This is a genomic window from Vibrio genomosp. F10 str. ZF-129 (assembly GCF_000287055.2).
Lineage (GTDB): Bacteria > Pseudomonadota > Gammaproteobacteria > Enterobacterales > Vibrionaceae > Vibrio.
Map to the genome: position 1 here is coordinate 1 of NZ_AJYQ02000027.1, position 57671 is coordinate 57671.

Genomic DNA, 57671 nt, shown 5'->3' on the forward strand with positions numbered 1-57671 from the left:
CTCGAGCCGGGGAGCAAGGCCGGGGATTTGCGGTGGTTGCTGATGAAGTCCGTGTCCTTGCACAGCGCACCACAGAATCAACCAGCGAAATCGAAAGCATGATCGCCAATTTACAAAGCAGTTCATCATCGGCCAGTAAAGTGATCGAAAGCTGTAAGAATGATATGGAACTCTCGGTTGAACAGGCTTCCAGTGCCAACAGTGCAATGGAAGAAATTCAAGCGCTCATCTTAGAAATAAGCCACATGAGTTCGCATATTTCTCAAGCAGCGAGTGAGCAAAATGAAACCACCTCTGAGATTGCCAAAAACATTGAAGAGATAAACCTAATTGCTGATTCAAGCTATCAGGCGATGTCTGAAATTGCAGACACCAGTGCAAACCTCACTCGCTTAGCTAGTCAGCAAGGAGAGTTGGTGCATCGCTTTAAATTGTAATCGTTAGAAAATACAAAACCAAAGCTTCGATTTATCCGTTGGGCGACTTTAATTTAAAGTCGCCCTTGTTTTTCTATGGGATCATCATCATATCTAACTTACACCGCTTGCAGTGCTCTCCTTACTCACTCTTTGTTGCAAGCTGAACTTGAGGAAAAGTTATGGCAGTTCATGTTGGGATTATTGATCAAGATCCTATCCGCCTTGTTACCCCACTGCTGGATCATCGTACCATTAGCTCGCACATCGTATTTATTGGTGATACAACTCAAGAGGCCGCGTACCTCCGCTTATCTAAAGTGCTCGAAAAACGCGCTATTACTTCAGAGTTATTCATCATTCCATCAGTCACTAATACCGCTTTAATCAAGCAATCAATAAAAGTACTTGCTGACGATCTCAAAAAACGTGGAGAAGAAATTAAACTGAATGCCAGCTGTGGATTAAGACACCGACTCCTTTCTGTTTATGAAGTCTTTCGAAGCTATCAATGGCCTATCTTTGTGGTCGAACCAAATAGCGATAAATTGTGCTGGCTATACCCAGAAACAAAAGAAGATACACAAGTTCAAGATCATATCACCATTGAAGACTATTTAACTATCTTTGGTGCTCGCGGTGAATTCAGTGAACTGGAAATCACACCGACTCTCGACAAAACCTTGTACCAATTAGGTGAGCGATGGGCAAGTAATGCATTAGAGTTAGGGCCTGGTTTAGCGACGCTGAATTATTTAGCCACCACCTGCCGAAAAGAGCAGCGACTGGATGTTGAACTTTCAGAAAAGCAACAAGGCTATAGAGAATTAAATATGCTTCTCACCGATTTAGTCGACGCGCAAATCGCGAGTTATGATAATGGCAAACTCACCTTTATTAATGAAGATGCGAGAAGGTTTTCAAATGGTGAATGGTTAGAAACTCTTGTGCATAGTACCGTTAAGCAACTTCAAGATGATTTACCGACCATTCAAGACAGATCGCTCAATGTTCAAGTCTATCGTAAACTGGGTGAGCGAGAAGTCCGAAATGAGCTTGATGTCGCCTCGGTTGTGAATAATAAACTGCATATTATAGAGTGTAAGACCAAGGGCATGCGTGATGATGGGGATGACACCCTGTATAAACTCGAATCCCTCAGAGACTTACTCGGGGGCTTACAGGCTCGAGCTATGCTCGTGAGTTTTCGCCCTTTAAGACATAATGACATTACTCGCGCCGAAGATCTCGGCCTCGCTCTGATTGGGCCAGAAGAGCTAAAGAATCTAAAACATCACCTACGCGAATGGTTTCAAGATGCGGGTGGTAGCGAAGAACTGTAGCCGACTTGTACCAGGTTGTAGCCATTCCATATACATTAACAGCGCCATACAAAAATAGCCCTATACGAACATAGGGCTATTAAACAATGCAAGACATTGATTTTATTGGCCATTAAATTAAGCCAATACTAGCTGTTAAAACGATGCTTAGCTGTCATCTTCGGTGAAGTTTGTTGGCAGCGTCATCTTCATTTGATTCCAAATTTGCGCACTTTCCATACCGTAATTACGAATAATTAACGGCAACTTCTCGCGATCCCCTTCTTGGCAAACTTTAAGCAGCTGGACATAGAACTCCATGGCCAAAACGCGTGATTCTGGATTAGAGAAATAGTAACTTCCGACGCGGTCATACAGCTTTTTTACACCATTAAAGATGAGTCCATAAATTTTGTTTCCGGAATGAAACGCCAACCTTTGGAACAACATGTAATCGTAAAAATTAAACGTACGAGCAAGCAAAATCTCTTGTCGTCTTTCTTCGTCTTTTTCACCGTCGTCTTTTACGTGCTGACGAATTTTATCCGCATAAGGTGAGGAAGACATAAATTCATCCCAGTCACTGGCGTTAATCAGAGCTTCGCAAGATTCGATGACAGACGAGATGGTTTTTTCTGAACTCTCTTTATTTGCCTTAAACGCATAGCGCATAAAAATAGGGCTAATATTGGTGCGAGCCGCCAGTAAATCTTCAACGATCGATGTGGCATTGTCAGCGTCTAACGTCATTAACGTGTCGAGAATGTGTAACCCTGACGTTTCCATAAACTGGTTAACTTTAGTCGGTTTACCATGTTGGATGGTCAACCAACCATCTCGAGCCAATCTTTGTAATACTTCTCGCAGTGTCGTACGAGTAACACCAATAAGCTCTGAAAGTTCACGTTCAGCGGGCAAAATGGAACCGGGAGGGAAACGACCATTCCATATACTTTCAATAATGTATTTTTCTGCAAACCCTGCTGGGCTCTTCGCCTTAATGACCATTAAGTACTTTCTCGTATAATTTTATTGTGTCTAATATTACTCATCATACCACTAGTTGAAGGTGTTCGGAAACAAAGAGATACAAAACTGATACACACTAAACAATAGAGTTTTTAGTCTAAAATTAGCCCATGCATCTTTACCGCTTATGCTAAAAATTCTCCAATAGAGCGCTATTTTATTACGTTTGCTAGTGGTAACTCATGGTGGCCATACTTATCAACATAAATAAACGCTATGAATAGATCGTTCCAATACCCAATATCAATGACCATAAGTGCTAATTTAACCGCCTAGAAAACAATGACACCTCACGGTTAACATAATGATAACAACTAAACCATAAACACCCAACTTAGATCGCGTTTTTACTCGAAATGTATCTAAATGTTACACAGAAAAGGTGTTTTTTATTGACTAAAAATATCCTAAGGGTAGAGTTGCGCTCGTAGTTAATAGTGCTTGTTATTCTCAGGGAGTGACTTGGCAAGGCCACAAATTTGTTACGATATTGTTGTTTTACTAAGTCACTGTTGGATCAAATAATTTTCAATTATTTTGGTTAATGTGAATTCGAGCGGACTACCGCATCTATTCCTAAACAACATTAAAGAGTATTCTCCATGCCGATGTCACTCGGAAATGCGTTCATCAAGAACTTTCTTGGTAAAGCGCCAGATTGGTACAAAGTTGCCATCATTTCATTTCTAATCATAAACCCAATTGTTTTTTTCTTTGTTAATCCATTCGTTGCAGGCTGGCTTTTAGTCGTCGAATTCATATTTACACTCGCTATGGCGCTTAAGTGTTACCCACTACAACCCGGTGGCTTGCTTGCTATTCAAGCGATTGCGATTGGAATGACCAGTGCTGAGCAAGTAAAACATGAATTGGTGACCAACATAGAAGTTCTCCTTCTGTTGGTCTTTATGGTAGCGGGTATCTATTTCATGAAGAATCTGCTTCTCTTCATGTTTACTAAAATACTCTTAGGCATTCGCTCTAAAGCGATGCTCTCTGTGTCATTCTGTTTTGCAGCCGCCTTCTTGTCTGCATTTTTAGACGCGCTCACCGTTATTGCGGTCATTATTAGCGTCGCTGTCGGGTTCTACTCTATCTATCATAAAGTGGCATCGGGTCAAGGGTCGACCAACTCACACGATCACACGCGAGATGACCAGCTTTCAGAATTAACAAGAGACGATCTAGAAAACTATCGCGCATTTTTACGCTCTTTGCTTATGCACTCAGGCGTGGGTACCGCACTTGGTGGGGTAATGACCATGGTTGGGGAGCCTCAAAACCTGATTATAGCTGACCAAGCCGGATGGTTGTTTGGTGAGTTTATTATTCGTATGGCTCCGGTTACTTTCCCTGTCTTTGTTTGTGGCCTATTGACATGTGTGTTAGTAGAGAAACTGAAAGTGTTCGGTTATGGCGCTGAACTTCCCGACAATGTTCGACAAATCTTAGTCGACTTCGATACCGCAGAAAGAAAGAATCGTACTCAACAAGATGTTGCCAAGCTCTGGATTCAAGCAGCTATCGCGGTTTGGTTAATCGTTGGACTGGCACTCCACCTTGCGGCTGTCGGCCTCATTGGTCTATCCGTTATTATTCTTGCTACAGCATTTACGGGTGTAATCGAAGAGCATTCTTTAGGCAAAGCATTTGAAGAAGCCTTACCCTTTACTGCTCTGCTTACCGTTTTCTTCTCAATCGTCGCCGTCATCATTGACCAAGAACTGTTTAAACCTGTCATCGATGCCGTGCTGCATGTCGAGGACAAAAACACGCAATTGGCGCTTTTCTATGTCGCCAATGGCTTGTTATCGATGGTTTCAGATAACGTCTTCGTCGGTACCGTTTACATCAACGAAGTGAAAGATGCACTGCTTAGTGGCCTGATTACTCGTGACCAATTCGATTTGCTCGCGGTTGCGATCAATACGGGAACTAACCTCCCATCAGTAGCCACACCGAATGGACAAGCAGCCTTCTTATTTTTGCTGACTTCCGCACTTGCACCACTGATTCGACTCTCTTACGGCCAGATGGTTGTCATGGCCCTGCCATATACGATTGTTTTAGCGGTAGTGGGCTTGTTAGGCATAATCTTCTTTGTTGAGCCAATGACCGCCTATTTCTATGATATGGGTTGGATCGCTCACAAAGCGGCAGGCGCTGCCGAAGCGGTAATATCAAACGGACATTAAAAAATCAGTTGATTGTGAAACTAATCCAAGATAAAAAGCTCTGACTATCAGAGCTTTTTTATTTCTACAAGGAACCTGTTGTGAAGCTTCTTAGTATTATCAAAACTTTTTCTCAGAATCGTATCTCATGGTTGCTATTGCTTATATTCGTTATATTTTTTGAAGCATGTGCACTTTTCTTCCAACACGTCATGATGCTGTCACCTTGTGTTATGTGTATCTACGAACGTGTTGCCATGCTTGGCGTAGGAGCCGCCGCGTTAATTGGCCTTATTAATCCAAAGCACCCTATTGTTCGTTGGCTTGGTTTGGCAGCATGGGGCGCAAGCAGCTACAAAGGGCTCGCACTGTCCTTACAGCATGTCGATTACCAATTTAATCCATCACCATTCGCGACTTGTGATCTATTTGTGACTTTTCCAGCTTGGGCACCATTAAACCAATGGGCGCCGTGGATGTTTGAGGCATACGGTGAGTGCAGTAAAATTGTTTGGCAGTTTTTAACGCTTTCTATGCCGCAATGGTTAGTCGTTATTTTTGCAGGAAATTTGTTCGCTCTTGCGGTTATTTTTATTGCTCAGTTTGCTAAAAAGGTTGATTAGTGTCCCAGGTGCTATCCGTTAGAGCATAGCTCTTGGACTGCCTAGAAAGACAACCCAAAAAAGCCCTATTTCCTCTTCAGGTAAATAGGGCTTTTCAATTCTAGACAGTTGGATTGTTGAATGTGTTAGAACTAATTCATATCACGTGTTGGAGCTGGTGCTAACACTTCTCGGTTACCATTATGACCCGGTGCACTCACTATTCCTTGAGCTTCTAACTGCTCAATAATACGCGCAGCACGGTTATAACCTATCTTAAACTTACGCTGAACCCCTGACACAGATCCTCGGCGAGATTCCACAACGTGTTCAACCACTTGATCAAAGAGAGGGTCTGTATCTTCATCCCCTTCCATTTTTTCACCCGGTAATAATGTTTCCGGTGATTGCTCACCATTGGTGATTTCATCAATGTAATTTGGTCGACCACGGGCCTTCCAGTTATTCACCACAGCATGCACATCGTCATCCGATGCAAACGCGCCGTGAACTCGAATGGTGTGGCTCGAACCTGAAGGTAAATAAAGCATGTCACCCATACCAAGCAACGATTCAGCACCGCCTTGATCCAGTATCGTTCTCGAGTCTGTTTTTGTTGATACGGTGAATGCAACACGCGTTGGTATGTTCGCTTTAATCAGACCCGTGATGACATCAACAGATGGACGTTGAGTCGCGAGAATTAAGTGAATTCCTGCCGCTCGGGCTTTTTGGGCAAGTCGAGCAATCAGTTCTTCAACTTTCTTACCCACTACCATCATCAAGTCTGCAAACTCATCAATAACAACCACGATATATGGCAGCTTTTCGAGCAGAGGCGGCTCAGGGTCCATACTATCACCATCACGCCATAATGGGTCATGAATCGGGTGACCGGCCTTAGCGGCCATTTCTAACTTCTCGTTGAAGCCTTTAACGTTACGTACACCGAGTGCCGACATCAATTTATAACGGCGCTCCATTTCACCCACACACCAGCGTAAAGCATTTGAAGCATCCTTCATGTCTGTCACAACCTCAGACAACAAATGAGGAATACCTTCATAAATCGACAGCTCTAGCATTTTAGGGTCAATCATAATGAAACGAACTTCTTCCGGTGTCGCTTTATAGAGCATACTCAGAATCATTACGTTGACACCAACCGACTTACCTGACCCTGTCGTACCCGCAACGAGGACATGAGGCATCTTAGCGAGATCCGCTATCACGGCGTCCCCTGCGATATCTTGCCCTAGCACGATAGTGGTTGGAGACTTAGCCTCTGCAAAGGTAGGGCTACCAATCACATCGGAAAAGAACACCGTTTGACGACTGACATTTGGAAGCTCTAAACCTACATACGGCTTGCCTGGTATCACTTCAACGACACGCACTGCAATGGCCGATAGTGACCGCGCTAAATCCATAGAAAGGCTCGATATTCGGCTGACTTTCACACCGGGAGCTAAATCCAACTCAAATCGAGTGATCACAGGCCCAGGGAATATATCAACCACTCGCGCTTTGATTTTATAATCGGCGAGTTTGGCTTCAACAAGCCTCGCAATATTTTCTAGGGCATCTCTATCAATAAAGTTTTCGCGTTTTTCTGGGTGATATAACAACTCTAAGGTTGGCATTGGCTCGGTAGGTCGAGGCAAATTAGGCTCAGCCTGAACAAGAAACGGATTTTGTTTGCCCGCTGCATTTGCTTGTGCGTCGGCGACCAAGCTTTGGAAAGCGTCAACATCGTCGTCATTAGTTTCTAAATCATTGTTAGTGTCTAAGTTATCGTTCGCTTTTTCCTCGAGAGGCTCGACTTCATCAGCCACATCAAAGCTAGAAATTGTCGGATCTTTTTGTTCTAAATTCGGTTCAACGTCTTCAATGATATGATCTAGCGTGCTTGCTGATAAGACTGGTTCAGTGGTGAACTCAGAAGAGTCTTGTTGTGAAGATTCAAAATCGCCAATAGCCTTGCCATACTCTATTTGCGCCTCTGTGCCACTTCCTTCTGAAGCCAGCTCGGAGATCCAAGGCATGTCATTCGCGCGATCAACCGAATCATCAGAAGCCGACGACTCGGTTGTCATCGCATCTTGAACGATTGAGCGTGAATCCTGATTAGGTAAATCCCCATCTTCTAGAGCCGCTTGCTCTAATTGCTCAATCGTTGCATTCAACGGCAATGTCCGGTCACTCGGTGACTCATTACCAACATGTTGAGAAGAAAGCGTGGTTTCAAGAGTACTTTCAGGCGCTATGTTAGAATGGATTGACCCTTCTGGCATGTGAATATTAAAGTGATGCAGTTGTTCCTCTTCCTCTCTAGGAGCAACCACAGATTCAACTTGATCATCTCTATGCTCTTCAGGATGAACATCCGTTGTATCTGGTTGAGCAACGATAGCTGAAATAGTCTGTTCATGATCACCGCGAATTCGGTTAACCAAATACGTAATCAAACCAATAAAGAGGTCTCCTATCCACTCGACCATAGAAAGCCAAGAGATACCCGTGAGCAAAGTGAAGCCGGCTCCCCATAAAAATAGTAATACCAGTGTGGTGCCAAGCACGTTCAACGTTGGTAACGCTAAACTCGTTAATACATCACCAATGACTCCACCCGATGAAAAATACCAAATATCATCAAAGTTAATATCCGCCAGCCCGCAGCTTGTGAGGATAAGCACCGTCAAACCTAGAAGTCGGGTTCCCCAAATCATAAAATCTATGGGATCGTCTTGATCGCGATTACGCAGGAAAACCCAAGCGAGTGCAGTAACAATGAATGGAATAGGATAAGCGAGAGAACCAAAGATAAAAAAAAGTGTATCGGCTATCCATGCGCCAACAATGCCACCTGAATTTTGAATATCCATACCCCAAGCGGTTTGTGACCAGGATGGATCAGCAGGATTAAAGGTGAAGAGTGACACCATGAAGAAAATTGAAACCAGTACAGCGATAATAAGCACACATTCTTTTAACCGCTGCGTGCCGTTTAAACGAGAGGAGCTCGACGCATCGCCCGTCTTAATAATTGTCGCGACTTTCTTATTGTTCTCGTTGAACATAGACCTACTTTAATCTTGATGATGACTAACCAGAACTTGAGGTTACTAAAATAATAGTTAGTGAAATTAAAACAATATGAGCGGCGCAATGCCGCTCATATTGATTTAACCATAATGATGAAAAAAACCCAATTGCCTAACGTCAGAATATGGAAAAGAGTTCCAACAAATCTGACCCAAACAACCTAGCGAGTTTTGATCACCAACTGATTCGTCTGTTTAACTTCTTCCATGACAACGTAGGTGCGAGTGTCATTAACACCCGGCAAACGCAGCAAGGTATCACCAAGCAGCTTTCGGTAAGCACTCATATCCGATACGCGAGTTTTTAATAAATAGTCAAAATCCCCAGAAACCAGATGACATTCTTGGATATCATCGAGTTTTTGTACTGCTGTATTGAATTGTTCAAACACGTCTGGCGCTCCGCGGTTCAACGTAATTTCAACAAAGACAAGCAGTGATGCATCAAGATACTGAGGATTCAGCAACGCTGTATACCCAGTAATATACCCTTGACGTTCTAATCGACGAACACGCTCTAAACACGGTGTCGGAGAAAGCCCAACACGTTTTGAGAGTTCAACATTAGAAATACGACCATCTTTTTGCAACTCATTAAGAATATTGCGATCGATACGGTCTAGATCCTTAGACGGCTTTTTGTAATTGTCTGCCATTTTTTATTCCACCTTATTACTTCCTTGCAAAAAAATATACTACAACTTCTTAATATTCAGTATCAAATTTTGTAAATTAGTTTCTATACTAGATATTAATTCGACAGAATTACCCTACACATAGATAATACAACCATAATAACAAAAGGAGCCAGGATGATCATTGGCGTACCAAAGGAAATCAAGAACCACGAATACCGAGTGGGCATGATACCAGCAAGTGTAAGAGAACTAATCTCTCACGGTCACCAAGTTTTTGTAGAAACTAATGCCGGTTCAGGCATCGGTTTTTCAGACGATGATTACATCGCTGTAGGCGCATCCATTCTTCCTACTGCTGCTGACGTATTCGCGAAAGCAGAGATGATTGTAAAGGTCAAAGAACCTCAAACTGTCGAGAGAGCCATGCTCAAAGAGGGACAAATATTATTTACCTATTTGCACCTCGCACCAGATTTTCCACAAACTGATGAGCTAATAAAGAGCAAAGCTGTCTGCATAGCCTATGAGACTGTAACAGATTATATGGGTCGCTTGCCACTACTTGCACCTATGTCTGAGGTCGCAGGTCGCATGTCTATTCAAGCTGGCGCCCAAACTTTGGAGAAATCTCACGGTGGACGTGGTCTTCTTATTGGTGGCGTACCAGGTGTTGAGCCTGCGAAAGTCGTTGTCGTTGGTGGTGGCGTTGTTGGTGCTAACGCAGCAAGAATGGCCGTCGGTCTACGTGCCGACGTAACGATTTTAGATAGAAACCTAGATACACTTCGTCGTCTTGATGAAGAATTCCAAGGGCGCGCGAAAGTCGTTTATTCTACAGAAGACGCTATCGAGAAGCATGTCCTAGAAGCTGATCTAGTTATAGGCGCGGTATTAATTCCGGGTGCTGCGGCTCCAAAACTGGTCACAAAAGAGCATATCGCTAAAATGAAACCAGGTGCCGCCGTTGTTGATGTTGCTATCGATCAGGGTGGTTGTTTTGAGACATCCCATGCAACAACTCACGCTGATCCAACCTACATCGTAGACGACGTTGTTCACTATTGTGTTGCCAACATGCCAGGGGCTGTCGCTCGAACTTCAACGTTTGCGTTAAACAATGCCACGCTGCCATACATCGTTAAATTAGCGAATAAAGGTTACCGCGAAGCTTTGCTTGAAGATAAAGGTTTCTTAGAAGGTCTGAACGTTATTCACGGTAAAGTGACGTGTAAAGAAGTAGCAGAGAGCTTTAACCTGGAATACGTAGCGCCAGAAAAAGCGATCGAAATGTTTAGCTAAACATACGCTTACTAATAAAAGGTCTAGTTATAAACTAGACCTTTTTTGTCTAAAAATTCTAAGCTTTTCAAGACCATCCCACCTGATTTTTTATTACGTATCGACCTTTAGAAACAAAAAAGCCCTCATTTTATGAGAGCTTTTTTGTTTCTTCTTCCTGCTTGTCTAAACATTTATTGAGCGACTTATCTAACCACTACTCGGAATGAGGTTTTTCGTTAAAAACCTGAGCGTTAGAATCTACGTTTAATTTAAACGAGTGTTTATCTTAACAACCTGTGTTTACCTTAAAACCAGCGCTCCAGTGCACTCTTATCTAACTGCCTAAATGCTCGGTTAAGAATTTGAGCTAACTCTTTATAACGCGGTTTGGATTTCATCGGCTCAAGTGCCATTCCCGTTTCCACGATTTTCTGATGCATTTCTCGATACCAGCTAGCTAGCGAAGGGGGTAACTGCTTGTTGGCTCGGTTTCCTAACCACCACATCCCTTGCAATGGCAAGCTAATCGCAAATAATGCAACAACAACGGCTTGTGGTAGCGCTTGTTGATTTTGAAATGCTACCTGAGTGATGACACTGATCGCAGCGATAGCAGGCATAACACGAATTGCAAATCGCGTTGCTTTGATGACTCGCTGCTCAGGAAATAAAATAGCAAGCTCTTTACGCATAGGCCACGTATCCATGTACTTCTGACCGTCTCTTAGGCTGTGAACCAACCCGACTTTATCATTCATAGAAATCTCTCACTATTGAATCGACCCATTGCTAAATTATTTTAAAGTTTCAATTTTTACAGTAAAAAATTGACTCAAAATAATATTCTTTCAATTTTTTTTGTTATATTTGTCGAATATCGCTATTCTTTGCACCCTCTATTACTCATTGTTGCTGTTATTTTCCATTTAGGCAACCATGACAATGATATCAGCAAGGATTGCGAGCACGACTTTCAGAGTAAAGTGGTGTCTTATTAAAAGGAAATTAAGCGAACTTTTTACCAAGAATAGTGTGTAACCCATACGCGGTCAGCTATTCTTGAGATTGATTTTCATCTTTTCTGATTTTTTCAGACGAATAACAGGTAGTCACACTCATGTCTAAGCTGGTTTTAGTTTTAAACTGCGGTAGTTCTTCTCTTAAATTTGCGGTTGTCGATGCAGTATCTGGCGACGAGCACCTTACTGGTCTTGCAGAATGTCTGCACCTTCCTGAAGCCCGCATCAAGTGGAAACTTGATGGTAAGCACGAAGCTCAACTAGGTAACGGCGCAGCTCACGAAGAAGCGCTAGCGTTCATGGTAGAAACTATTCTTGCTTCTAAGCCAGAGCTTAAAGCTAATCTAGGCGCTATCGGTCACCGTATCGTACACGGTGGCGAGCAGTTCACACAATCTGCTCTGATTACTGACGAAGTGCTAAAAGGGATTCAAGACGCGGCGACTTTCGCACCTCTTCACAACCCTGCGCATCTTATCGGTATCGAAGCTGCTAAGCACAACTTCCCTGAACTTAAGAACGTTGCGGTGTTTGACACAGCTTTCCACCAAACCATGCCTGAAGAGTCTTTCCTATACGCTCTACCATACAAGCTGTACAAAGAGCACGGCATTCGTCGTTACGGCATGCACGGTACTTCTCACCTATTCATCACTCGTGAAGTGGCGACTCTTCTAGATAAACCGGTTGAAGAAGTTAACATCATCAACTGTCACCTAGGTAACGGTGCATCGGTATGTGCAATCAAGAACGGTCAATCCGTTGATACTTCAATGGGCCTGACTCCTCTTGAGGGTCTTGTGATGGGTACTCGCTCAGGCGATCTAGACCCTGCAATCATCTTCCACCTGCATGACGCTCTAGGCTACTCTGTTGAAGAAATCAACACGATGCTAACGAAAGAGTCTGGCCTTGCTGGTCTAACTGAAGTGACTTCTGACTGTCGTTTCGTTGAAGACAACTACGGCGAAAAAGAAGAAGCGACTCGTGCAATGGATGTTTTCTGTCACCGCTTGGCTAAGTATGTTGCAGGTTACACAGCGACACTCGATGGCCGTGTTGATGCAATCACTTTCACTGGTGGTATCGGCGAGAACTCGGGTCCTATCCGTGAAATGGTTCTAAACCGCCTAGGCATCTTCGGTATTGAAGTCGATGGCGAAGCTAACCTAAAAGCTCGCTTCGGCAGCGAAGGAACGATTACTACAGCGAACAGCCGTATCCCAGCAATGGTTATCTCTACGAATGAAGAGCTAGTAATCGCTGAAGATACCGCTCGTCTAGCCGCACTATAATTATTTTTGGCCAGTGAATGCCACTGGCCTTATTTTCTGTACATACATAAGGGCTCAACCGCTATTCCAAAGGGACTTTGGTATTGATCGTATTGCTCGATTAATCGAGAACTAAGGGATCAGTCGTTGGGCTTTTTTTTCAAATAAAGGTGTTTTGCATATGTCTCGTACTATTATGCTTATCCCAACTAGTGCTGGTGTTGGTCTGACTAGTGTTAGCATGGGTGTTCTTCGCGCCATGGAGCGCAAGGGCGTTAATGTTTCTTTCTATAAGCCAATCGCACAGCCACGTTCAGGTAAAGATCAGCCAGATTTAACCTCAACGATTATTGCGGCGAACAGCTCAATTCTGGTTGGCCAGCCAACGCCTATTTCTGTTGCTGAAAACTTGATCGGTAACGAGAAAATGGACGTGCTGCTAGAATCTGTTGTAGAACAATACAACAAAGTCAGCAACGATTCAGAAGTGACGTTAATTGAAGGCTTAGTGCCTACTCGTAAGCACCCATTTGCTAACCAAGTCAATGCGGAGATAGCGAAGACATTAGGCGCTGAAATTGTCTTAGTGGCGACACCAGGCACAGACAACCCTGTTCAGCTTAAAGAGCGCATTGAAGTCGCATGTTCTAACTTTGGCGGCACTAAGAACAAAAGCATCAAGGGCGTTATCATCAACAAATTCAACGCGCCTGTTGATGAAGCGGGTCGCACGCGCCCTGACCTATCTGAAATCTTCGACGATGCAGACAGTGCGCAACAAGCGAACCTTGAAGTCATGCAAATCTTCAACACGAGCCCAATTCGCGTTCTCGGTTGTGTGCCTTGGAGCATTGACCTAATCGCAACTCGTGCTATTGATATGGCGAAGCACTTAAACGCCGAAATCATCAATGCCGGTGAAATTGAAAAGCGTCGTATTAAGAGCATCACTTTCTGTGCACGTTCTCTTCCTCACATGGTTGAGCACTTTAAGCCTGGTTCTTTACTGGTGACTTCAGCTGACCGTCCAGACGTAATCGTTGCAGCGGCTCTAGCAGCGAAAAATGGCGTTGAAATCGGTGCTATCTTACTCACTGGCGGTTATGACATGCCAGAGCAGATCATCGAGCTTTGTAAGCCTGCATTTGAAACGGGTCTTCCTATCTTCAAAGCACAAGGCAACACTTGGCAGACATCGCTGAACCTACAGAGTTTCAACCTAGAAGTTCCTGCAGATGATAAAGAGCGTATCGAATTCGTTAACGATCACGTTGCTAGCCACATTGATGGTCCTTGGATTGATTCTCTATCTGAAGGTGTTCAAGGTATTCGCCGCCTAAGCCCTCCAGCATTCCGTTACCAGCTAACAGAATTCGCTCGTAAAGCAGGCAAACGCATTGTTCTTCCTGAAGGTGATGAGCCGCGTACTGTTAAAGCGGCGTCTATCTGTGCTGAGCGCGGAATCGCAAGCTGTGTGCTGATTGGTAACCCTGACGAAATTCGCCGTGTTGCAGCAGCACAAGGTGTAGAGCTAGGCGCTGGTGTTGAAATCATCGACCCAGAAGCTGTTCGTGAAAACTACGTCGCTCGTCTTGTAGAGCTACGTGGCAAAAAAGGCATGACTGAAGTCGTTGCTCGCGAAAAACTGGAAGACTCTGTATTCCTAGGCACTATGATGCTTGAGAATAACGAAGTTGATGGTCTTGTATCGGGTGCGGTTCATACAACAGCAAACACGATCGTTCCGCCGTTCCAAATCATCAAAACAGCCCCTGATGCCTCTATTGTATCTTCAATCTTCTTCATGCTTCTGCCTGATCAAGTATTGGTATACGGTGACTGTGCTATCAACCCAGATCCAAACGCTGAGCAATTGGCTGAAATCGCGATTCAATCGGCTGATTCAGCAGCGGCGTTCGGTATCGACCCGCGCGTTGCTATGATCTCATACTCAACAGGTGAATCAGGTAAAGGCGCAGACGTCGATAAAGTTCGTGAAGCAACGAAAATTGCTCAACAGAAGCGTCCTGACCTTATCATTGATGGTCCTCTACAATACGATGCAGCAATCATGGAGAACGTAGCGGCTTCTAAAGCACCTAACTCTCCTGTAGCGGGTAAAGCAACGGTATTTGTATTCCCAGACCTAAACACGGGTAACACAACGTACAAAGCTGTACAGCGTTCAGCAGACCTAGTGTCTATCGGTCCGATGCTTCAAGGCATGCGCAAGCCAGTAAACGATTTGTCTCGCGGTGCGCTAGTCGACGATATTGTTTACACAATTGCACTAACAGCTATTCAAGCGACTCAAGGTTAATAGAGCCCGAGTGTCGTTTAACGCGCTGCTTTTATCGGTAGAACGTTTACAGACAGAAAATAAACAAAACCCTCGATACTCCTGGTGATGTCGAGGGTTTTTATTATCCTTCATTTCCTCTTCGATTTTGTTGCAATTGTAAGTCAAATCAACATCACGCTTTCAGTATTTTTAACAGTCACTCGCACCCATAAAGCACTACCATGAAATCCATAACTCACTGAAATTATTTATTTTATAGTGCCATTTAAGTAAAATTCACTGAGGTTTCTATGATGAAATGTTGTATACGTCTGGTTGTAATTTCTCTATTTAGCTACATTCTACTCGGCTGCGCTTCTTCCCCTCCTCCGGTTGCACTGAAAAGTAATCCACTCTGGTCTAGCCATACGCTTGAGAATGGTTTTACTTACCACTTAAGGCATTCAGAAAAAGCCCCCGTATCAATGCGATTGATTGTCCATTCAGGCTCTTTGCAAGAAACAGAACAGCAACTCGGTTATGCCCATTTCCTAGAACACATGGCTTTCAACGGAACCAAGCATTTTAAAGGCAACGACATAGTGGCGCTTTTTGAACAAGCAGGCGCGAGCTTTGGGGCCGACCTGAATGCTTACACCAGTTTCCACGAGACGATCTATAAGCTCGATCTTTCTGATGATAGCTCGCTTGAGAAAGGGCTGCTCTGGTTTGGCGACATTAGCCAACACATTCGATTAGAGGGCGATGAAGTCGAGAAAGAAAAAGGGGTTGTACTGGGTGAAATTCGTCGTAGTCGACCAGAAAACCAACCGCTCGCATACAAGTATTATGATCATCTACTTGAAAGCACTCAGTATTATACTCGTGACCCGATCGGCACCAAAGAAAGTATCAATAACCTTTCTCTCTCAGCGCTGAATGCCTATTATGACCAGTGGTATCAACCCTCTCGAACTGAACTCGTTATTTATGGCAACTTTAACCAAAGTAACATTTCATCATTAATCAAACAGCAATTTGAGAACTGGGAAGAGACATCCACAGAGACTCAATTTGAACCTAACACAACCGGCCAAAGATACAACTTCACCGATCTAATCAGCACGGTTGAAGAATATGAAACCCCAAGTTACGGCATGGTTTTCGATCGTGGTGATCGCGCTACCACTACAGTTAGAGCGCAACAAGAAGCTTGGCTTGATGAGATTGCTCATACCGTGATCAGGCAACGATTATCAACTCGCTTTATGGATGCCGCACTGCCAGTTGTGGGGCTATATTCGATAGATTACTTGCTCCCTTACCAGCGTCTTTTCTTAACTGAAATTACCTTTCCTCCAGAAACAAGAGAGGCCAACCAATCACTATTTCAAACCACCATTGCTGAGCTACGTGACTACGGGATCAGCCAAGAAGAACTCGAACTCGTAAACAGTGAATGGCAAACACGGTTGAATAACTTAGATACGGATTGGAACAATACCAACGCTGAGACACATGCTGATGGTAAAGTCACCTCTCTCATTTTGGGTCAACCTGCACAAGACCGAGAGCAACATAGGCAAAACTTAATGGCACTGACTGAGAATCTAAGCGTTAGCAGTATTAATCGCCATTTACGTACCTTACTCTCTTCTGATTATCAACTGGTCATTGGTGTCGACCCACAGGAAGACATTTCACAGGTCACTGCTTTAGCACCGAAATGGCGGGAAAATACCGATGCTCGTGCCAAAAAACCACTCATGTTAGCCGCCGCCAATACAGCATTTAACGCACCGAAAATGTCAGGTTCTATCGTAAGTCAGCAAGCATTAGATTCAAGGCATAACATTCACACCTGGTCACTTTCCAATGGTGTAGAGGTTTGGTACCAGAAAGACCAAAGCGTTGGAAACAAAATACATATGGTTTTGGCTAGTCGAGGCGGAAAAACAGCATTAGACCCGACGCTATTTGTGGCAAGCGATATCGCGATTAATACGGTTTCTCGAAGTGGTATTGGTGACTTTGATGGCTCATCGTTGGATTCTCATCTTAGGCGCCACGACTTGTCGCTCATTCCATTTATCCACTTTACTCAACATGGCATTGAACTTCAAAGTAACCAAAAGAATCTGACTGATAGTTTTGCGGCGCTGCACACCGTCTTTACCGATATCAATATCGATGAAGCTCAGCTTGAAGCAGTTAAGCAAGAGTATCACCAATCGGTCGCTTCTTTCCTGTCATCACCAATCGGACCTTTCACCAAAGAGCTCAACCATATCAGCTATTTCTCCTCTAGCCCGCACTTCTTTCAAGAGCTCTCTGATATTGATGCAGTAAGCTCTCTGCAAATAGAGCAAGTTCATCGTGATCTTTTCACCAGAAATAGAAACTATAAGCTTGTTATCATCGGCAATGTCGACGCTTCAGAGCTTACACCACTGCTCAGAAAGTACATCGCATCAATTCCACTGACTCGCACCAATGATGAACCCTTCACTGTGGCTTATCGGGATTACCAAAACGAACGCATCGATGTTTCGACAAACACCGAAAACACCAGCCACTATCTGCTGCGAATGACCAACCCTAAGACTGAACAGCGTGGTGCAAAGGAGATATTCATTGATGACATGCTTCAGCGCATGCTTACCCAACGCTTAACGACACATGTGCGAGAAGAGTTAAGTTTAGATTACGCCCCGTATGCATTTTCAGTCACTCAAGACAGCGAATTAGCCAGTGATTGGATGTTAACCGCTGACACGGATCCGAAAGATGTAGAAAAAGTAGAATTGGCCATTGATAACGTTGTTCGAGATCTATTACTCAGCATTAGTGAGGGAGAACTCGCCGCAGTGGGAAGCCAGTTAGTCAATGATCTTGTGCCAATTGACAACGATGCACCGCAAAGAGCTTGGTTTTACGCCAGATATCTCATTCATGGCTATGGTTTAGACCCTCTTTTTGATCCGCAAGCACAAGTTGATAAGATCTCGTTAAGCGATGTTCAGCAAAGAGCTGCACTTATCTTTGGTGATGACTCTATCGTAGTTAAAGGCATCCTTAGACCAAAATCGTAATCTTCATACATACTTCACTCCAAAGCCTTATCCTCTCGATAGGGCTTTTATTTATAGGTTCTTTTCCACTATAGATGTCTTTGACTGTAAGATTTTTTAGCAGCGTTTTAACACGTGCTATCATTTGGAAACACCCAAAAACAAAAAAAGCGCGATTCATTTAAGAAATCGCGCTTAAGCCTGTCACAGGCTGAACTAACGAAGTTTAGATGCTCACGTGTAAACAGGATACAGCGTGCACATCATTACCTTGGATCGTAGGTTTCGTCTCTGCACATTCCTGTGTTGCTTTCGGGCAACGCGTACGGAACACACAACCCGATGGCGGATTAATTGGAGACGGTAAATCCCCTTCCAACATCTCGATTTTCTTTGCTCTTTCAAGACGAGGATCGGGAATCGGTACCGCTGACATCAGTGCTTTCGTGTAAGGATGTTTTGGCTCGGCAAACACGGCATGCGCTTCACCCAGCTCAACGGCGTTCCCCAAGTACATCACTAACACTCTGTCTGAGATGTGCTTAATCACAGACAAATCATGGGCGATAAACACCAGGCTCAAACCAAGCTCTTTTTGTAGCTCTTTAAGAAGGTTTACGACCTGTGCTTGAATCGATACATCAAGAGCTGATACCGGTTCATCACAAATTATCATTTTTGGATTCAAGATAAGTGCACGTGCAATACCGATACGCTGACATTGGCCACCCGAGAACTCATGAGGATAACGGTTGATTACATTAGGTAATAGACCGACTTTCGTCATCATCTCTTTAACTCTTGATTTTACTTCGTCCTTACTCAATTCAGGGTAGAAAGTTTCAAGTGGTTCGGCAATGATATCGCCAATCGTCATTCGAGGGTTCAGAGAAGCTAACGGATCCTGGAAGATCATTTGAATATCTTTACGAGTTTCACGTCGCTGCACAGAATGCATTTTAGTTAGGTCTTGACCCAGCCACACCACTTCACCATCGGTTGCTTCAACGAGCCCGATAATCGCACGTGCAAAGGTAGACTTACCGCAACCAGACTCACCAACTACACCTAGGGTTTCTCCTTCGTATAGACGAGCGTCAATGCCATCGACCGCTTTAAGATTTGATGGCTTTGACCATGGCCAAGCAGATTTAGACGCAATGCTAAAATGTACTTTTAAGTTTTTAACATCTAGCAATAATGATTTTTGTTCGCTCATTTTGTCCAAGTCTCCCAGTCAGAAAAACACGCACGCTGTCGTCCATCACCAAATGGTTGGAGGATCGGCGCTTCACTCATACATCTGTCCATCACACGGTGGCAACGATCCTGATAAGGGCAGCCCGGTGGCAGACGAAGTAAGTTAGGTGGATTACCTGGAATCGTTGGTAGAATTTCACCTTCGGTATCGAGGCGAGGAATGGCTTTTAACAGCCCCTCTGCGTATGGGTGGCTCGGTTCATAGAAAATTTCATCAACACTACCGTACTCCATGGTACGGCCTGCGTACATCACCAGCACTTTGTCACAAGAGCCAGCAACAACGCCCAAATCGTGAGTAATCATGATGATTGCAGTATTAAACTCATCTTTCAGTTCATTCAACAAATCCATAATTTGAGCTTGAACAGTCACATCAAGGGCCGTGGTTGGCTCATCAGCGATCAGTAGTTTCGGACGGCACAACAGCGCCATTGCGATCATCACACGCTGACGCATGCCGCCAGAGAACTCGTGAGGGTACATAGTAATACGTTTGCGCGCTTCAGGGATTTTTACTGCCTCAAGCATGCGTACAGACTCTTCAAACGCCTCTGCTTTTCCCATGCCTTTGTGAAGCATGAGCACTTCCATCAGCTGATCACTGACTTTCATGTAAGGGTTAAGCGACGTCATCGGGTCTTGGAATATCATCGCAATCTGCTCTGCACGAACTTTGTTCAATGCTTTTTCAGGCAGATTAAGAATTTCATTGCCTTCGAACTTCGCACTACCAGAGATAATGCCGTTCTTGGCCAGTAGGCCCATAATTGCGAATACAGTTTGAGATTTACCTGAACCAGACTCCCCTACAATACCGAGGGTTTCGCCTTGTTCTAGTGAAAAATTCAAGTCGTTCACTGCGGTGACAATACCATCTTGGGTAGTGAATTCTACGCGCAGATCTTTGACATCTAATAAGCTCATCATTGCTTCCTTAATCTTATTGTTATCTGTCTTTTGGATCTAACGCATCGCGTAGACCATCACCAACGTAGTTGAAGCAGAACAGCGTCACTACCATGAATACCGCAGGGAATATCAGTTGCCAAATCGCCACTTCCATTGTCTGCGAACCTTCTTGAAGTAAAGCACCCCAACTTGTCATTGGTTCTTGAACACCAAGACCAAGAAATGAAAGGAATGATTCCGTCAAAATCATGCTTGGGATTAGCAGCGTTGAGTAAACCGCAACAATACCCAATACGTTTGGAACGATATGACGAGTAATGATCTTCCAGTTACTTACGCCGCAGACATGTGCCGCTTCAATGAACTCTTTGCTACGAAGGCTCAGTGTTTGGCCTCGGACAATACGTGCCATATCGAGCCAAGCAATTGCACCAATGGCGACAAATATCAGCACGATATTACGACCAAAAAAGGTCACTAGAACAATCACAAGGAACATAAACGGAACAGCGTAAAGAATTTCTAAGATACGCATCATAATTCGGTCTGTACGACCACCGATGAAGCCAGATGTGGCACCGTAAAGTGTTCCAATGAGCACCGCGACAAACGCACCTAATACACCGACCATTAAGGAGATTCGTCCACCAATCAGAGTGCGAACGTACAGGTCTCGCCCTAAACTATCCGTACCAAACCAGTGAGAGGCACTTGGAGCGGCGTGCATGGCATACCAGTCCGTGTCGTCATACGCATACTGAGCGATCATCGGCAAAACAATAACAGCCAGCGTCATGAGCATCAAAACAAACAAGCTCACCATGGCCGCTTTATTGCGCATAAAACGGATACGGGCGTCTTGCCATAAACTGCGACCTTCAATCTCAAGGTTTTCCGAGAACTTCTCGATCGCTTCCAGGTTCTTTTTCTTTGTTAACATAACCAACCTTCCTGCTAGTAGCGAATCTTCGGATCAATCATTGCTAATAAAATATCAACAATGGCATTGAATAAGATGAATAGGAAACCAATGAGAATTGTGACTCCCATTACTAGCGAATAATCACGGTTAAACGCGGCGTTAACGAACAATTTACCGATGCCAGGCAGCCCGAAAATGGTTTCGATAACCACGGAACCCGTAATAATGCCCACAAAGGCTGGCCCCATGTACGAAACAACCGGCAACATTGCAGGCTTAAGTGCATGTTTAACGATGATGTATGGGTAACTCAAACCTTTCGCGCGTGCGGTACGAATGAAGTTACTGTTCAATGTTTCGATCATCGAACCACGAGTGATACGAGCAAACGTCGCGACATACAGTAAAGACATGCCTACAACCGGCAATGCCATGTATTTAAACGAGCCGTCTAACCAACCACCAGCGGGGAACCAACCTAAGTTGATGGAAAAGATATAAATCAATGTGGGTGCAAGAACAAAGGAAGGCAACACCACGCCTAACATGGCGGTAGACATGACCGTATAGTCAGCCCAGGTATTTTGTTTTAATGCTGCAAATGTCCCAACGGTGACTCCCATGACGAGAGTAAAAATAAATGCAAAGAATCCCACTTTTGCCGAAACGGGTAAGGCAACAGAGATAAGTTCATTTACTGAGTAATCTAGATATTTGAATGACGGCCCAAAATCACCTTGAATGACGTTAGTCAAATATGTGGTGTACTGTTCAAAAACAGGTTTGTCGAGGCCATATTTCGCTTCGATATTGGCCATAACTTCTGGCGGAAGCGGACGCTCACTTGAAAATGGATTTCCCGGTGCGTAACGCATAAGAAAGAAAGATACTGTAATTAACACCAACATGGTTGGTATTGCTTCGAATATCCTTTTCGCGATGAATTTAAGCATAAGCTCACTCTTTCAGTCTGTGACAAAAATTTCAATGTAAAAAGTAGACAATACGCTACACGCACTCATTACAATAATGAGTACGTGTAGCGTCGATCGTTATTATTTTTATATCAGCTTTGTTGACTACTTAGCTTTGATGTAAAGATCTTTTGAGTAGATTTTTTCTTCCGGGTTATTCACCGGGAAGCCACCGATTTGTGGATTCAGTAAACGTGCTTTCACGTACTGGTAGATCGGTGCGATTGGCATGTCTCGAGTCAGTAACTGCTCAGCTTCTAGGTACAGTGCTGTGCGTTCTTCTTCAGACGTTGACGTCAGTGCTTTTTCCATAACCGCATCGTATTCTTTACTATCGTAGTGAATACCACCGGTCGTGTTGGTGCTCTTCATCAGAGTTAGGAATGAAGACGCTTCATTGTAGTCGCCACACCAGCCAGCACGTGCAACTTCAAAGTTACCTGCGTCTTTGGTTGATAGGTACGTTTTCCACTCTTGGTTTTCTAACGTAACATCAAGACCCAGTGTCTTCTTCCACATAGAACCCAATGCTACAGCAATCTTCTTGTGGTTTTCAGACGTGTTGTAAAGAAGTGAGAATTTCAGTGGGTTATCAGCACCGAAACCAGCTTCAGAAAGAAGTTTAGCCGCTTCTGCATCACGCTCTTGTTGAGTCATTTTACCGTAAGCAGGGACTTCTGGGTTAAATCCAGCTGTGATTTCAGGCGTCAGGAAGTATGCAGGCTTTTGGCCTTGACCAAGAATCGCATCGGTTACGATGTTACGGTCGATAGCGTATGAAATCGCTTTACGAACTCGAACATCATCAAACGGAGCTTTCTTCGTGTTGAAGATGTAGTAGTAAGTACACAGGTTACCAGTAATAGACAGTGATTCTGCGTGCTCTTTTTCCAGACGACGGAAGTGCTCGTTTGGAATCTCGTAAGTCACGTCAACTTCACCCGCTAAGAAGCGGTTCATTTCTGCTACTTGGTTTTCAATCGGTAGGAAAGTGACTTTGTTTAACGTTGTATTTTCGTTATCCCAGTACTTTTCGTTACGTTTTAGAACTAAACGCTCATTCACTACCCATTGATCAACAACGTAAGCACCGTTACCAACAAAGTTTTCAGGCTTGGTCCACTGGTCACCAAACTTTTCTACTGTCGCTTGGTGTACAGGTTTAGTCGTTGTGTGACCAACCATCATCACGAAGTATGGTACAGCAGACTCTAATTCAACCACTAAAGTATGTGCATCGACAGCTTTAACACCTAATGTGCTCTTGTCTTTTTTACCTGCAACGATGTCTTTCGCATTCGCCATCTTGGTGTATTCCATGTACCAAGCGTATGGAGAAGCGGTATTTGGATCAACGGCACGCTGCCAGCTGTATACGAAGTCTTGAGCGGTTACCGGATCGCCATTTGACCATACGGCATCTTTACGTAGGTTAAATGTGAATGTTTTGTTGTCTGTGGTTTCCCAAGTTTCAGCAATGCCAGGAATGGTATTACCGTCAGCATCTTGGTTTACCAGACCTTCAAGAAGATCACGAATAACGTGAGATTCAGAAACACCCTGTGATTTGTGTGGGTCAATTGTCGCTACTTCTGCACCGTTACCACGAACGATCTCTTGCACATCAGCAAGTGTTGATTCGGTAACTTCAGGAAGGGTTGCTGGTGTAGCTGCTTGTTTTTCTTCTGGCTTATCGCCACAACCAGTAAGCGCTAGAGAAAGGCCCGCACTAATGAAAAGCGCACGAGTGATTTTATTCTTGTACATGCATTAAACTCCAAGTTTTTATGTTGCATCCATGACTTCCTTGTAAGAACCCCTGTTTAGGTAGTGATTTAGATTTATTTTGCACAAAAAATGAGCATAAAAATCTAAAACCTTACAAAGATTGTGGCACACAGTAACAATCATCGAAGCGATTTACCATTAATTGACATCAGAAAAACGTATAATTCTTCTATTGGCGATAGATGGCAGTTAAAAAAACTATCATTTTAGAGGGTGACAGTGATTTTATATAGAAACGCCTTAGCTGATAGACTATGGTACCGAAAATTCCAAGCTGATACATTTTGACAGCATCTTATGCTAGAAATCTTGAAATAATTTAACATTTGGTTGTGGCTTGATCTAACACTAAGTGACAATTCACCAATACCCCGTGTCAATTTGTGAAGACTATCACCCTAACTTGCCACACTTGATTTCTACTAGATAAATCAAGCTTTGCACAAAATTGCATAGTGATGCAAAGGAAACGAATTGATATGTTCATACATTGCTTTTCTCTGTTGTAAAAAACAAAAAAAATCCCAAATTAGTCACTATTTGGGATTTTTAAATCATTTAGAGCTTAACCGTATTGGAAGATTTTATAGCGATTGCGCTTTTTTGTTATTTAGCTGGTCAATGACCTCTGAAGGCGCTATTTTTGCAAGTTCAACCATGCACTCATCCGTCTTTTCATTGCCATTGCGCACGTAGATATCACACACTGCATAAAGATGTTCTGGCCCTCCTGAAATCAAGTAAGCCGTTTCAAACGCCGTTGTCGCTTCATCGATATTAAACGCTTCTTGTAACACACCGTGTACATACCAGTAGTAACTATTAGTCTTTGCCAACGTTGCTGCAATTTCACTCTCTTTTGCCGCTTCCGCTTTATCCTCTAAGCGAACCAAAGTGAGTGACTTGGCAAAGTGAAAATGGGCATTACTTGGCAGTGCTTCTATCGCTTGGTTAAGCGTATCAATCGCTTTTTCATCCATCCCCTGTGCACGGTAGTTATCCGCAAGGCTTAACCACACTTGTGGGTTATTCGATACGGCTTGTTTCGATTGTAAATACTGCGCTTCGGCCAATTCATACTGCTCAGTCCAGCGATACACATCCGCTAGCAGTAACCTAGAGTCATCATCGGCCTGCTCTTTTAAGTGTCCGATTAATTCGGTAGCCGGGTCTGTGAGTTGTTGTTGACTAGCCGCATCGAGAGTCCCTCTGTCTTTGAGTAGGCTAGCTGCAGCAGTCATACGCACTTGCTTACTGTCATCGGATAAAAGTGGAGACACCAAACGCCAACGATATTCTAAAGGATAAGGTTCCGCTCCGACGATCGCAGCTTCCCGGATCGCAGAACTGGCATCTTTTAATCCACGGGAAACCGCAACCAATCCGTTTTGACTGGGCGATGCACTAAGAGATCTCAGCGCCGAAACCCTGACCTCTTCTGTTTCCGTAATATCTTGCGCTTGATAAGACCATTGAGACATCGGATCATTCGGTAGGCTTCGCTGTGCTTGCATCGGCTCAGTTTGAGGACTTAACAAAGCCCCCTGACCATTTACGCTGTTCGTTTTTAGGCTATTCGTTTCTAGGCCACTGGCATTGGCGGTATTGAGCATCAGCATTGACATGGCTAATATCATTGATGTTTTCATGATGTTAATCCTTAAAATTTAGTTTCAAAGCCAACACGTTTTTTCATTTGTTCGCGCAATACGGCATCACTGTATTTCCCGTGGGCTACTGGGTGTTTCGTTGCTCGAAGTATGTAAGCAATAGACTTATCAACATGCGAGAAAAACTTATACCACCCCGCGCATAAATAGTTGAGTCCTGGCTCGCCAGATTTAGTGCGAATGAAACGATTTTTTGGACACTCTCCGTGGCAAGCAAACTGGTAATCACACGCCTGACACTGCGTCGTTAATGTGCGTGTTTTCGCGAAGCCAAATTTCTGCTGCTCTGGGCCATAAGCCATATCATCCAATTTCTGATGATGTATATTACCGATTTTGTACTCTGGATAGACATAATGATCACAACTGAATACATCGCCATTGGGTTCCATTGCAAGTCCTTTCCCGCATAAGTCACTTAACGTACAAAGCGGATTTCTGCGCCCCATCCACGTTTCAATGCTTGCTTCAAAATATTGAATAAAAACGTTACCTATGTCTTTACGCGCCCACTCATCAAAAATGGTAATCAAGAAATTACCCCAAGCCAGATCAGAGACACACCACGATTCAACAACAGAGTCTTTGCTTCCTGGGATGAGTCTTTTATCCCCTTGCTTAGGTTGGTCACTAGGCTGCCACTTTTGCGGAGCAGTATCACGGAAAGTCTTTTGTTCAACAATGGGGATGAATTGCATCTGAGGAGACTTCACTTCATCTCGCAAGAAGCGGTACACCTCAAGTGCATTTTGACTGGTTAGGTTATTGACGCATGTTAACGTCGCAAAGCTCACTTTATGCTTGTGCAGCAATTCAACCGCCGCCATCACTTGCTTGAACGTACCTTTGCCCGCTTTATTGGTTCTATAAGTATTGTGAAGCATCTCTGGGCCGTCGATACTCAGACCTACAAGAAAGTGATTCTTTGCTAAAAACTCACACCATTTATCATTCAGCAAGATACCGTTGGTTTGTAAGTCATTCGATATTTTAACACCATCAGGCTGGTATTTTTTCTGAAACTCAACAATCTTCTGAAAGTATTCCAGACCAAGCATGGTCGGCTCACCACCCTGCCATGAAAAGATGATCTCGGGTGTATTTTGCGCATTAATATAATTCTGGATATAGCTCTCTAACATGGCTTCATCCATTTTAGGAGAGCACCCTTTCTTATACTCCAATAGGTCCTGCTTACTTAGATAATAACAATATGTGCAGTCAATATTACAAACAGCACCGATCGGTTTAGCCATGACATGTAATCGTTTTGAAGCCTTGCCGTTATATTGAGGACCTTGAGTAATATGCATTGTTTATTTACCTATCTTAATGTCTTACAGCAATCATAAACCTGATTAATATTTGTCGCCTGTTATACCCTTTATAACCATTTGTCATGACCGAAAACGCTACAATAACGTTCTCTTCTGTATTTTTAAGGCAACCAATGAAAACATTTAATTACAATCACTTAAAAGCTATTGGCGGCATAACATTCACACTACTAATGAGTGGTTGTGCCAGCGTGCCGCCACACCCGATCGCTCTACAGATCGATCAGGAGATGGTTTTGGTTGAAGGTGGAACATTTACCATGGGTTCCAATAGCCCAAATGCCACCAAAGCAGAAAAACCAGCACGAGAAGTGACCGTAAACAGCTTCTACATTGCACAATTCGAAGTGACCCAAGCACTGTTTGAATCAGTGATGGGGGCATCTCACAGCTTCTTTCAGGATCCACAAGTACCAGTTAATAACTTAAGCTGGCAACAAGCGAATTATTTTATCGAGCAATTGAATGAACTCACCGGTGAAGCGTATCGACTTCCAACCGAAGCCGAATGGGAGTTCGCAGCGACAGGTGGAACAAAGAGTCAAGGCTTTACCTACAGCGGATCGAATAATATTGACGATGTCGCGTGGTTTGCCGGGAACTCGAAAAACAGAGCACACCCGGTAGGCCAAAAGATGCCTAATGAACTTGGCTTGTATGACATGACAGGTAACGTCGGAGAATTTGTAATTGATGCCTTCGATGATACGTTCTATCGATTTGGACCAACAGATAATCCAAATAATGCTCATCACAGTGATGTCCACTTATCTCATAAATCCGTCCGAGGGGGCAGTTTTGCTTACGATGCCACGCTCTCTGAGAATTATCGCCGAGATTTTGCAAGCCAATCAATTATCATGTCTGACATGGGTTTACGCCTAGCCAAAGACGTTAAATAAGGACCATTCATGTTATACACTCGATTGTCAGCGTTAACGCTCGCATTATTCTGTCTAGGACCTGTATCAGCGTCAGAAAGTAACCCAGACCTAGTGCTACAAATTACGGTTGATGGCCTTCGTGCAGACTTGCTTGAACGCTACAAGCATAACTTCGGTGAAGGTGGTTTTCGTTACTTGATGGATGAAGGCGCTTACTACACCAATGCACATTACCAACACGGAAATACAGAAACTATCGTGGGTCATGTCTCTTTAGCAACCGGCGCCCCACCGAGCGTTCATGGGATGATTGGCAACGTATGGTATGACCGTAACGCAGAGCGCTTAGTCTACAACGTTGAAGATACAAACTATCACATACTGACAGCAGGGGCTGGCGTTGACAAATTGACAGAAATCGATCCAACGCAAAAAACGGCGCAAGGTGATGGCCGATCGCCAATGCCTATCCTTTCCACCACCTTTAGTGATGAATTAACCGTATCTACAAGTGGAATGTCAAAGGTATTTGCTGTGTCAGTGAAAGATCGTGGAGCGATTTCCTTAGCCGGGCACAGTGGCAAAGCATTTTGGTTTTCGAAAGCACAATCTGAGTTTGTCACCAGCAATTATTATTACGACAACTACCCTGCATGGGTAACTCGCTGGAACGAGAAAAAAATTGCTGACCAATATTCCAAGCAACGATGGGAGCTTTCTTTACCACGCGATCAATACACCCTTGACGAACCAAGCCCAGACCATAAAGTGGATCTCGCAGGGTTTCAACGAACATTCCCTCACCCTTACGGTCCTGCAAGCTACAAGTACTTCAGCACCACACTAACAGTGAGCCCTGCTGGTGACGAGCTCACAGAAAACTTTGCAAGTACTTTGCTTATGCAAGAGCAGCTCGGTAAAAGAGACGTTACCGATTATCTATCGATCAGTTTTTCCTCTAACGACTATGTGATTCACCTTTATGGCCCAGAAAGCCTAGAAACAGAAGATAACCTGATTCGCTTAGACAGAACCATTGCAAAAATGCTGAAAACGATTGATAGCCAGGTCGGTTTAGAAAACACACTGATCGTATTGTCCGCTGATCATGGCGTGCCAGAAGCATCACCAGCAGCGAACGCCTTAGGGTTTAAGCAGGCGCTGTACTTCAACAAAGATACGTTATTATCACAAGGTGTTGAGCAACGCTTGAAGCGTGAATTTGGGCTGGGTACTGACGCTATAAGATTGTTTGCCCAACCTTATATTTATTTGAACCATGATGTTATCGCGAAGAAAAAGGTTAATTTAGCACAAGTACAAAATGCGATTGCTGATGAAGTCTCTAAAATCAGTGGTGTTGCTTACGCGGTTTCAAGTAGTGATATTGCTCGTAATCAAGTTCCAGATACTCATTTAACGCGACTGATCAAAAACAACTATCACCCGGCTCGTTCTGGTGATGTGTATGTCGTGTTTACTCCAAGAAGCTACATTAATGATATGGAAGGATTACAAATCGCTTCAACGCATGGTTCTCCATGGCGCTATGATACACACGTACCTGTTATTTTTGCTGGGTTTGATATCAAATCACAAAAAGTAACACGGGCAATTACGCCCTACGATATTGCCCCGACTCTGTCTAACAAGTTAGGCATTACTCAGCCAAGTGGTTCTATTGGTGAAGTACTCGCTGAGGTGACTGAATACTAGTTACTAAATACCAGTTACTGAATAATACTCGAGCTCTTCGCCCTGGTAATTTCAACCAGTAACGTTACACGCAAAGGGCTGCTTATAAAATAACGATAAGCGACCCTTATACTATGTGTGATGGTTACTTTAAATCGCCACTGGCGAAGAGATATTAACCCGAATTAATGGGGTAAAGCCTTGGCCGCGGCCTTGATTTTTGACCGTAGCCATTGATGGCTCGACTCATTACTTCGGCTGGGGTGCCAAATCATGCACATGTCGCAGTTATTCAACTGAAACGGCAAGGGCAACGTTTTTACTTTGTACTTCTTTGAAAAACACTGCACAGAAGAGAGCGGTAGCAAACCAATATAGTCAGAGTCTTCAATCACTGGAAGCATCTCAACCACACCTGGCGCTCGGTAGACAATTTTGCGTTTCTCTAAATCACCAAAGTCCTCAGAACTCAAAAGACTTTTACGAGCATGCCAACGAGCTACAACAACGTGTTCGTTGGCTAGGAACTCTTTCATGTCGATAGTATCACCAATCGTTGGGTGGTCGGAACGACAAACAACGACCAATTCTTCAATGGAAATGACTTCATGCTTTAACGTCGTTCTTCCCCTTGGTTTCATATCCAGAATGATATCGTGTCTCTGTAATCTTAAGTCCGATTCATAATCTTCTGTAAACAATGGATGAACTTCTAGTGTGATATCTGGTGCGGCCTGACTAATAAGGCTCATCACCTTAGGCATTAACTCGTAGCTTGCTGACGAAACACACGCAATAGAGAATACGCGATTCGATGTTTTGGGATCAAAGTCCCTAGATGCAGATAACGTGGATGTAAAGTTTTTAAGCGCGGCAGCCATTGCAGGGTAAATGTCCGTTGCAAATGTGGTTGGCTCAACCCCAGATGTCGTTCTATGAAATAAGGGTTCGTCATAGATATCTCTCAGTCTTGCGAGGGCTTTACTGACGGCAGGCTGACTTATATCCATTCGATTTGCCGCTCTCGATAAGTTCTGCTCTTCGTAAATCGCGACAAATATTGGAATCAAATTGAGCTCGGTACTTTTCATAAGGTTCCAGATTAAAGAAGCGGGATCTCTATCATAGAGAAACGGCTTCTTTAATTCGATAAGATTCGCAAAAAGTTGTGCATAGCTCCACGCTAAACCAACCGCTTAGAGCGCTTATTGGTTGTATTTTTTAAACGGTTTACTTCAGCTTATCTTCTAAATCTAATAATGCTTTAGGTAGCTTCAAACGCAGTATGATTGACGAGAATAATCGATGGTTAGACGGTTTAGTAGACACCAAACGAAGTCCTTTCCATAATCTCATTAATACCGCTTTATTCTCCTCGCCTTGTTGAAATCGCTCACTGTCTGCTTGCCACTGTACCTGCTGCGTGGTTTTACTGAGTTCAAGTTGCGAGGTCTGTAGCCTCAATTGCTCATAGACAAAGGTCCTAATCTCTGGCCATTGTCCGTCTTTCAATAAGCAACGTAATACCCACCAGCTTGGCGCTGGTTTGTTTCGGTAATAACGATTTACAACCATCAACAAAGTCACCAAAGCGATAGCAACACTGATAACAATAACGAACTGCAAGAAATAGGTTTTGATAAAAGATTGAAGAGTATGCCTTGCTTTAAACACTTCACCTTTTACGACTACGGTTTCAAGACGTTGATTTTTGCTGTCCCACCACTGAAACGAATAATCAGGTAACGTCAGTTCACCACCTTGTTGAATAACGTAAACAGATTCTTCTGTGCGACTTGAACGATAATTACCTCGTTCTTGCATATCATCAAGCAAATTCGGCTGTGGATAAGCCTGATATTGCTGAGTTGACTGATTGGTTAAAAGAGCAGGCAACAATATAGATAAGCTGTCTTTCGCGCTCACGGTCACACGCCTTGTAATCGCGTCACCAACCTTTAAATCGTCACTAGAGGCTCGCCATGCTTGCTCAAAGCCGACTTCTGTTGCAGTAAACCAGGCGGTTTCTTGGCTAAGTTTCCCTGAGGGTAACGAAGCGTCAAATTTCATTGGCTGCGTATACAAAGTACCCGCTACATTCGAGCCATTCGGCGCGGACACCTGCACCCTGACTGGAATGGCTGGGATAACAAACTCGCCCGATACTTGTGGATATATCGTCACTTCCCACCGTTGACGAGACCAAGTCACGCCCTTCACTCTCTCTGTATAATTAGTGGCTAATTGATTGCGCTGTATTGAGAACGCATTAGGAATATCCACCTCACCAATTCTCGTTCCTCCAGTAAGCCAGCGGGGGGTCGACACTTCAATGGTAAAGATCACTTGCTCATAGATGCTGAAACCTGGCTTTACTGCACCCACGCTCTCATCTGGATTCTTGCCAACCCATGCACGAATAGCGACATCACCGCTTTTTTGTAGGTCATAAATATCGGCCGCAACAGCAGACGTCACGAACAAACTGCCCGTAACAGCGACAAAAGTAAGGACTAACGTCAGTAACAATGGTTGGTAAATTCGCTGGACTCGCATTCTTAGCGCTTTAGGCAGTTGACACAATGTAAGAAACGCCACCTGTCGCTGTGTATAATAGGTGGAAGGAATAAACATCATGGCTTGTTCTCCTCACTAGGCAAAGAAACGGGCGCTTTGAGCTGGATATAAAACTTAGCCCTTAAGAAAAGCTTAGGATCGGCCTCGACGCGTCGTAGCCATTTATCAGCGAGCTCTTCGCTTCCCAAAATTTCGTTTGAATTGAGCGTCTCCTTTATCATCAGTTCAGCCACCGTTTCTTCATCTGCGCCATCGCCTGTTCTCGGCTCATCAGCATCGAGTTCAAAAGACTCTTCGGCCCCATCAGTCGTTCCCATTTGGCTTTCGCTTGTTCGGTTGATGTCTTCAATAATACTGCTGACCACCGCCAAGTTGTTTTCCACATCAGGCCTAAGTTGGGCAGAAAGTTCAGGATTATCAGCCAAACTTTTCAACACATCACGAGCCGCCAGGTACTCACGCTGACGAGCTAATGCACTCCCAACATAATACGTACCCAGGTCGGTTTTTACCTGAAGGAATGCACTGTGAGCCAGTTTAAATTCGCGCGCATAATAGTACGCGACGCCTTTACGTAATGGATCATCAAAGTGCTTTGCCGCTTCAAGATACTTTTTCTGATTCAGCAAGCGCTGCCCCTGTTGGTCGGGGGTGAGCCATAAATCCCACCACCATTGGGCACTCTTGTCCCACATAGAAACTGACTCAATAACGGTCTCGTTAGCGGCAGTTTGCTCTGCGTTTGATTGAACCGTTTGAGCTAAGGTATCAGGGGAATAAAATGAGCCAGTGACGACCAAACCAAGCAAACACCATTGCACCAACCAACCTTTTCTAAACCAAAGCAGCATGATGAGCGCAAGGGGAAATAGCAAACCATATCCCATGTCTTTCCATGGCATCGAAGACTCGCCGTTGAGTTGTAGATTTCTTTCCACCGCGCTATTTAACTGCCTTATATCGGTATCATCAATCGTGACTTCAACTAAGCGCCCACCTGTTTTACGAGCCAGGAGATTCAATGAGTCTAGATCCACCGGATTTTTACTGACAATGTCACGGTTTCCTGCCGACAGTATCAATAACTGATAAGGCCTTTCACTGAAAAAATCTTCAAAAGCTCGGATGGTGGTGGGATTGACACCATCTGTGACAAGTAGCACTGTTGTACCTAATTCCCCAGACAGTTGTTGTTGAATCAATGGCAATACTTTTTCTGCCATTTTTCCTGATACAGGCATAATTTCTGGTGTTATTGCCGCTAAAAACGGTTCAAACACTTTACTGTCTTGTGTAACGGGCATCGCAACATGAGCGCTTCCCGCATAAACAACTAACCCCGTGCTTCCCCCCTGCCTAGCAGCTAATAAATCTCTAATCTTTTGTTTCGAACGTTCTAATCGGCTAGGAGGTAAATCTTGTTGCAGCATAGATTCACTGTTATCCAACACGACCAGCATGGAGGCTTTGTCTTCACCGAATGGGGATGCTTCACGCTGCCAAGTCGGTCCTGCACAAATCGTAATAGCGATAGTCACAATAACGATAAGCAGCTTAAGCGGCAGCTGCTTTCGCCATCCCATTTCGCTTATCACTAACGCATTGCGTAAATGGGTAGGAAGAAACTCTTTCCAGCTTGCTTTGGTTTCTTCTTGCCAACGCATCCAGAGTAAAAAGAACATCGGAACGAAGGCCAATAACCACAAAGGGCGTATAAAATGAAACTGCGTAACTAGCTGTTGTATTGTGAGAGAATCAAACATCGTTCGCTCCTTCCACATTATGATTATCTGATTGAGCAAGCATCCGACGACACCCTGTCGCGACACTGAAGGCCGTTAAATACATAACCACAACAATACCCATCAAATAGTGATGCAACCCCTGCTTCGGTCGGTAAGTGCTACTTTCATATAACTGTGGCTCCAACTCCCCAATGTCAATATAGGCCTGACTCAACTCTTCACGATTGAGTGCTGCAAACGCTTTGCCTCCCGACTCTTGGGCAATTCGATTAATCGTATCGAGATCAAGCGCCACTTCACCAACGGTTTGTGGGTCACCCATTGCAATAACATGAATGCGAACCCCCTTCGCTTTCGCGACTTTAGCCGCATCAACAGGCCCAACAAAACTCCCCGTGTCATTCCCGTCCGTGAGCACAATCACCACCTTCTCACGCTCATCCGCACTTGCATCATCAAACGAGCCTTGAGTGTTCTGATTTTTCTGAGTGCTCTGCTCAAAAACCTTAATCGCCAGACCAATCGCATCACCTAAATGTGTGCTTGGGCCCGCCATGGCCACATCGGTTTGATTTAATAGCTCCAGCCATACCTCTTGATCTGCAGTAAACGGGGTTTGCACAAAAGCCGCGTCACCAAATAAAATCAATCCAAGCCGGTCACCTCGCCGAGTGGTCACAAACTCAGTAAGCACTTCTTTGGTCGCGTCGAGTCGAGAAACTCTCTTGCCATTTTTCGATGTAAAGTCTTGCTCTGCCATGGAGCCAGATAGATCGACCACAACCATCACATCACGCCCAAACTGCTCTCTGACTTGCGGTTCACCCAACATCGTCGGTTTCGATAATGCAGACACCACCAGCACCCAAGTTATGACTAATGTTATGCGTTGCCACCAGCTCGCAGTTAACTGACTCGCACCTTCTGAAGGCGCTTCGCCAATGGCATTAACTAACTCTTTGAAGAAAGGCACTTTGATCGCCATCTGTTTGGTGCGATAGGCTGGTACGCCAAAATAGACCAACAAAGGTAAAGGCAAGGCGATGAACCACAAGGGATAGATAAATTCAAAACTAGCAGAAAAAATATCAAGCATTCCCTTTCTCCGTTGAGCTTAGCACCACAGAGGTTCCATGCGATTTTATCCATTCGAGGGATTTATTAATCACCTCAACACGTTGATCTCTGGTGAGCTCGGTTTTTGGGTCAATAAGGCTTTGCATCCACCGTTGAGAAAGCGCATCGGTAAACAGTGGTGACGCCTTTTTATTGCTTGTTCGGTAGGCGTCTAACTGATTCAAACACGGCTGCCCAAATAAGCGAGCATTGCGACTGTCTAAATGACGAAGCACCACTTTGAGTATCTTAAACGCACGCTCCGCTGCCTTTTTTTCTTGTGGATCAATCGACTTCAAGGCTAATACGGCTTCTTGGCGATACCGGTTCGTCCACCAATGCCTTACCATGCCATAAGCAAAATACAGAGCGACCAGCAGTAAAGCGAAACCCACCATTTTCCAACCGATGGTTTGTGGAAACCAACGCACGCTTTCTGGTATCGCGATATCGTGAAGATTTCGTAAGATATAGGTACTCGGTGGAGTGTGTTCGATGGACATCTATCTCCCTACTACCCGTTTTTGTAACTGCGATATGTGATCACCCGATGTGTCCAATTCGATATAGGGCAGATGCTTCATTGCCATTAACTGGGCAAGAGATTGCTTTTTGCGTTCAGACCGTTGAGACAAACTCTCACTGGCCATGCTGACTTTCGAAGCGCTGTCTAAGTTGATTTGAAAACTGCCATCACCCACAATCCAATTTGCCTTGGCGATATGTTGAGGCAATGACTGCTCCAATGGATCGCTGACCATGATGGCGAGAATGTCATTATGTTGTTGAAGCTGTTTCAATCTATCGAGGTGCTGCTCTTGGCAATCACGCCAATCACTAATGAAAATGAGTGTCGACTGCTTGAGTCTCATACGTGTTACCTGTTCGATCCAACGCTCAAAACTGACCTCTTTATGGTCGTTTTTACTGACATTTAAACTCTGATTGACCAGAGCTAAACGTTTCAATTGAAAAAGCAAATCTGATTGAGAGCGCTGTGCTTGAGAATAAAAGATTCGTTGGTGGGACACGGTCATAAAACCGACACGATCACCCTCTTTGAGTACTCGCCAACCGCATATAGCAGCAACTTCAGCCGCCACAACAGATTTCATCGAGTGTTGAGAAGCAAAAAACATGGCGCTGCGCTGATCAATACATATGATGACATTGCGGTCTTTCTCTTCGGTGTAACTGCGAACATGCGGCTTTCCTGTTCGCATCGTGACTTTCCAATCAAGGTTTCGGATGTCATCACCACGTTGATAATGACGCAACTCCTCAAAATTTAAGCCACGCCCTCGGAACATTGAACTGTGACGCCCCGATAACGCGCTCCCCGCCTTTAAATGTGGAAGCAGAGAAAATGACTCAGCTTGTGCTTGTAGCCTGACTAACCTTGCGTAATCGCAGTAAAGTCTGGGATCAAGGCCTTTTGATTTTGGAGCTTGTGTCGGCTTTGCCATAACGCCCCCTGTCTATCCAATCTCGACACTGTCGAGCAACTCTTCAACGACTCGTTGGTGATTCACACCATCGGCTAGAGCATCGTAAGAAAGAGAGAATCGATGGCCCAACACGGTGGGTAGCATCGCTCTTACATCATCAACGGTCACGTGGTCACGGCCTTGCAACCACGCATACGCTCTTGCGCATTTATCGAGCGCAATGGATGCACGAGGGCTGGCACCAACGTCAATCCATTGGGAAAGATTCGAATCAGGGTAACGTTCTGGCTTTCTCGTCGCCATCACCAACGCCACAATATAGCGTTCAACTAATTCTGAAACGGCAACATCTGGAAGTTGGCGACGTGCCTCTAAGACGAGAGATGGTTCTATATGGGGTGGAGCGGTATCATCGGTTTGCTTGGTGACCCCAAGCTCCTCACTGCGTACAAGTCGAATAATGTCGCGCTCGGCTTCATCTTCCGGGTAATCGACCGTCACTTTCATGATAAAGCGGTCCATTTGAGCTTCTGGCAACGGGTACGTGCCTTCTTGTTCGACAGGGTTTTGTGTGGCCAATACCATAAACAATTCAGGCAAAATATGAGTTTGCCCCCCTACCGTTATGGTGCCTTCCGCCATCGCTTCAAGCAAAGCCGCTTGGACTTTGGCTGGCGCTCGGTTGACTTCATCGGCCAGGACAATACTGTTGAAAATCGGACCCGCTTGGAAATGCAGCTGATGTTTCCCATCGATTTCTTGATACACTTCGGTACCCGTGACATCTGACGGCAACAAATCCGGAGTAAATTGAATGCGACCAAACGTGGTGTTCAATAAGTTAGCGAGTGATTTCACAGAACGCGTTTTTGCCGTTCCTGGAAGCCCTTCGAGTAACACATGACCGTTGGTCAAAAGCCCAATAACCAGCGCCTGAATCACATGGCTCTGGCCGATAACACTCTGTTCCGTGTGTTCGATAAGTTGTTGTATCGCTTGTCGTGCATGGCTCATAGGTCTTCCTTTCATTCAATCTAACTGCCTACATTTTACTAACAAGCTCTATAACTATTGGTTATACACGCCATATCCCACTCAAAGGGAACGTTCTATCTCCAAGTTTTATTTAAATAAACATTTCCACCATCAATCGTTGGCTACCATTCAATACGTCAACCGTGAATATAACGTTTGGTTATAACCACTATAAAAGGACAGCCGTGCTTTTTGATATTAATGTTTTGTCATCGATGCGTTGCTTTAACGCATTAATCTAAATGAAAAATCGGAGTCCTTATGGGTACTAATATTAATCAATTGGCACTGGGTGTTGGCTTACTAGCTGCGTCTTCAGCGGTTGTAGCAGCAGAAAAACCAAACATTCTTGCTATCTGGGGAGACGATGTTGGTATTTTCAACATTGGCGCTTACAACAATGGCATGATGGGTTATGACACACCAAATATCGATCGTATTGCGAACGAAGGTGCTCTATTTACTGATCATTACGGTCAACAGTCTTGTACAGCGGGTCGTGCAGCATTCTTAACGGGTCAAGAACCGTTCCGTACAGGTTTGCTGACTATCGGTATGCCTGGTTCTGATCACGGTATTCCTGATTGGGCTCCAACGATTGCTGACTTACTAAAAGAGCAAGGTTACATGACAGCTCAGTTTGGTAAGAACCACATGGGTGACCAAGATAAGCACCTTCCAACTGCACACGGTTTTGACGAATTCTTTGGTAACCTTTATCACCTAAATGCAGAAGAAGAACCAGAAACTTATTACTACCCGAAAGACCCAGAGTTCCGTGCTAAATACGCGCCTCGTGGTGTTATTAAATCAACCGCTGACGGTAAGATTGAAGATACCGGCCCTATGACGCGTAAGCGTATGGAAAACGCGGATGAAGAATTCCTAGAAGCATCATTAGACTTCATGGAACGTGCGGTTAAGGCCGACAAGCCTTTCTTCATCTGGCACAACACCACTCGTATGCACGTGTGGACTCGTCTACAAGAGAAATACCAAGGTGTATCCGGTGTGAGCATCTATGCAGACGGTATGATGGAACATGATGACCATGTTGGTATTCTTCTAGATAAGCTTGACGAACTAAAAATTGCTGACAACACCATCGTCATCTACTCGACCGATAATGGCGCTGAAACAGCAACATGGCCTGATGGCGGTGCGACTTTCTTCCACGGTGAAAAAGGAACAACTTGGGAAGGCGGTTTCCGCGTACCACAACTTGTACGTTGGCCGGGTACTATCGAACCAGGTACAAAAATCAACGACATGATGAGCCACAAAGACTGGATCCCAACACTTCTTGCCGCAGCCGGTGATGACAAAGTGGTTGAGAATCTTAAGTCAGACAAAGGCGCACGTTACAACGGTAAAGATTGGCGTGTTCACCTAGATGGCCATAACTTCCTACCTTTCTTCCAAGGTAAAGCAGAAGAAGGGCCACGTGACTCTCTGATGTACTTCTCTGCAAATGCTGAGTTAGATGCGGTTCGTACTGGCGACTTTAAAGTACAGTTCGCACACATGGAAGGTAACATCTCTGATGGTGTTCGTTTCCAAACTAACTGGCCGTCAATCGTTCACCTACGTGCTGACCCGTTCGAAAAAGCACCACACGAATCAGGTTTGTACATGCGTTGGATGGCTGACAACATGTGGCTATTTGTACCAGTAGGTAATGAAGTTCAGTCATTCTTGTCAACAATTCCTGGCTACCCAATGCAACAAAGCCAAGTATTGAACCCTGGTAACTTCAACCAGAACGTACTTATGCTACAAGGTAAGCTTCAGCAACTAGACGCTGTACACAAAAAAGTGATGCAATAAATCACTGATTTAATCGAATGAACATTTGATTACTATGAAAAGCCCGAGAGCAGATATGCCCTCGGGCTTTTTCTTTACCGCCTTCAAGTGATCGATCTTTATCCGTTTTTAGTACATATCAGTACTGACAATAAAAAAGAATCGATGCGATGAAAACTCTCATAATCACATTTTTGCTGCTGGGTGCAATCAGTCCTTTTTCCCATGCTGAATCCTGCCCTGAGATCCTAATCGGCAAACAGCGTCTGCTCAATTCTAACGAAGACGTTGAGTTGTGTGATGCATTCAAAGGTAAGGCACTGCTGGTTGTCAACACCGCGAGTCAATGTGGATTTACGCCGCAGTATAAAGAATTAGAACAGCTTCATCTGACCTACAAAGACAAAGGGTTTTCTGTCATCGGGTTCCCAAGCAATGACTTTCGCCAAGACAGAGGCAGTGAAGAGCAAACAGCCAACGTCTGTTATCTCGATTATGGTGTGACATTTCCGATGATGGCGAGAAGCACTTTAAAGGGGACAGGTGCCAATCCAGTTTTTACTGAGATCCGAAAGCAAGCTGGGGTGACACCAAAATGGAATTTTTATAAGTTTTTAATCAATAAGGAAGGTAAGGTCATCGCAACATTTCCGAGCAAGACTTCACCACTCAACAGCACTCTCACTCAAGCCATTGAACAGCAACTTTAGGAACTAGGTTATGATAACAATGAACAGAGTCATGATGGGGCTTGGGTATCTAGGGCTTGTTCCTTTTTGTCTTGGGTTAGGACTTGTCATTACTGATAAAGAGTTAGTAAACATAGAAGGCCATGTTCTGTTTGTAACGTACAGCACTGTTATTCTCAGTTTTTTATCTGGAGTGTTGTGGGGAAGAAGCATAGAGAAACTTAACCGTTCATTGACTCTGATTTTAAGTAATGTATTTGCAATTTTAGCTTGGGTTAGCCTGCTTCAAGTCGAAGAGTCGATAACTGTCGCTCTTTTACTTCTTATGGCTGGCTACGTTTGTGTGTTAGTCACTGAATACCCTTCAAACTTTAGCCGTTATCAACATCCCTCAACATCACATAAGAGCACGTCATTAGCCAATTTAGCCCCGTATTCTAAGATGAGGGTTATACTAACGAGTGTCGTCTTGATGATGCACCTGATACTCTTTCTAATATAGAACGTTAACCATTGACATATCACTGCTCTACCTGTTGATTTGATATTGCAAAAGGCCTTTACATGGCCCATTGTAATGCGTAACCCTTCCAATTTATCGGTTCATTAATGCCTATAAAGCCAATCTATTGGAACCAAAACAGATGAAAAAAGCATCGCACTCTCTGCGGAATACTGTATATTAGAGTTATTACTCTAAATTTGGCATTCTAGATGAAAACTACCTTTTTACATTCCATCATTGTGTTATCTGCCGGCGTGTTTTCTGTCACGGCAAACAGTGCTGCCATTACGTTCGATCAAGCGTGGCAACTGCTACAAGACAATAATCATTCGCTTGCAGCACAGCGCTCGAATGTAGAAAGTCGTCAGCATTTGCAAGACGCAAAAGGTAACCTCAATCTCCCTTCCGTTACTTTAGGAGCAAATTACACGCGTCTCGACAACGATGTTACCGTTACTGGGGCACAACTGGCGGAAGCGACAACATTTCCATCCATTGGTGGCAGCTCTGGTGCCATGCTATCCAGCTTGCTTCCTATTCTCGGTGGGGTTGAAACGACGGTCACTGAGCAAGATATTTTTACCTCATCGATTCGGGCCGTGTGGCCCGTCTTTACTGGGGGTCGAATTACTGCTGCACAACAAGCCGCAAGAGGCCAAACAGAAGAAGCAAAAAGCCAATACAAAATGGAAACGCAAGCTCGCTATGAAGACCTGAGTAAATACTACTTTTCCGTTGTTCTGGCGAAAGAAGTGCTAAAAACGCGTTCCGATGTTGAGCGCGGACTTTCACAACACCTTGATTTTGCCATTAAGCTTGAAGAACAAGGACAGGTCGCTCGGGTAGAACGGTTGCAAGCTGAAGCCTCTTTTGACAAAGCAAAAGTCGATACACGCAAAGCACAAAGTAATTTAGATATTGCGCAATCCGCATTAAGTAAGATTTTGGCTCAAAATAGTATCGTCACGCCTTCGGAAGCACTGTTCATCAATCAACAACTTCCTCCCATGCAAATATTCATTGACCAAACACTCGCCACCTACCCTGGCCTTGAACTGCTTGATGCAAAAGAGCTGCAAGCGAGTAGCTTAATTAAAGCGGAAAAAGGAAAGTACTACCCAGAGGTGTATCTCTATGGCGACTATAGCCTGCATGAAGACGACACATTAGCCAGCCAAATGAAACCCGACTGGATGGTGGGGGTTGGTGTGAGTATTCCACTTATTGAATCGTCAGGCCGAAGCCATACAGTCAAAGCCGCGAATAGCATGGTTCAGCAGGTCCGATCGCTCAAAGCACAAGCAAGAGAAGACCTTTCGGTACTGGTGCAAAAGACCTACCTTGAAGCGCAACAGTCTATCGATGAAGTTCTGGGGCTGGAATCGAGTATTGCTTTAGCCACTGAAAATTTGAACCTTCGTGAACGGGCGTTTGTGCAAGGGTTATCCAACTCACTTGAAGTTGTCGATGCACAATTGTACTTAGCCAGCATTCAAACACAGCAATCGGCGGCGCGTTTCCATTACCTTGTTTCACTGAATAAGTTACTCGCACTGACCAGCGAAATGAACACTTACCACCAATATCAATCTAACGCTTATACTATGACCAGCAAGGAATCATTATGAAATCTCTCAAACCTCTTTTAGCGTCTTCTTTGGTCGTTGGTGTTGTTGCCTGGGTTGGGTTCAGCTTTTATCAAGCTTATCAGCCAAAACCTATTCGCTTGCAAGGCATGATAGAAGCACAGCAGTACAGCATTTCGTCAAAGGTTCCGGGAAGAATTAATGAAGTTTTGGTCCGTAAAGGCGATAAGGTGACACAAGGTGATTTGATTTTCACTCTTCACAGCCCTGAAATCGAAGCCAAACTCGCCCAGGCAAAAGCTGGGGAAAAAGCCGCTGGCGCACTTGCATCTGAGGCTGAAAACGGCGCTCGGACACAACAAATTCAAGCGTCCAAAGACCAATGGTTAAAAGCAAAGTCGGCGGCAGATTTACTTGAAAAGACGTACCAAAGAATCAACAACTTATTTAACGACGGTGTGGTTGCCGAACAGAAACGCGATGAAGTAAAAACCCAATGGCAAGCAGCCAAGTACACGGAAAGTGCCGCGTTTCAAATGTATCAACTGACCAAAGAAGGCGCTCGAGATGAAACCAAGATCGCGGCAGCAGAGAAGGTCTTAATGGCGGCTGGGGCCGTTGCCGAAGTCGAAGCCTTTGCCGCAGACACCCAGATTGAAAGTTGGTTTGATGGCGAAGTCTCTCAGGTCTTATTGCAAAGTGGCGAACTCGCGCCACAAGGCTTTCCTGTCGTCACCGTTATTGACACCCAGGATGCTTGGGCGGTCCTGAATGTTCGTGAAGATTACCTCAAACATTTTACCAAAGGCACGCAGTTTGATGCCTTTCTACCCGCGCTGGATAAAACCATCTCTTTCACCGTCATGCATGTCGCTGTGATGGGCGATTTTGCTACTTGGCGATCAACGGATGCATCACAAGGGTTTGATTTGCGAACCTTTGAAGTTGAAGCACGCCCTACCGATTCCACTGAATCACTTCGCATGGGCATGAGCCTCGTTGTTGAACTTTAAGCAATATTGACAGGGATTTAGCATGGCTCTAATTCGCCAACAGTATCAAATATTGAAACAGGACAAGTGGCTGCTTGCCTGTGTATCTTGGATTCCGGTTGCTTTAGCGCTGTGCATCTGGGGAATCTTTTCTGCCGGCATCGCTCGCGATTTGCCTATTGGTGTCGTGGATCTGGCTCATAGTCCCATGTCTAAACGCTTGAGCCATCAGCTTGATGCGTCTTCGACTCTGAAGATTGAAACACAATTTTCAGATGTCAGTCAGGCAAAAGACGCGCTGGTAGAGAGCCGAATTTATGCCTATGTGGTCATCCCAGACGGTTTTGATAAAGGCATCTACCGTCAGTCTTTGCCTCAAGTCTCGGTATTTTACAACAGCCAATACATACTCGTAGGTCGCCTGATAAATTCGGCGGTTATGCAGTCTATCGGGTATTTCAACGCATCCATTGAAACGGTTCAAAACCTTGCATTTGGTGATACAACCACCCTATCGGCACTCGGCAAAGCGGTGCCAGTATCCACACAAATCACCGCTTTGTTTAATCAAAACACCAACTATGCTCAGTTTTTGGTTTCGGCTATCGTGCCTGCTTTATGGCAGGTCGTGATTGTCGTCAGTACGATCATGGTTCTCGCCGCTAATTATCGTCGTTTTGACGGCTTACACCCATGGTTAGGCTCATCACCAATACACACTCTTTACCATACACTCAAAGGGTATATTGGGGTGTTTGCTTTACAAGGTGTTCTGTTTTTAGCCTGGTTTTACCAAGGGCTAGGATGGCCGATGCAGGGCGCATTTCTACCCATTATTGTTGCGCAATTCATGATGATTTTAGCGTGCATGATCATGGGCTGTTTATTCTTTTTCCTCACTCTAGATGCGACCAGAGCCATGAGCTTCGCCGGAGCGTTTACAGCACCAAGCTTTGCTTTCATGGGGATTACATTTCCCGTTACTGACATGAATATGCTGGCTCAGTGGTGGCGTGCACTTCTTCCTGTCAGTCACTATATTGAGGTTCAGGTATCCCAAGCCAGTTACGGTGTCTCAGCTTTAGACTCAATGACACACCTCACTCCAATGCTGGGTTATTTCTTTGCCGCATTACTGTGCTTGTGGCTTATCAAACAGCACTACCGAAAGGAGCAAACGCAATGAGTTTTGTGACGCTGCTAAAAAGTGAAATCCGCGACTTCTTTAATAACAAAGCCGTCATTCTGACTGTTTTTGGTGGTGTGATATTCTACTCATTCCTATACCCGTTGCCCTACTCACAACAATCGCCGTTAGAACAAAAGATCGCCATTGTAAACTTAGACAACAGTGCCGTGAGCTTTAAGCTAGAGCGCATGGTCAACGCGGCTCCTCAAGTTCAAGTCATACAACGAAGCTACAGCATAGAAGCCGCTAAGAGTGATTTTATTGATGGTAAAATAAGTGGGATACTGGTTATCCCCGAACACTTTTATAAAGACTTGATGATAGGGAAAAGTCCAACTCTCGCCTATGCCGGGGACGCTTCATATTTTCTTGTTTATGGCACAGTGGTTGAAGGGCTCGCACAAACGGGGGCAACACTGGGCGCAGAGGTAAAAGTCGCGCAGCTTATCGCAAGTGGGGAGCCTATCGTTTCCGCCGCCAACCAATATTCAAGTATTAAGGCGAACCTAAAACCAACCTTTAACCCGCGCATGGGCTATGTCGATTATGTGGTTCCAGCCGTCTTTGTGCTGATTCTGCAGCAAACATTAGTCATGGCTGCGGGCTTACTGACCGCCACTCAAAAATCCGTCACTCATTCATGGACAGGCCGTGAACATGTCATGGCACTTCTCGCGCGAACGGTCTTACTCGTGGGTGTCTATCTTGTGCTCAGCGGATACTATTTTGGTGCCAGCTTTAGTTATTATGGTATTAGTACCTTAGCGAAACCGCATGACATTGTGGCACTGTTAATTCCATTTTTAGTGGCTTGCTGTTTGGTTGGCTATGTGATTGGTTATTGGGTGCCCAGACGAGAGTTAGTGACAGTGATTGTTCTTATTAGCTCCATGCCATTGATATTTTTAGCGGGCTTTATTTGGCCGATTGAGATGATCCCTACACCATTACTGTGGTTCGCTCAATCCATCCCAAGCACGTCTGCAATACCTGGGTTTCTATCACTCAACCAAATGGGCGCAAGCTGGCAACAGGTCGCCAGTCAATTCACTCACCTTTGGCTGCTGGTTCTGCTTTGGCTTTTAGCTCTTGGCGGTGTCATCTACAAACAAATAAGAATATGCCGATACGAAGGCGCTAAATCAGAACAGAGTATATCAGCATCGGGGATATCAGCATCTGAGACATCAACATAGGGTGCATCAACGTGCGGTGAATCAAAAAGCTTGAAGTAGCCCTTTGTGATAGTTCGAAATATTGGGTTGAAAATTGAACTCTTGCAGCCAAAGTTCTAGCTGACTTTCCGACTTTGTTAGAGACTCTAAGGTGATCGTATTATCGTCTAATTCCCACAACTGACGAGACGCTGCATAGTTAAACTTGAGAGCCAATAACGCATCTTCATTTCCTTGCTTAGCGGCTGCCAGTAACTTTCTATTTTTACGGTAGATTAAGTTTAACGACTGTTTTAGATCCCACACATACGCGACTTCAAACATAAACGGGTGCGCTTTCAATTTAACGAGCGACAACCCTAACATGAGGGCGCTAGCAACCACACCTAACAAGTTCCAGTGAAAATGTGAGCCAGTATCTGAAGGGAACAGCAAGATAAGGGTTTGTGAAATAGCTAAACTGGCCATAGCCAAACTGACGATACACCCTACAATGACCACATTAAGGCGCGATCGATATGTTTTCTTATCTATATTGACTAATTGCATCCGTACTCCAAATTCACCGTTAATCCCACAGCCGTTAACCTCAATAGCAGTCAGCCCCAAAGCCGCCAACCAGCATCAACAACTCACTCGCCGACTTGGGCTGAGAATTATACCGTGCGTTAAAGATAATACGAGATAATTTATCAGTGGCTAGTTTTAGCGTAATGACCGTCAAGCCTTCCAAATGTGCCCTTTTTCGACATATCACCTACCTATGAAGCACATCCGTTATCTAAAAGCCTTTAGCTATTTTTCTAATGGGTTTTCGTTCATTTGAACTTGCTGAAGTAAGTTTGGCAAAAGCGATAAAACTGTCCGATAGAGCCAACTTTCAATCCAATTTATGCCATCAGGTGCATAAAACGCAGTGTTTTAACTTATATGATTGAATGTTGCGGCGAAAACATAGAACAATATAACCCAGTAAAAAAACGAATCTTTATAAAACGAGGTTGACGACGGAAGGCCTAGTGCCATCGATTAATTTAGCTGGATGATTGCACCTAAAGAGCCTGAAGATAGTTACTTAACCACAGCAGTAAACGTTGAGACATAAAAAGTTTTTCCATATTTTAAAAGAGACATTTATGATGAATATAAATATAAAAACTGTTAAAGCTCACAGATCATTTGAGAACGAATCAGTGATATTCAGACGTTCACTGCTATCCCTATCTATATCAGCCCTTTTATTTTCCAATATTGCCTACGCGGCAGCACCTACACCAAACGCCGATAGCGGTGCCGTAGTTTACGATAAAAATGGGATTCCCATCGTTGATGTAGCAGCACCGACATCAACCGGCTTCTCTTATAATTCGTTTATAAACTATGACGTTGATGATCAAGGGTTAGTTATCAATAATTCATTGAATAGTGGCACTTCGCAGCTAGTTGGTGAATTGGGAAAGAACCACAATTTCACGAACCAAGCTGCAGATGTCGTGCTTGCAGAAGTCGTCGGTGATGAAGCATCCAACCTTCAAGGTATGCAAGAAATGTTTGGTGAAAGCGCTGACTTTATTCTCGCCAATCCCAATGGTATCAACGTTAATGGAGCAAGCTTTCTAAACACCAACGAAACAACACTGAATGTAGGTAATGCACTGATTGATGAAGCAGGTGAATTAGAAGGTCTTACAACCTCAACGTCTGGTATTAACGCTGCACTGAATGTGAAAAGGTCCCTCTCGTCTGAAGGCGCGATTACTTTGCTTTCTCCACAAATCGTGACTGCGAAAAACGCAAATATTCAAGCCGGTGGCGAGTTAAATCTGTATACAGGTCGAATCCACTACCGCCCTTCTGGTATAGACATTGTCGAACAGCTGGAAGGTGATGAACAACGTTCGATTGATGCTCAACTGCTTGGTGCGATGAAAGCAGGCCGCATCAATATCATTTCAACACGTGAAGGGGCCGGCATTAACTTGAACCTTGATACATCTACACAGCGTGGATTGATGATCACTTCAGCTGGAGATTTAGAACTAAGCGGAACACATATTGTAACGGAATCTACAATCGATGCAGAAGAAACAACTACAGAGCACTATTCCGCAGAGCTAAAAGCCTTGGGCAAACTGTATATTAATAATGCCACTATCAACGCATCGGATGGTGTTTCAGTAGCCGCATCGAAGTCTGCTTCGATAAACAACACATCTTTAACAAGTAAAGCTCAAGGTTACATACAGGTCAAAGGCGACGAGGGAGTATCACTTACCAATGTAGCAGCTTTAGGCGGTAGCATTGCCCGGATTGAAAGCACTAATGGCAATCTTAGCGCCAAAAACATAGATATTGAGAGCGAGCGCCAGATTTTAATGGTAGCGAAAAACGCAGTCAGCGTACGTAACGGTAAGTTTAAAACGTCACCCATAGAACCTTCACTCGATTCGTCAGACGTAGGGATTGAGCTCAACTCGCAGGAAGAATCTGTTTCCGTATCTAATATCACTGGCAACTCCGCCGTTACTCAGCTTAAAGCAGATGACAACATCGATATTAGCTCAGCGGATGTTGAAGGTGATTTGGCAGTGTATTCGCAAAATGGGGATATTTCCGCAACAGGTAATATTGATGTATCGAACGATGCCAACATCAATGCGGATAAAGGTACCACAAATTTTTCTGGCAATATTGATGTAGTAGGTTCTTTAGTTGCAGCAGCGGCTAAGTCATCCAGGATATCAGGGAGTTTGTCTGGTGAAAACATCACCGTCACATCAGATGAAAACTTGAGTGTATCTGGCTCTGTGTTCGGAGAGAAGAATGCGACACTTGTGGCGGACGGCTCCACAAACATTAGTGGCTCGGTAAGCGCTACAGATGTCACATTGCGCGGTGACAAGGGGCTAGACTTGAATGGATCGAGTTCACATATTACTGCTAGTAATGACATGTTCTTAGTATCTAACGCCGGTAACGTTACCGTTAAAGGCAGCGGTGATTCAGTCAAAACTATCAGAGCAGATAATAATTTAGTGATTGACGCTAATAATTTCACTGCAACATTAGCAAGTGTTGAAGCAGGTAATGACTTGCAAGTCGACGTTGACGGCACTGTCAATGTCAATGCGAAGTCGAAAACATCTAATGGTAGGAACTCAAACACTGCACGTAGCAAAATTGGTAGAGATTGCTGGGAAATCAGCGTATTTGGTCTGTTCAATTTAAATACTGGTCTAGCTTGCAGTGATCGTATTAAAACGGTCAGAACCAATGAAACCTGGACGGATACGACATATATCAGCAGTCATCTTTCAGCAGGCAATGATCTGACCATTTACAATGCAGATACAATCAACGTGACAGGTTCAACGATTACAGCAGGTAACAATGCTTCACTGATCACGGATAAGGGCAATATCAATATTAAAAATGCCGTCAATAGCCACACTCGCAGAAAAAGTGTTGATCAGACTATCGTTTCAAATTATCGCAACGAGCGTCGCTCGGAACACACGAATTACAGCAAGACTTCAACTCATAGCTCCGTCGTTAAGGCTGAGGCTGACTTAACGCTAAAAAGCGCAAACGACATTAACATTATTGGCAGCGCAGTAATAGCTGGAGGTACCGTATTGATCGATGCGGCGCGTGATGTCGCGATTAAAGCCGCGCAAAACACCGAAACGACAAACTCGACCTTTAACGAATCAAACGTAAAGACAAGTGCCCCAGGTCTACTGGCACTACTTGGTGTTCAGCTCGACTTGAGCAATGCTAACGGTGGATCTGATATTACCTCAACAACTCATACAGGCAGTGTTATTGAAGGAGCGAATGTTCATATCAATGCAGGTATCAACCAGAACACGACAGAAGATGGTTTAATCACAGCTAACAATGTATCAACAGACAAAAATACTTGTTTGACGGATTGCTCTACCCCGTCAAATAACATGTTGTCAAGCAATGGCAATGTACTCGTTGAAGGGAGCTTCATTGAAGCGACTGACGGAGATATTATCGTTAAAGCGGAAAACAATATCTTTAACAATGCGGTATACAATGAAAGCTTTGCTGATGTCTGGAAGGAAGATCATCAACTTAGCACTGGCTTTAACTGGCTAAGCGACTTCTCAATTGAGACTGCTGATCGCAGAGGCGACCTGCAAGCACATCAAAAAATAGCTCAAACGAATAATTACCTGTCCAGCGGTGACATAATCTTTGAGGCGGGCGATAAATTCAATGATCAAGCGAGTATCATCGAAGGTAAAGGCACGGTGTCAGTTGAAGCGGACAGCATTACACAAGAGGCGGTTAAAAATAGCTCCAGCATCAGTGCAAATCTATCTGAATTCACGACTGGTTCCACCTTAAGTGTTGATGTCAATGGTCTGAAAGAGACCAAGAATTCCTGGGGGGCGTTTGCACAATCTCTGATCGACTTGGCCAAAGGCCCGAAAGAGAGCCCGAGAGCTCTTAATGTGAATGATCACTTAAATTATGCGCTTGGTAAAGAAATTAAGCGTGAAACAGTAGTTGATTCATTAGGTTTCAATGACATTAGTATTCCAACTATCCCAGCACCTAATACCGTCGATAAACTCATCAAAGAGCCAAATATCAGTATAGGTATCAATGTAGAATCCGGATCTAAAGAGTCAGAGTACCAACGCATCTATGACGCAGAAAAGGGAGGCTCCATTACAGGTGGAAAAGTCATCCTGACTGCACGAGAAGGGGATATTAACCTCGAAGGTAGTAATATTGAATCAACGGATGGAGAGACCGTTTTAAATGCCAAGAAAGGTGACCTAAACATTACAGCACTTGAAGAGAACTTGTCTGTTTACGCCAAGCAAAGTAGTCAAAACTCTAGCGCTAGTTTTAATATCGGCATTACTCCTAAAGCAACACCTGTCGGTATAACCTTGGGTACTAATATCAGTACTAGTGCCAGCAACTACTACGGAAACAAGACTCAGCACATAGAACACGCTGGCGAGATTGATTCTAAAACTGATACTTTCTTACTAGCAGAAAATGGTTCGATCACCTTGATTGCTACAGACATCAAAGCCGAAGACGACATTAAGATCATCGCTGGTGAGGGTATTGATGTTCAGGCTACGACCAACACCCTATCAACCAGCCAATCGCAGTCTGACACTGATTTCAGCTTTGGTATTGACCTAGCGTCAGCAGCGCCATTCTTAACAGGACTAAAACTTGGTTCGAACGTTTCAAACGAAACGCTTAAGACCAATGGAGAAACCCACGAAGAGTCAACATTTGCAGCAGGTGGTGATATTACAATAAAGACTAAGAATGGAAACCTTGAGCTAACAGCACCAGTAATAGGATCTAATGGTGACATTGAAATTACTGCCGATAATGGTCAAGTTAAAATCAAGGATAGCATAGACAAAGGCAGTGTTTATGCGGCCAAGCACGGTAATGGCTTTAACTTCAGTTGGGCAAGCCCAATAACCATTGGGGCGGGTTTCCATGCTGAAGCTGATACGCACGATATCCAGATTGAAACATCTGATACTGGTGTTCTCATTGCAAACAATAATGTGTACGTGAAAGGTGGGAATGGTTTGGTTCTTGTTGGTGCAGATATCGCTGCAGGCGATACGGTAGAACTGGATGGAGGTAAAGGCTCTATCGACTATCAGGCCTCAATCACTAACAACAGTGAAAACCTATCTGTTAACGAATTCTCATTTGGGTTTGGTAATCTCAAACTCAACCAAGACAATAATTCAGTTAAAGGAAGTGGCTTAACGCTGCCTAGTATCAACACGGATATCGACTTCCAGCGCTTGAACATTTCCTCACATGTAGAGAAAGGGGGCTCTGTTGCTGGCGACAATGTTGTTATAAAGTCGGGCGGTGTGCTAAACCTCCATGGCACAACTATCACAGCAAATAATGAACCAGAAATTGATGTGGCATCAATCACGGCAAAAGCGGCAATTTCTACAGAGAAAGGGAGTGGTGACGGTTTTCAACTGAATCTTGGTATACCTAGCTACAATACTCAAAACCTCGAAAGCGTAACCAAAGGAAAGAAAGGTACCGAGTGGCCAGATCTTCCTTATGTTAATACTGGTTTTCAATACTACTCTGTTGATAAGCAACGAGTAACGAATGCAACCATTAATGGCACAGCCATCAACCCTTCTAGTGAACAAAATATAGACCATGAATTTGGGGTCGGTTTCAAATTCGGTGCCAACTTCTCCAATGCTAATAAACTGAAAAATCAGATCGATAAGATCGATGAGAAGTACGAAGGATTTTCCAATATCACACTTGGTGCTGCTGCAATAGCAACTGCTCTGACTGAAGCAAGCCTCAAGTTCAATGCGGGATCAAACAGACCAGGGTTTGGTTTTAGTCTTAACCCGAAATTCGAACTTGAGCCAGGTGCAAGGATTGAAGAAGAGATTTCTAGCTTCTTTAGCGACGTGCCTAACTTTGCATATTCAGATTTCAAATAGTTGTAAAAGTCGGTTGGGTGAAAACACACTCACCCAACCGAGTTCAGACAAATCAATATCTAGATTGGAAATAAGCAGAGGTCTTCTGTATCCAATTTTCACACAAGAAAAGGACAACTAACGCCACATTTGAGTCCTCTATTAATGCGCTAATCCTCTAACCCCAAAAAATAAAACAAGCATTGTGAAATATGAGGTTTTTAGATGATGATTTTTCGAATAAACAGACATTCAACGTCCAACGTATTATTGATATTGTTCAGTATACTCATGTTCCCACTCTATACAGCAACCGCTGCAGATAATGCAAAGTATTCTGCTATCACACCACAAGAGGCGATAAGCAACCAGCGTCAGGAGTTCCAAAAATATGAGTACCAAAATAGGGAAGAAAAACGTCTCTACACACCCGGTACCCAGCAGCCCGAACATTTTGATAAAGACAACCATAGTAATGACTATCGCTGTCTAGCAGCCAGTCAAATAAGGATCGAAAATAGCGCATTTATTCCTCTGCCGACTCAACGAGAATGGCAGAAAACAATTGATGGTGCTGAGTGTTTTTCACTCGCGATACTCAGAAGTATCCTAAATGAAATTTCAAGTTTCTATATAAGAGAAGGGATGATCACCAGTCATGCATTACAGCCCTATCAAGACAAGGATGGCATCATTGTCATACCAGTTGTAGAGGGAAAGATAGACGAGCTGATTAGTGATGAACAAACCAGTCTCATGCTTCCCATGGTTTACCCAGACGCAGAGAATAGGGTATTCAATATGCGCGATTTAGAACAAGCATTAGATCAAATCAACCGCCTTCGTACTTATGATTACACTTCTTATCTAAAACCCGGTCGCGCTTTCGGAACCAGTACCATAAAGTTTAAACCTACAGATAAACACGACGACCATCATTACTTCGGTGGCGTCGGATACTCAAAGTACTCACGAATAGGTTCGTTCAACGTTTCTCTCGGCTACGATAACCCTTTTGGTATCGTTGATTCGCTCTATTTGTCATTAAGTAGAGAAAAGCCCAATCAATCCCAAAAAAGTCGAAGCGCTGATTTAGTCTATAGCGTTCCTTATGGCTACTCGACTTTTACTCTTAGCCAGTACATATCGAAGTCCGAAAGCAATATACTCCTTGGCTCAGGAGCTACTGCCCTTTATGAGTTCTCATCACAACGTTCTAGCCTTGATATGTCGACTCTTCACTATCGCGATCAAACACAAACTGTCTCATCATCCTTTGCTCTGAAATATACAGATAATCGAGCAGAATTTGGCAATCAAAAGCTTGAAACATCATCAGAACGCATTACCTACCTAGACTTTGGTGTTGATTATGTTAGGCGTGGTTCAGGCCATTTCTTTACCAGTGGTTTTGGTGTGGATATGGGGCTACCCGATCAGTTTGGAACCAAAGAACGAAGTGGGAATTTACCCGACGCCACATATAAAAAAGTATATTTTACAACATCTTACCTGACACTTCTGAACATAGGCTTACATTTCAGAAGCCACTTTATCGGACAATACAGTGAAGACCGACTACCAGGGTTTAAGAAAGTTTCCATAGGAGGGTTCTATTCTGTGCGTGGTTTTAAACAGTATTCCTATGCTGGTAACACTGGTGGATTTATTCGAAATGATCTGACTAAAGAGCTATCACTTTGGTTTGATGATATGCAATCAAACAAGCTTGTTTTCAGTGTGGATGCAGGGATGATAATCAGCGACGACCAAGGCTCAAAAAGGACCCAATTAGTTGGCACAAATATTGGTTGGCGTACATCCATTTACGATGTCAGTGCGCAATTGGATGTCGGCTGGTCACTTTACAACAACCGAGCAGATGCCCCTAAAGACAGCCCTTTTATAATGGGACAGGTCGCCTATCACTTTTAGCGGTTTCACAATGCTTTATGACTTATGGGTAGAAATCTGAACATTGGTTTATTTTAATTTACACAGTAACTTGCATTGAAATCAGTGTTCAAACCAAGACTTTCTACCCGTCTATCATTATCCATCTGTTATTTTATATGCGCCATACTCGCTATAAGTTGTTCACACTCTTCTTGCTGCATGTACCTAGGAACAGGATAGTTCCAGTGAGCTTCACGTAATGACTGCTGTGCAAGCTCTGAAACGTGTTCATCAATAATGACGTCAAAATGGCCGGGTAGATCCAGCTTTAGACACAATGCTTTAATGTAGTCGATGAATGCTTGCGCTTTAACCGTATCACTTGCGCGGCGATCAACAATATCAAGAGTATCGGCTAGGTTTGCCAATCGACCTTTCGCTTCAAACTTTGAGTGCTCTAAAACATAAGGCAGTATGATGGCATTGGCTAACCCATGGGGTGTACCGTATTTCGCACCAATAGAGTGTGCGATGGCATGGGTATAACCTAAACTGGCTTTGGTAAATGCTAGCCCCCCGTAATAGGATGCCAGCGCCATTCTTTGACGTGCCGTTGAATTCTGACCAAACTTCACCGCTTTGACTAAGTTCTCATCAATAAGTTTAACCGCTGCAATCGCATAGCGGTCGGTTTCCGCAGTTGCGTTGCCAGAAATATAAGCCTCAACAGCGTGTGTCAGCGCATCCATGCCCGTTTGTGCGGTAATGTGTGCGGGTAACGCCAGCATAAGACTGGGATCTAGTGCAGCGGCAATAGGCACCAATTTAGGATCCATTAAAGGCGTTTTCAAATGCGTTTTTGGATCAGACACGACAGCGGCAACCGTCACCTCCGAACCTGTACCTGCGGTAGTCGGCAATACAAAGAGTGGCGCTGGCGCTTTCCACACTCGAAGAATCCCAACCAGTTTTTCAATCGGTTTTTTATTGGTAACGCAGGCCGCGATGACCTTTGCACAATCAATAGAAGATCCACCACCAATCGCGACAACACCATGGCATTTGTGCTTGTGGTATAACGCAAGCCCGGCTTCAACTTGATCATAAGTTGGGTCAGGGATCACGCCATTAAACACCTCACAATGAACCCCTACTCTTTCAAACTCAAAGACCAGCCTTTTGATAAAACCTAGCTTTTCAATACCTTCGTCTGAAACCACCAGCACTCGGTTAACGCCCATAATGGAAACACTGTGACAAAGCTGCGACAGTGAATCTTTGCCAAAAAACAAAGTGGGCTTTGAGATAGGAAGAAACTTAGCGGCAACCTTTAATACCCTCATGTACATTTTGTGCAGTAAGTAATAGAGCTTTTGTTCCATTATAAGTCTCTGTTTTGATGCCCCGATATACCTAGCCTAGGCAATACAAGTCGTTATCTCTAGTTTAAACGTCACCTTTTTCAAACTAAATGTTATTAATCTTAAACCTTTAGCGCTTAATCGTGAGCTCACGCCAATAAAGCATCAAGCGACTTTTCACCACAACATGCTAGTGAATCCTCATAATCAGGATATAACCGCTGAATAAAAAACCATCAGAAAGCACATAAGTAGTCACCCAATGCACTGCGCTTCCCGCCTTTAGCCTAATAAAAACCTCTTACTAATAGAAATGTCAGCACAAATCAATTCATTTTTAGTCTAAGTGCACGAAACAAACTCTGGCTCAAATTAACAGACAAAAATGTTGCACCAAAGATTTGTAACGGAATAATAAGGATGTTGCAGATATGTAACACACAACATAAATATCAATACCAAAAATTATAACTATTAATCTTTTATAACTAATTTATTCAGACAGGAAAAATGATGTACAAAAAAATAATGCTCGCCACCCTTGGCAGCGCAGCGGCAGGCAATGTTGCCGCCGCTGGCTTAGATGAAAAAATTAACGAAGTCGTCGCACCGATCGTCAACCCATTTGTAGGAATGATCTTCTCGACCATTCCTTTCCCTTTTACAGACGTGCAGGTGCCTTGGATTGTTTTATGGTTGGTTGTCGCTGCCACCTTTTTTACTTTCTACCTCGGTTTTATTAATGTTCGTGGGTTCAAACACGCACTAGAGTTGGTTTCTGGTAAGTTCAGTAACCCTAAAGCGAAAGAAGATGGCGAAGTCTCTCACTTTCAAGCGCTCACCACTGCCCTTTCAGGCACAGTTGGCCTAGGTAACATTGCCGGGGTTGCTGTCGCGGTTTCTCTTGGCGGCGCTGGGGCAACATTCTGGATGATCCTTGCCGGTCTTTTAGGTATGTCGAGCAAATTTGTAGAGTGTGCTCTCGGTGTGAAATACCGAAATACCAATGAAGACGGAACCGTTTCAGGCGGCCCGATGTATTACCTGAGTAAAGGCCTAGCGAAACGTGGAAACGCAGCTTTAGGTCGAACACTGGCGGTTCTATTCTCAGTGTTTGCTATTGGTGGCGCACTGGGCGGCGGTAACATGTTCCAAGCTAACCAAGCGTTTAAACAGGTGGTTGGCGTAACTGGCGGAGATGCGTCATTCCTTGCTGATAAAGGCTGGTTGTTCGGTATCATTCTTGCGGTTATCGTCGGTATTGTGATTATCGGTGGTATCAAATCTATCGCAAAAGTGACCGAGAAAGTCGTTCCTTTCATGGCGGCCATTTACGTCGGTGCCGCGCTTATCATCATCGGTATGAACTTTGACCGCATAGACGATGCTTTCGCGGCTATCATCAATGGTGCCTTTACTGGTGAAGGTATTGCCGGTGGTGTGATTGGCGTTCTTATCCAAGGTTTCAAACGTGCAGCGTTCTCAAACGAAGCGGGTGTCGGTTCTGCGGCTATTGCCCACGCAGCAGTAAAAACAAAAGAACCGATGTCGGAAGGGTTTGTATCTTTACTTGAACCTTTCATCGATACCGTCGTCATTTGTACCATGACCGCACTGGTTATCATTATCACAGGTTACCTTGATAACGATTCTGGCCTAGCTGGCGTAGAACTGACATCAGCAGCCTTTGGTAGCTCAATCAGTTGGTTCCCATACATTCTTGCTATTGCCGTGGTTCTGTTTGCTTTCTCTACCATGATCTCTTGGTCTTACTATGGTCTAAAAGCATGGACATACCTATTTGGCGAGAGCAAAACGGCTGAAATCATCTTCAAAGTGAAGTTCTGTGTCTTTGTGGTTATCGGTTCAGCGATGAACTTAGGCCCTGTTATCGATTTCTCAGATGCAATGATTTTCTCAATGGCACTGGTCAACATCGTTGGACTTTACATTTTAGTCCCTGAAATCAAGCGTGATTTAGCTGACTACTTAGAACGCCACAAGGCAGGAAAAGTATACAATGTCTCTAATGTAGCTGCCTCAAACGTAACCAAAGATGCTTAATTCATCTCGGTACTGTGTATCGCACAATGATGATATGTACCATGCAATAAAGTTATAGCTTTGAGACAAGTAGCTAAACAGTTCAATTGACGAATAACGTTGAAAACCCAAAACAGCAGATAATTTATCTGCTGTTTTTTTATGGCGGCCATTCCAAGGTAAGTATTCCGTATCAACCAAGAACCTCATCTAACGAGTGGCGATACGATTGATTTGACTCTCAGGCACGGTGCCAAATCGCTAGGCAAAACTATCTCGGTTATCATCTAACCATCGCATTAATTTGTGAATATGCCCTTTCATTTCCTCTAGTTCATCATCTTCCCAACTTTCAAAAACGTGT

At 44.1% G+C, this 57671-nt stretch carries 41 protein-coding genes (1 of these 41 running past the window's edge); 20 read left to right on the forward strand and 21 right to left on the reverse strand.

Annotation, left to right across the window (positions count from 1 at the left end; genetic code table 11):
* Nucleotides 1-437, forward strand: a 437-nt coding sequence (locus tag A1QO_RS04170) for a methyl-accepting chemotaxis protein (RefSeq protein WP_017041718.1), incomplete at its 5' end; no start/stop codon positions are given.
* 161 nt (nt 438-598) lie between these two features.
* Nucleotides 599-1759 carry a DUF1887 family protein gene (locus A1QO_RS04175; RefSeq protein ID WP_017033858.1) on the forward strand — a complete coding sequence of 387 codons (1161 nt, stop codon included), beginning with the start codon at nt 599-601 and terminating at the stop codon, nt 1757-1759.
* 147 nt (nt 1760-1906) lie between these two features.
* Here the strand turns inward: A1QO_RS04175 and fadR are convergent, their stop codons facing one another.
* The gene (gene fadR, locus A1QO_RS04180; protein WP_017033859.1) at nt 1907-2746 is read right to left on the reverse strand and encodes a fatty acid metabolism transcriptional regulator FadR; all 840 of its coding nucleotides are present in this window, start codon (nt 2744-2746) and stop codon (nt 1907-1909) included.
* Nucleotides 2747-3369: 623 nt separating this feature from the next.
* Here fadR and nhaB point away from each other — a divergent pair.
* Entirely contained in the window at nt 3370-4962 is a 1593-nt protein-coding gene (gene nhaB / locus A1QO_RS04185) for a Na(+)/H(+) antiporter NhaB (protein WP_017038859.1), read from the forward strand.
* Between the two features lie 80 nt (nt 4963-5042).
* Nucleotides 5043-5564, forward strand: coding sequence for a disulfide bond formation protein DsbB (gene dsbB / locus A1QO_RS04190; RefSeq protein WP_017033861.1), 522 nt, complete (start codon nt 5043-5045; stop codon nt 5562-5564).
* 131 nt (nt 5565-5695) lie between these two features.
* Here the strand turns inward: dsbB and A1QO_RS04195 are convergent, their stop codons facing one another.
* Nucleotides 5696-8623, reverse strand: coding sequence for a DNA translocase FtsK (locus tag A1QO_RS04195; RefSeq protein ID WP_017039339.1), 2928 nt, complete (start codon nt 8621-8623; stop codon nt 5696-5698).
* 185 nt (nt 8624-8808) lie between these two features.
* Nucleotides 8809-9303, reverse strand: a complete 495-nt coding sequence (gene lrp, locus A1QO_RS04200) for a leucine-responsive transcriptional regulator Lrp (RefSeq protein WP_017033863.1) — start codon at nt 9301-9303, stop codon at nt 8809-8811.
* A 156-nt stretch (nt 9304-9459) separates the two neighbouring features.
* On the opposite strand from lrp, the gene ald reads away from it, so the two are divergent.
* On the forward strand, nt 9460-10584 hold the full coding sequence (gene ald, locus A1QO_RS04205) for an alanine dehydrogenase (RefSeq protein ID WP_017033864.1): 1125 nt from the start codon (nt 9460-9462) through the stop codon (nt 10582-10584).
* A gap of 287 nt (nt 10585-10871) precedes the next feature.
* Here the strand turns inward: ald and yfbV are convergent, their stop codons facing one another.
* Nucleotides 10872-11324: a terminus macrodomain insulation protein YfbV gene (yfbV, locus tag A1QO_RS04210; protein ID WP_017033865.1), complete on the reverse strand. Its 453-nt coding sequence runs from the start codon at nt 11322-11324 to the stop codon at nt 10872-10874.
* A 359-nt stretch (nt 11325-11683) separates the two neighbouring features.
* Here yfbV and A1QO_RS04215 point away from each other — a divergent pair, with 359 nt between their 5' ends.
* The 3 genes from A1QO_RS04215 to A1QO_RS04225 all read left to right on the forward strand — a co-directional run bounded on the left by A1QO_RS04215 (nt 11684) and on the right by A1QO_RS04225 (nt 18232).
* Nucleotides 11684-12880, forward strand: coding sequence for an acetate kinase (locus A1QO_RS04215; protein WP_017033866.1), 1197 nt, complete (start codon nt 11684-11686; stop codon nt 12878-12880).
* 160 nt (nt 12881-13040) lie between these two features.
* On the forward strand, nt 13041-15179 hold the full coding sequence (gene pta / locus A1QO_RS04220; RefSeq protein WP_017033867.1) for a phosphate acetyltransferase: 2139 nt from the start codon (nt 13041-13043) through the stop codon (nt 15177-15179).
* 272 nt (nt 15180-15451) lie between these two features.
* Nucleotides 15452-18232, forward strand: coding sequence for a M16 family metallopeptidase (locus tag A1QO_RS04225; protein WP_241790393.1), 2781 nt, complete (start codon nt 15452-15454; stop codon nt 18230-18232).
* Nucleotides 18233-18437: 205 nt separating this feature from the next.
* Here A1QO_RS04225 and oppF read toward each other — a convergent pair whose 3' ends face one another.
* From oppF to A1QO_RS04260, 7 genes are all read right to left on the reverse strand, one after another.
* The gene (oppF, locus tag A1QO_RS04230; RefSeq protein WP_017037855.1) at nt 18438-19430 is read right to left on the reverse strand and encodes a murein tripeptide/oligopeptide ABC transporter ATP binding protein OppF; all 993 of its coding nucleotides are present in this window, start codon (nt 19428-19430) and stop codon (nt 18438-18440) included.
* Entirely contained in the window at nt 19427-20398 is a 972-nt protein-coding gene (locus tag A1QO_RS04235) for an ABC transporter ATP-binding protein (RefSeq protein ID WP_017033870.1), read from the reverse strand. Before A1QO_RS04235 ends, oppF begins: the two co-directional genes overlap by 4 nt.
* 22 nt (nt 20399-20420) lie before the next feature.
* Nucleotides 20421-21323: an oligopeptide ABC transporter permease OppC gene (oppC, locus tag A1QO_RS04240; protein ID WP_017033871.1), complete on the reverse strand. Its 903-nt coding sequence runs from the start codon at nt 21321-21323 to the stop codon at nt 20421-20423.
* A 14-nt stretch (nt 21324-21337) separates the two neighbouring features.
* Nucleotides 21338-22258: an oligopeptide ABC transporter permease OppB gene (gene oppB / locus A1QO_RS04245; RefSeq protein WP_017033872.1), complete on the reverse strand. Its 921-nt coding sequence runs from the start codon at nt 22256-22258 to the stop codon at nt 21338-21340.
* 126 nt (nt 22259-22384) lie between these two features.
* Nucleotides 22385-24046 carry an ABC transporter substrate-binding protein gene (locus A1QO_RS04250; protein ID WP_017033873.1) on the reverse strand — a complete coding sequence of 554 codons (1662 nt, stop codon included), beginning with the start codon at nt 24044-24046 and terminating at the stop codon, nt 22385-22387.
* A 605-nt stretch (nt 24047-24651) separates the two neighbouring features.
* The gene (locus A1QO_RS04255) at nt 24652-25716 is read right to left on the reverse strand and encodes a hypothetical protein (RefSeq protein WP_017033874.1); all 1065 of its coding nucleotides are present in this window, start codon (nt 25714-25716) and stop codon (nt 24652-24654) included.
* Between the two features lie 11 nt (nt 25717-25727).
* On the reverse strand, nt 25728-27050 hold the full coding sequence (locus A1QO_RS04260; RefSeq protein WP_026026824.1) for an anaerobic sulfatase maturase: 1323 nt from the start codon (nt 27048-27050) through the stop codon (nt 25728-25730).
* Nucleotides 27051-27187: 137 nt separating this feature from the next.
* Here A1QO_RS04260 and A1QO_RS04265 point away from each other — a divergent pair, with 137 nt between their 5' ends.
* A complete protein-coding gene (locus A1QO_RS04265; RefSeq protein WP_017033876.1) occupies nt 27188-27976 on the forward strand; it encodes a formylglycine-generating enzyme family protein in 789 nt (262 codons plus the stop codon).
* A 9-nt stretch (nt 27977-27985) separates the two neighbouring features.
* On the forward strand, nt 27986-29674 hold the full coding sequence (locus A1QO_RS04270) for an alkaline phosphatase family protein (RefSeq protein ID WP_017039341.1): 1689 nt from the start codon (nt 27986-27988) through the stop codon (nt 29672-29674).
* Between the two features lie 164 nt (nt 29675-29838).
* On the opposite strand, the gene A1QO_RS04275 is transcribed toward A1QO_RS04270, so the two are convergent.
* The 7 genes from A1QO_RS04275 to A1QO_RS04305 all read right to left on the reverse strand — a co-directional run bounded on the left by A1QO_RS04275 (nt 29839) and on the right by A1QO_RS04305 (nt 37553).
* Nucleotides 29839-30744: a LysR family transcriptional regulator gene (locus tag A1QO_RS04275; RefSeq protein ID WP_017039342.1), complete on the reverse strand. Its 906-nt coding sequence runs from the start codon at nt 30742-30744 to the stop codon at nt 29839-29841.
* 139 nt (nt 30745-30883) lie between these two features.
* Entirely contained in the window at nt 30884-32290 is a 1407-nt protein-coding gene (locus tag A1QO_RS04280; protein WP_017039343.1) for a BatD family protein, read from the reverse strand.
* Nucleotides 32287-33993 (reverse strand): vWA domain-containing protein, encoded by a 1707-nt coding sequence (locus A1QO_RS04285; protein WP_017037849.1) that lies wholly within the window; start codon nt 33991-33993, stop codon nt 32287-32289. The genes A1QO_RS04280 and A1QO_RS04285 overlap by 4 nt, the downstream gene beginning before the upstream one ends.
* Entirely contained in the window at nt 33986-35071 is a 1086-nt protein-coding gene (locus tag A1QO_RS04290; protein WP_017037848.1) for a vWA domain-containing protein, read from the reverse strand. The genes A1QO_RS04285 and A1QO_RS04290 overlap by 8 nt, the downstream gene beginning before the upstream one ends.
* Nucleotides 35064-35594, reverse strand: a complete 531-nt coding sequence (locus tag A1QO_RS04295) for a DUF4381 domain-containing protein (RefSeq protein WP_017039344.1) — start codon at nt 35592-35594, stop codon at nt 35064-35066. Before A1QO_RS04295 ends, A1QO_RS04290 begins: the two co-directional genes overlap by 8 nt.
* Nucleotides 35595-36557: a DUF58 domain-containing protein gene (locus tag A1QO_RS04300; RefSeq protein ID WP_017039345.1), complete on the reverse strand. Its 963-nt coding sequence runs from the start codon at nt 36555-36557 to the stop codon at nt 35595-35597.
* A gap of 12 nt (nt 36558-36569) precedes the next feature.
* Nucleotides 36570-37553 (reverse strand): AAA family ATPase, encoded by a 984-nt coding sequence (locus tag A1QO_RS04305; RefSeq protein WP_017039346.1) that lies wholly within the window; start codon nt 37551-37553, stop codon nt 36570-36572.
* A 282-nt stretch (nt 37554-37835) separates the two neighbouring features.
* On the opposite strand from A1QO_RS04305, the gene A1QO_RS04310 reads away from it, so the two are divergent.
* The 7 genes from A1QO_RS04310 (at nt 37836) to A1QO_RS04340 (ending at nt 45537) form a co-directional block, all read left to right on the forward strand.
* On the forward strand, nt 37836-39401 hold the full coding sequence (locus tag A1QO_RS04310) for an arylsulfatase (protein WP_017033885.1): 1566 nt from the start codon (nt 37836-37838) through the stop codon (nt 39399-39401).
* A gap of 149 nt (nt 39402-39550) precedes the next feature.
* The gene (locus tag A1QO_RS04315; protein ID WP_017039347.1) at nt 39551-40090 is read left to right on the forward strand and encodes a glutathione peroxidase; all 540 of its coding nucleotides are present in this window, start codon (nt 39551-39553) and stop codon (nt 40088-40090) included.
* A 10-nt stretch (nt 40091-40100) separates the two neighbouring features.
* Nucleotides 40101-40571 (forward strand): DUF3429 domain-containing protein, encoded by a 471-nt coding sequence (locus tag A1QO_RS04320; protein ID WP_017039348.1) that lies wholly within the window; start codon nt 40101-40103, stop codon nt 40569-40571.
* Nucleotides 40572-40783: 212 nt separating this feature from the next.
* A complete protein-coding gene (locus tag A1QO_RS04325; RefSeq protein ID WP_017039349.1) occupies nt 40784-42202 on the forward strand; it encodes a TolC family protein in 1419 nt (472 codons plus the stop codon).
* Complete coding sequence (locus A1QO_RS04330; protein WP_017037844.1) at nt 42199-43173, forward strand: HlyD family secretion protein; 975 nt, start codon at nt 42199-42201, stop codon at nt 43171-43173. Before A1QO_RS04325 ends, A1QO_RS04330 begins: the two co-directional genes overlap by 4 nt.
* A gap of 22 nt (nt 43174-43195) precedes the next feature.
* The gene (locus A1QO_RS04335) at nt 43196-44338 is read left to right on the forward strand and encodes an ABC transporter permease (RefSeq protein WP_017039350.1); all 1143 of its coding nucleotides are present in this window, start codon (nt 43196-43198) and stop codon (nt 44336-44338) included.
* On the forward strand, nt 44335-45537 hold the full coding sequence (locus tag A1QO_RS04340) for an ABC transporter permease (RefSeq protein WP_017037842.1): 1203 nt from the start codon (nt 44335-44337) through the stop codon (nt 45535-45537). Before A1QO_RS04335 ends, A1QO_RS04340 begins: the two co-directional genes overlap by 4 nt.
* A 21-nt stretch (nt 45538-45558) precedes the next feature.
* Here A1QO_RS04340 and A1QO_RS04345 read toward each other — a convergent pair whose 3' ends face one another.
* Entirely contained in the window at nt 45559-46065 is a 507-nt protein-coding gene (locus A1QO_RS04345) for a DUF3087 domain-containing protein (protein ID WP_017033892.1), read from the reverse strand.
* A 587-nt stretch (nt 46066-46652) separates the two neighbouring features.
* Here A1QO_RS04345 and A1QO_RS04350 point away from each other — a divergent pair.
* On the forward strand, nt 46653-52028 hold the full coding sequence (locus A1QO_RS04350; RefSeq protein WP_017039352.1) for a hemagglutinin repeat-containing protein: 5376 nt from the start codon (nt 46653-46655) through the stop codon (nt 52026-52028).
* 270 nt (nt 52029-52298) lie between these two features.
* The gene (locus A1QO_RS04355; RefSeq protein WP_241790394.1) at nt 52299-53942 is read left to right on the forward strand and encodes a ShlB/FhaC/HecB family hemolysin secretion/activation protein; all 1644 of its coding nucleotides are present in this window, start codon (nt 52299-52301) and stop codon (nt 53940-53942) included.
* 128 nt (nt 53943-54070) lie between these two features.
* On the opposite strand, the gene A1QO_RS04360 is transcribed toward A1QO_RS04355, so the two are convergent.
* On the reverse strand, nt 54071-55285 hold the full coding sequence (locus tag A1QO_RS04360; protein ID WP_017039354.1) for an iron-containing alcohol dehydrogenase: 1215 nt from the start codon (nt 55283-55285) through the stop codon (nt 54071-54073).
* Nucleotides 55286-55777: 492 nt separating this feature from the next.
* Here A1QO_RS04360 and A1QO_RS04365 point away from each other — a divergent pair, with 492 nt between their 5' ends.
* Nucleotides 55778-57328, forward strand: a complete 1551-nt coding sequence (locus tag A1QO_RS04365; protein ID WP_017037043.1) for an alanine/glycine:cation symporter family protein — start codon at nt 55778-55780, stop codon at nt 57326-57328.
* Between the two features lie 240 nt (nt 57329-57568).
* On the opposite strand, the gene A1QO_RS04370 is transcribed toward A1QO_RS04365, so the two are convergent.
* On the reverse strand, nt 57569-57671 hold the end of the coding sequence (locus A1QO_RS04370; protein ID WP_241790395.1) for a MarR family winged helix-turn-helix transcriptional regulator. Its footprint extends 467 nt past the window's final position; only the last 103 of its 570 coding nucleotides appear in the window; its start codon lies off the right edge, out of view; it ends in the stop codon at nt 57569-57571.

Coding starts and splice junctions, on each gene's coding strand:
- yfbV (WP_017033865.1), bottom strand. CDS start 11,324: ATGAATGATAAAGTCGGGTTGGTTCACAGCCTAAGAGACGGTCAGAAG.
- A1QO_RS04255 (WP_017033874.1), bottom strand. CDS start 25,716: ATGAAAACATCAATGATATTAGCCATGTCAATGCTGATGCTCAATACC.
- A1QO_RS04235 (WP_017033870.1), bottom strand. CDS start 20,398: ATGAGCTTATTAGATGTCAAAGATCTGCGCGTAGAATTCACTACCCAA.
- A1QO_RS04305 (WP_017039346.1), bottom strand. CDS start 37,553: ATGAGCCATGCACGACAAGCGATACAACAACTTATCGAACACACGGAA.
- A1QO_RS04260 (WP_026026824.1), bottom strand. CDS start 27,050: ATGCATATTACTCAAGGTCCTCAATATAACGGCAAGGCTTCAAAACGA.
- oppF (WP_017037855.1), bottom strand. CDS start 19,430: ATGAGCGAACAAAAATCATTATTGCTAGATGTTAAAAACTTAAAAGTA.
- A1QO_RS04195 (WP_017039339.1), bottom strand. CDS start 8,623: ATGTTCAACGAGAACAATAAGAAAGTCGCGACAATTATTAAGACGGGC.
- A1QO_RS04270 (WP_017039341.1), top strand. CDS start 27,986: ATGTTATACACTCGATTGTCAGCGTTAACGCTCGCATTATTCTGTCTA.
- A1QO_RS04325 (WP_017039349.1), top strand. CDS start 40,784: ATGAAAACTACCTTTTTACATTCCATCATTGTGTTATCTGCCGGCGTG.
- A1QO_RS04345 (WP_017033892.1), bottom strand. CDS start 46,065: ATGCAATTAGTCAATATAGATAAGAAAACATATCGATCGCGCCTTAAT.
- A1QO_RS04175 (WP_017033858.1), top strand. CDS start 599: ATGGCAGTTCATGTTGGGATTATTGATCAAGATCCTATCCGCCTTGTT.
- lrp (WP_017033863.1), bottom strand. CDS start 9,303: ATGGCAGACAATTACAAAAAGCCGTCTAAGGATCTAGACCGTATCGAT.
- A1QO_RS04250 (WP_017033873.1), bottom strand. CDS start 24,046: ATGTACAAGAATAAAATCACTCGTGCGCTTTTCATTAGTGCGGGCCTT.
- A1QO_RS04265 (WP_017033876.1), top strand. CDS start 27,188: ATGAAAACATTTAATTACAATCACTTAAAAGCTATTGGCGGCATAACA.
- A1QO_RS04275 (WP_017039342.1), bottom strand. CDS start 30,744: ATGAAAAGTACCGAGCTCAATTTGATTCCAATATTTGTCGCGATTTAC.
- A1QO_RS04215 (WP_017033866.1), top strand. CDS start 11,684: ATGTCTAAGCTGGTTTTAGTTTTAAACTGCGGTAGTTCTTCTCTTAAA.
- A1QO_RS04365 (WP_017037043.1), top strand. CDS start 55,778: ATGTACAAAAAAATAATGCTCGCCACCCTTGGCAGCGCAGCGGCAGGC.
- ald (WP_017033864.1), top strand. CDS start 9,460: ATGATCATTGGCGTACCAAAGGAAATCAAGAACCACGAATACCGAGTG.
- A1QO_RS04300 (WP_017039345.1), bottom strand. CDS start 36,557: ATGGCAAAGCCGACACAAGCTCCAAAATCAAAAGGCCTTGATCCCAGA.
- A1QO_RS04290 (WP_017037848.1), bottom strand. CDS start 35,071: ATGCTTGATATTTTTTCTGCTAGTTTTGAATTTATCTATCCCTTGTGG.
- A1QO_RS04360 (WP_017039354.1), bottom strand. CDS start 55,285: ATGGAACAAAAGCTCTATTACTTACTGCACAAAATGTACATGAGGGTA.
- A1QO_RS04355 (WP_241790394.1), top strand. CDS start 52,299: ATGTTCCCACTCTATACAGCAACCGCTGCAGATAATGCAAAGTATTCT.
- A1QO_RS04330 (WP_017037844.1), top strand. CDS start 42,199: ATGAAATCTCTCAAACCTCTTTTAGCGTCTTCTTTGGTCGTTGGTGTT.
- A1QO_RS04295 (WP_017039344.1), bottom strand. CDS start 35,594: ATGTCCATCGAACACACTCCACCGAGTACCTATATCTTACGAAATCTT.
- A1QO_RS04335 (WP_017039350.1), top strand. CDS start 43,196: ATGGCTCTAATTCGCCAACAGTATCAAATATTGAAACAGGACAAGTGG.
- oppC (WP_017033871.1), bottom strand. CDS start 21,323: ATGTTAACAAAGAAAAAGAACCTGGAAGCGATCGAGAAGTTCTCGGAA.
- A1QO_RS04320 (WP_017039348.1), top strand. CDS start 40,101: ATGATAACAATGAACAGAGTCATGATGGGGCTTGGGTATCTAGGGCTT.
- fadR (WP_017033859.1), bottom strand. CDS start 2,746: ATGGTCATTAAGGCGAAGAGCCCAGCAGGGTTTGCAGAAAAATACATT.
- oppB (WP_017033872.1), bottom strand. CDS start 22,258: ATGCTTAAATTCATCGCGAAAAGGATATTCGAAGCAATACCAACCATG.
- A1QO_RS04340 (WP_017037842.1), top strand. CDS start 44,335: ATGAGTTTTGTGACGCTGCTAAAAAGTGAAATCCGCGACTTCTTTAAT.
- A1QO_RS04225 (WP_241790393.1), top strand. CDS start 15,452: ATGATGAAATGTTGTATACGTCTGGTTGTAATTTCTCTATTTAGCTAC.
- A1QO_RS04310 (WP_017033885.1), top strand. CDS start 37,836: ATGGGTACTAATATTAATCAATTGGCACTGGGTGTTGGCTTACTAGCT.
- pta (WP_017033867.1), top strand. CDS start 13,041: ATGTCTCGTACTATTATGCTTATCCCAACTAGTGCTGGTGTTGGTCTG.
- A1QO_RS04350 (WP_017039352.1), top strand. CDS start 46,653: ATGATGAATATAAATATAAAAACTGTTAAAGCTCACAGATCATTTGAG.
- A1QO_RS04285 (WP_017037849.1), bottom strand. CDS start 33,993: ATGTTTGATTCTCTCACAATACAACAGCTAGTTACGCAGTTTCATTTT.
- nhaB (WP_017038859.1), top strand. CDS start 3,370: ATGCCGATGTCACTCGGAAATGCGTTCATCAAGAACTTTCTTGGTAAA.
- A1QO_RS04280 (WP_017039343.1), bottom strand. CDS start 32,290: ATGATGTTTATTCCTTCCACCTATTATACACAGCGACAGGTGGCGTTT.
- A1QO_RS04315 (WP_017039347.1), top strand. CDS start 39,551: ATGAAAACTCTCATAATCACATTTTTGCTGCTGGGTGCAATCAGTCCT.